This window comes from Micromonospora sp. U56, assembly GCF_018070095.1.
Taxonomy (GTDB): Bacteria; Actinomycetota; Actinomycetes; order Mycobacteriales; family Micromonosporaceae; genus Micromonospora; species Micromonospora purpureochromogenes.
Genome location: NZ_JAGPYL010000056.1, coordinates 1 through 42513 on the forward strand (window position 1 = coordinate 1; position 42513 = coordinate 42513).

Below are 42513 nucleotides of genomic sequence, written 5' to 3' on the forward strand. Positions count from 1 at the left end.
CGCGGCGCCGATGGCGGCGGCCCGGCTCGCCGGGCTGGTCGAGTCGGGAGAGGGGATGCGGTTCACCTGGACGGGCGCGCCGCTGCCGGCGTTGTCGGGACGGTACACGTTCCGCCCGGCCGCCGACACGGCCGAGATCAACGCCCTGGTCGCCCGCATCGCCGAGCCCGACGTGCTCACCGGCGTGGAGGTCGCGAAGGCGGTCGGCGGCGTGGACCTGGCCACCGACCCGCTGGCCTGGCTGAACAGCCCGGCCGAGGCCTGGCTCATCGCGCTGGATGCCGTAGGCGTGCCGGTCGGACTGGTCGGCACGGCCGGGGACGCCTGCTACCCGCTCGTCGCCTACCTCGGCCTGCTCGACGAGGCGGTCCGGGGCGAGCTGCTGGCCGAGGCGGTCCGCGTGCTGGCAGACGGTGGCGCCCGGGAGGTCGTCGCCGACGCGGACGCTCACCGGGTGGCGGTGGTGGCGGAGCTGGAACGCACCGGATTCCGGCAGGTACGGTCCCGCGTCGTCTTCGCGCCGGCAGACCGGCGCACGGTCCGCACGCCGGCTGCGTGATCGGCAGCCCTGCGAGGCAGGGTCCGCGTTGTCGCACGCGGGCCCTGCCGTCCGGGCGCATTGAAGCGTCACGCTACCCAGCTGTTTACCGCGTCCAAGCCGGCCTGCGCTGCATCGGCGAACGCGCCAACGCCCAGCTCAAATGCTGGCGGGTACTCGCCAACAACTTCCGCGGCCGACCCGGCCAGCTCACCACGGTCGTCAAGGCCGTGCAGGCCCTGCAGTACCTGATCCGAGCGCAGGAGCGGGCTCGGCCACACTGGCGGCACTGACCGCATGTGAGTCGAGCAGGGCTACGTCGCGCAGTTCCCGTCCGGCGACGCCATCAGCAACCCCCACACGCTCCGCCGGCGATGCGGGCTGCGCTACGCCGAAAGGTGGCAGTCTGCTCGTGGTCGGCTTCCGCGGTGAGCAGTCGAACAGCAACGACTGGATCATCAAGGCGGTCCGAGACGGTCTCGGCGGGGTGATCCTGTTCGATCAGGACCTGGAGACGAAGTCGGTGCGCAACATCCGCTCACCTCACCAGGTCACCGGAGGGCGTGACCCGCATGTCATCCAGGCCAAGATCTGCCCAGCGCGTCGCATGCTTGTCGTTCTGGTCGAACCGGCCGATAACCACCGCCGCATGACTCGATGCCACGTGCATGAAGTCACCCCGACACCGGGAACAGGACGCGCGATCGTTGACGGTTTGCCCAAAGGAGTCCTCCCAGGAGTGCCTGCTACCAAAGCTCCGTTTACCGCGCGGCTGCTTTCCCCAACCCGGCCGAGTTCGACTCGTCGGGGATTACGGTGCTCAACGTGACTACCTTTCGCGTTGTTGGCGTCACACTCGGCATCGTCCTGCTTGCGCCTGCTGTAGTTGTGTCACCGATGCCGGCGAGCGCTGCGCCGGCCGTACCGTGCCCGAAGGCGCAGCCGCCGATAACCCCACCGGCCACACCGTCGCCACCAGCGGTCGACCTCGCCCATCGGAAGGTGGGCGGGGATGCGCTGGCGACGTCAGGGTTGGCGATCCCCGAGGGTGCGCCGATGGCGCCGGCCGTGACCGCCACAGCCTGGGTGGTGGCGGACCTCAACAGTGGTGAGGTGCTCGGAGGGTGCGCCCCGCACGATCGGCGCACGCCGGCCAGCGTGCAGAAGCTGCTGTTGGCCGCAGCGCTGATGCCGCGCCTTGACTCGGAGCAGGTCGTCGAGGTGAAGCGGGAGGATCTGGCCGACCTCGACCCGGCCAGCTCGTTGATGGGGGTGGTCGAGGGGGGCCGGTACTCGATCGAGGACCTGTGGCTGGGGCTCCTCATGAAGTCGGGGAACGACGCGGCCAACGTGCTGGCCCGCGTCGGCGGCGGCGAAAGAGGCAGGCAGGGGGGCGTCAACGCGATGAACGATGAAGCGCGCCGCCTGCAGGCGAACCAGTCCCATGCCGCGACGCCGTCGGGCCTGGACGGCCCCGGCCAGTACACCAGCGCATACGATCTCGCGCTCATCACGCGGGCCACGTTCGCCCGCGAAGACTTTCGGCGATACATGGCGACCAGGGTGGCGCAGGTACCAGCGCAGCAGGGACAGCCCGCCATCGAGCTCGTCAACGACAACACCTTGCTGGACCGCTATCCGGGCATGCTGGGTGGGAAGACGGGCTTCACCTCACTCGCTCGGCAGACATATGTCGGCGTGGCCGAACAGAACGGCCGGCGGCTTGCGGTGACCCTGCTCGGCGCGGAGACCGCCCCGCTGGGCAGCCTGGGTGAGGCGATAGCCCTGCTCGACTGGGGCTTCGCTCTCGATCCCGCCGCATCTGTCGGCACCCTGGTCACAGCCGAAGAGGGCAAGAAGCGCGCACGGTGGTGGATGTTGACCGGCCTTGGCTTCAGCGCCGTCCTCGCACTGGCCCTGGTCGTCGCGCGTCCCTGGCGGCGCACAGGTGCACGCGGACAACGCCGCCGGAATGGACAGCCTGCCCCGCATGCGTCCCCGGACGACGGTTCGCTGCCCTAAGGGTCGCAAGAGCTCACGGCGAGGCGTAGACGGCCCCGTCCTCCGGCCAAGCGCGCTTGACGACCTCGACGCAGGCGTGGTGGCGGTCCCGCTCGGCGGCACGGGCCGGGTCCCCACAGCCACAGTCATCGAGGGTGCGGTGGCCGATATCGAGGAGCCGGCAGTGCAGACGGACGGGCTGGATCGCCGTTTCCGCAGTGACGTCTGTTCTGTCGCAGAGGTAGGAGTCCCCGCCACGGGGCGCGCCGGACGCATGCCCGGCTGCTTTGCGGAAAAGCACGACGCGTTTCGACGCCGCCGTCTCGGCAGTAGCCGCGGCGAACGGACGCACCGAGGTGGCGTCGGCTAGGAGAAGAGCATGGACCGGCACGCCGACAAGGACACCGACCGGCACGTCTATCAGGCGAAGGCCCAGCACCCGGTGCACGGCCACAACGTGGACCCGGACACCACCCAGGGCCGGCGCGAACTTAACCGGCTCGCCGTTACGGCGACGAGACACTGCCTAACCGGCTGCGCCATCGGGGAGGTCCTCGGCCTGGTCATCGGCATCGCGATGGGCTGGCCCCACGGGTCCAGTATCGCGCTCGCAGTCGCGTTGGCGTTCGTGTTCGGTTACAGCCTGACCATCATTCCGGTGCTGCGCTCCGGCCTGGCGTTGGGTGCCGCCATCGGGGTCGCGTTCGCCGCCGACACCGTCTCGATCACCGTGATGGAGATCGTCGACAACCTCATCATGCTATCCATCCCAGGCGCGATAGACGCCGGCCTGGACACGTGGCTGTTCTGGCTGTCGCTGGCCCTGGCTCTGGCGGTGGCGTTCGTCGCAACCGTGCCGGTAAACCAGGCGCTGATCCGCCGCGGCAAGGGCCACGCCGTGGTGCACCGGCACCACCACCACTAGCGAAAGGGCCCGGTTCGGCCCGTTGCAGAACGCTCGGTGCCCCACACGCCGACGCACGCTAGGTGCCGGTACGCCCGACAGGCGGCGAGGTTGCGCAGGGGTTGGTCATGTGGGCTGCCAGCGGTGTGGGCCCAGCAGCAGCTGTAGGGCTGCGGCTGCCTGTTGGGGGACGACACCGTTGCCGAGCACGCGGAGTGCGGCGGTGCGGGGCAGGTCGAGGTCGGTGACCCAGCCTCCGTCGAGGCCCATGAGCCATTGCACGGATGTGGTGCGAGGACGGGTTTGCCGTGGCAGCCGGTCTGGGTCGGTTCGGGGACGGGCTGGGCGAGCAGGAGTTCCCATCGGGCGATCGCGGCGGCGTAGGGCCCCGGCGGGTGTCGTCGCGGCGTTCGAGTTCGGTGGGCAGGCGGCGATGGTGGTGCGCAGGTCCGGGCCGCCGTCGCCGTAGGCGCCGGGGCCGTACCCCCCTCGGACGCGCGTGGTGTGGGCAGCGTCCGTTGGCGGGGCGCTTGGCCGACTCCTCGTAGACGTGGCTCCGCTGGAGGTGCAGGCGGTCGCGGTCGCCACTGCGGCGGAGCCGAGTCCGGCCAGCAGCAGCCGGCGGGGCAGATGCACGCTGTCCAACCCCGGCACGCTACGACTCTCCGCTGCCCGCCGCGGCCATACCGCAGGACGTCATCCATCCGATGCCGGATCCGGCGACCTTGCTCCACCTCAGAGTTCGGGCTCTCCGCACGGTGCCTGGGACGGCATCAGAGTGGTCAGCCCGGAGGGCGCATCCCGGTCAGGGTGACCGTCACGAGTCGATGGACCGCCGCCTTGGACGGCAGGCTGCTGGCTGCGGTCAGGGCGTGGAGGCAGTAGCTGGCGAGTTCGTCGGGGCCGACGTCATCGCGGATGTCGCCTGCCGCGGCGGCGTCGGCGAGCAGGTCGCGGATGAAGGCGTGTAGGTGCTGCCGGGCTCGGGCGACGTGCTCCCCTCGGTGCAGGAGCGCCGCGAGTTCGGTGTCGTGATGCCCGTGTGAGATGAGCGCGAAAGCCTCCAGCACCGCTTTGAGCCGATCACCCGCGTCATCGGCGTGGTCCCGGACCTTGGCGAGATGTGCGAGGTGGTTGGTGATGTGACGTTCATGCCACGCGACCAGAATCGCGTCGACGTCAGGGAAGTACTTGTACAAGGTCGCACGACCGATGCCGGTCTTCTCGGCGATCTGCGACATCGTCACCGAGGTCAGCCCGTGCTCTGCCACCAGCGCCGCGGTCGCGTCCAGGGTCGCGTCGCGCACCGCGCGGCGATGCGCCTCGATCGTGTCGTTCCACAGCCTAGGCACCCATAGAGCATACGTGACGCCGCCTAGTTAACGAGCTGACCAGCCTAGAGACATGGTGTATCGTAAAAGGCCGTCACCTTGAGCGCCGCACAAGATTGGGACACCGCCATGCCTCACCCGGAGAGCAGCGACGCCAATTCCCGCGATGTACGACCCAGTGGCGATCCCCGCACCAGCACGCCCCGCTGGGTGAAGGTGTTTTGGATCATCGGCGTCGCGGTGGCCGTCCTTGTTGTCGCCCTGCTCCTCACCGGCGGCCACGGTCCTGGACGCCACATGCACTCATCTTCCGCCGGCCTCATCGGGTCCAGCCCCATCGACGGCCGCGCCTCCAGTGAGGGCCGATGACGCCCCGCCTGCGCAAGCTGACGCTTATCGCGCACATCACCTCCTCTGTCGGCTGGCTCGGCGCGGTCATCGTCGTCCTCGCGCTCGCCATCACCGCGACCACCAGCCAGGACGTCGACATCGTGCGTGCCGCGCATCTCGCGACGCAGGTCATTGGCTGGACCGTCCTCATCCCGCTGGCGTTCGCCTCACTGCTCACCGGACTCGTGCAGTCCCTTGGCACCGCCTGGGGATTGTTCCGACACCACTGGGTCCTGCTGAAACTCGCGATGACCGTCCTCGCCACGGTCGTCCTGCTGCTCTACACCGGGACGCTCGACTACCTGGCGGGCATCGCGGCGCAGGACACCCTGTCGCCTACAGATCTGGTGATGCTGCGGACGCCGTCCGTCGTGCTGCACTCGGGCGCCGCCCTGGTCCTGTTGCTCACCGCCGCAGCGCTGTCGGTCCTCAAACCACAAGGCATGACCCGCTACGGGCGGCGGCGTCAGCAATATGAGATGACTGGGTCACGTCCCTCCAAGAAGATCCACTCGGCGTCGCCACGACAGTGAAGAGGTGACTCGGCAGGCAGCGGGGCCCCTGTCCTCGGCTAGTGGCTCTGCCGCGGGCGGACCCCTCGCCCGAGCGGCCCTCGGGTGACGCTCATGGCTGAGACGGACAGCCGCGGCAGGGCGGGTCGTTGCAACAGCAGCGACACGTACATACGTCTCCGCAGCCGGACACACCACAGGCGATGCCTTATCGCTGGCACGGATCTGGTGCGGGCAGCGGCGGCGGCAACCTGCCCGGCCGGCCGTGGCGCCCGTGGATGGTTTCCGACGGCGCTGCGGCGGGCCTACCAGCGGTGAAAGGTGCTGGCTTCAGTGGGGAGATGCCACCTCGGGCACCGGCTCTCTGTGCGGAGCCGGTGCCCGAGAGCCGGAGCGGGATCAGGCGGAGTAGCCCGGGTCGCCATCCAGTTCGCCAGGTCGACAGTGGTCATCCAGCAAGCCGCGGTCGTGGGTTCGCCGAGTCGGCGATCCGCACGGCTCCGGCGGTTGTCCTTGTAGCCGACGACGGCGATGTAGTGGCCGCCCGGGAAGGAGTGCCAGCCGCCATCGGTGTCGACACCAGTGCCGACGGTGTTCGCCAGGACGGCGCGGCCGTCCGTCACCGCGTTCACGATGTCGGCCTGGATCTGATCGATCTGCGCCGAGGTGGGGGCGCCAGGGATCATGCGTTTGTCATCGTGGCCCGGCTCCCTGGGTAACAGTGGCGGTTGGCAGTGGGGTTAGCGGTACGGACCCCGCCCCGAGTTGACGCGAGCGGGCCAGCCGGGCCACCGCGGTGGCGCAGACCGCGCCTGTCGCGGCCAACGCTACCCACGGCAGAGCGGGTAGGTCCCATTGCTGGGCCAGCCCCCAGATTGCTCCGGTGGCGAGGTTGCCAACGGTCATGCCGATGCCGGCGAAGGTGTTGTAGAGCCCGTAATGGGTGGCCACGAGCCGCTCGCGGGCCAGCACCACGATGGTGTCCATCTCGAACGGGTAGGCCATCACGGTGCCCAGGGTCAGCAGCACGGTGGCAGCTAGAGCGGGAAGGAAAGCCACCGCCGCCCCGATGGAGCTCTTAGGGCTCTGAATCCAGCCGCTCGCTGCCAACGGCAGGAACGCCATCGCCATCAGCGCCAGGCCGATGGCTACCGCTCGCCCGGAGTCCCAGCGCTGACGGGCCCATCCAGTGACCCGGACCTGCCCGACGACCGCTACCACAGCGGACAGTGCGAACAAGGCGCTGCTTCCAACCTCTCCGTGCCCTCCCAGCACCGCAGCGGCCTGCAGCGGCAGCGCGAGATAGATCTGCGATGACAGCACATAGGAGCCGACCATGGCGAGGGAGAACATGAGGAACGGCCGGTTGCCGATCACCTCCCGCCAATCGGCCCGGACCCCGCTGAGGCCAGCTTGCGAACCAACCTGCGCGCCGGCGGATCGCGCCGGTAGCGCGCGCACCTGCACTACGGTGAGCACCAGGAAGATCGTCGCCGCGGTCAGGCAGACAACCCGGAAGTTCAGACTGATCAATGCAAGCCCGACGGCGGGGCCGATCAGAATCCCCGCCTGGTAGAAGACGTTGAACACAGCGAATGCCTCCACGCGGCGCTCACCGGCCTGCGCCGCGACGTACGCCCGCACGGCCGGGTTGAACAACGCGCCAGCAAGTCCGGTGGCCACCGACGCCACCAGCAGCACAGGGAGGTCGGAGGCGACCCCCAGCAGCGCGAAGCCGACTGTCCGCAACCCGCAGCCCAGCATGATCATGGGCTTGTAGCCGAGCCGGTCGGCCAGCATCCCCCCCACCAGGAACATGCCCTGCTGGCTTAGCGTGCGTACGCCCAAAACAAGGCCCACGGTCCAAGCGGCCATGTCCAGCCCTGAGGAGAGATGATTCGCCAAATACGGCATCAGCATGTAGAAGCCGAGGTTGATGCCGAACTGATTCACCATCAGCAGCTGCAGGCACCGGTCGAACGACCTCATCTGCCTCCACGTGCCCTTCACTGGAGTTTCTCCGGGTCGCGAGTGGTTCCAGAATCGGTGCTCGTCCGGCCCGTATCGGATTGTGAGGGCCGCGTCATTGCAGGGTCAGCAGGTGGAAGCGGGGCCGGGTCGACGATCGTCGTACAGCGGGTCCAGCGGGTCACCTCCCGTTCCCGTGGGTGCCCGAGGTGATCGGGTTGCAGAGCGGGCGGCCGGTCGAGCAGCTGATGCCGGCGGCAGTAGTCGTCATGGAAGATGGTGTCGACATAGCGGGCGGCGCCGTCGGGGAAGATGGCTGCCACCCGGGTGTCGCGGGACTGGGTGCGGGCCGCCCATGAGGCCACGACGGCTACCGCGCCCACGCTCCACCCGCCGGTGAGGTAGCGGGCGGCGGCCAGCCGCCGACACCCCCACACCGCCTCGGCCGGAGCCACCCAGTGGACTTCGGAAAATGCCTGGTAGTCGACGTTACGGGGGTAGATGCTGCTACCCAGTCCACGCATGAGCCGCGGCCGGTCCGGTTGACCGAAGATTGTTGACCCGACGGTGTCGACACCGATGAGCCGCAGGTCCGGATAAATGGTCCGCAGGACACGCGACACGCCTGCGCTGTGCCCGCCGGTGCCGACGCTGCAAACCAGCACATCCACCCGGTCGAGCTGGGCGGTCAGTTCCCATGCCAGCCCTTCGTAAGCCCTGACGTTGTCAGGGTTGTGGTACTGGTCCGGGCACCACGCACCCGGATGCTCCGCCAGTAACTGCGCGACGCGGTCCCGGCGCGCCTGCTGCCACCCGCCGTGAGGATGGGGCTGGTCGACGATGTCGACCTCAGCGCCGTAGGCGGTCAGGAGCCGCCGCACGTGCGGCTCCATTCCCACGTCCGTGACCAGGGTCACCGGGTGGCCGTAGAGCATCCCAGCCAGGGCCAGCCCGAGCCCAAGCGTGCCGGAGGTGGATTCGACAACCCGGGCGCCCGGCTCGAGTTCTCCCCGCCTGCGCGCCCGGTAAAGCAGATGGAGTCCCGGCCGGTCCTTGATTCCGCCCGGGTTATGGCCTTCCAGCTTTGCCCAGAAGCCGGCCTCGCTGCATCCGGTCAGATCCGGTATCCACAGCACCGGGGTGTTGCCCACCAGGTGCTCGGGAGTCGGCGCGGTCGCTGCCGCGCCGGGGACAGGGTGATGTGCCACGCCGCGTTGGGCGTGGTGAAGGTACTTCGCCACAGCATGCCTCTCATCGTCTACGCGTTCACGGACACCACGGGAGTGCGCACGAGCCGGTCGAGGCCCGGCGCTGTCCGGGGCGCCTATATGCGCAGAACCGACAAGCCGACTGCGGCCGAGGGCGGCGGGCCGCCGAGGCACGTCGAGCCGGGCGACGGCTCGCGGCTGGACGAATCAGGGCTACCGTCGGCCCACCTGCTGGCCGACCGGCACTGTTGGGGGGTGACCGACTCGTGCCAGGACCGGGAGCACAGGAGGGCTGCGCTGAGGGCCGGGCCTGGGCACTTCGCCCGACGAGGGCTGACCGAGAAAGAGGATCTGTCGTACCCGCTGCCAGCGGAGAGGCTCGGATTTTCCACCGAGGAGGCGTGGTGAGGTGTAGGCAGCCTGGACTGGGCCGAGGCGGAGGACGGACAGACCTTCGACGGCATTCCCGACCCGACTAGGGCCAGCGCCGCCAGGAGGGCGGCAAGGAGGGACCGCTGCACCTGTGACGACGGGCGGCGCGGCAGCATTGACCCTCCCACGAACAGCGTTCAGAAGTGGCAGAAACCGGTCATCCAATCTCGGTCAGACTAGCCTCTGAGCAGGGAAAACTACACACCGAGATCGATTCACTACGGCAGGGGGCTCCGCTTCCGCAACGGCCGGACGATTCTGGGGAGCACGCCACAGGGCTTTCAGCGGTCGACCGACGGTGGCCGGACCTGGCAGCCGTCGCCTGGGCCCATCACCCTGCTGCTGGACTGGGCGGACCGAGAGTGCCTGCACCCCATCGGCGTCGATGGTCGAATCCTGCGCTCCACCGACCGGAAACTCACCTGGTCGCCCACTGCGGGCCAGGCACCCGACGCTCACGTCGCCTTCCAGGCTCCGATACCCCCGTACTCGGATGGGGTAGGGACCTTCGGTCCGTGGTCCGACCCTGCGACCGTCGAACCGATTGGTGGCGCGGGCGCATCGTGAAGCTGCAGGGAATGCACAGCGGCCACGGCGGCCACGACAGTCACGACGGCCACGGCCAACACCAGGAGCAGGAAGTCGCCGCGTCGCACACCGGGACGGATCCGCGGCCGAGGTGACCGCGGCCGCGGATGGGGTAGGCGACCTGTCCCGGCGAGGTAGCTGCGAAGGCGTCGAGGCGCGAGCGCCCGCTGTACGAGAAAGGAATCCCCATGCACGGCAACGGTTGGGTCTGGCCAATGGGCGCCATGATGATCGGCTGGCTCCTGCTGGTCCTGCTCGTGATCGCCGCGATCTGGATTGCCGCCAGCTACAACCGCCGGCCGGCGCCGCCGGGGCAGGACTCCGCACGCCGGATCTTGGCCGAACGCTACGCACGCGGCGAACTGGACGCCGAGGAGTACCACCGGCGTCTGGACACGCTGCGTTGACGGATGGCGCCGCCCCACCGCGAAATCGGGGCGGCGCCGTCACGCTATTCCACGGGGCGGTGCGTACCGGCTCGTGGGAGTGTGATCGTGAATGTGGCGCCGGCGCCCGGGCCTGCGCTAGCGGCGTCGATGCGCCCGCCATGCTGCATGACGATCGCCCCGGCCACGGCCAGACCGATGCCGGAGCCGCCGTGGTCGCGGTCGCGGGCGGTGTCGGAGCGGTAGAAGCGTTCGAACACGTACGGCAGGTGAGCTGAGCTGATGCCCTCACCGGTGTCGCTGACGGACAGGCACACGCCCGCCGGATGCCTGCCGGCGGTAACGGTCACCTGCCCACCCGGCGGGGTGTGGCGCAGCGCGTTGTCCAGCAGGTTCCCCAGCACCTGGCCCATCCGCTCCGGGTCGGCGTCGACGTCACCGACGTCCGCTTCAACCGTCTCACGCAGTGCCACGCCCTTGGCCGTGTAGCGGGGCCGAGCTGCCCCGACGGCCGCGCTGGCCACCTCGGCTGCGGCTATCGGACGCGGACGCAGGTCAGGTTGGTGCTCCTCTGCGCGGGACACCGCAGCGACATCTTCGGCGAGGCGGCGGAGCCGGGTCGTCTGGGTCCGCAGGACGTTCCAGGTGCTCTCGCCCTCCACGGCGATACCGTCCTCGGCCGCGTCCACGTACGCCTCGATGGTCGCCAACGGTGTGCGCAACTCGTGCCCGAGGTCCGCGAGGAGACGCCGACGGGTGGTCTCCGCCTCTGCCAGCCGGACAGCCATGGTGTTGAAGGCGGTGGCCACGGTGTCGAACTCCGGTCCGAGGCCGGCGACGGTGACCCGGGCGGTGTAATCGCCCTGGCTGACGTCGGCGGCAGCGGCGGCGAGTTGTTCCACCGGCTGCGCGAGCCGGCGGGCGACATAGGCGCTGACGGCGAGGGCGGCGATCAGCGAGGCGGCCAACGCCGTCCCGAGCGCGAGCACGCTCGCCGAGGTGTACGCCTCCTCGACGTGATGTGCGGTGGCCGGTTCGACGGGCCCGGACACCTGCCGCAGGTGATCGCGGAAGATCGCCGGCCCGAGCGCGGCGGCGACAAGCCCGAGGGTGCCCGCGCCGACGAGCACGACGAGCGCCTGCGCGGCGAAGAGCCGGGCCGGCAGACCGCGCGGGACTTGGGGCTTCATCCCTGCCCCATCCGATAGCCGACGCCGCGGATCGTGCGGATGAAGCGCGGTGCTGCCGGGTCGTCGCCAAGCTTGCGGCGCAGGTGCCCCACATGAACGTCGACTAGGTGCTCGTCACCGACCCAGTCGGCATCCCACACGGCGTTGATGAGTTGCCGGCGGGTGAAGGCCGCGGCGGGCCGGGCGGACAGGGCCGCCAGCAGGTCGAACTCTGTCCGGGTGAGATCGACTCTCTCGCCGCCGACCCACACCTCGCGACCGGTCACGTCGATCCGCAACGCGCCGAGGGTGCGCGGCGGCTGCTGCGCCGGGCCGGCTTCGCGTTGACCGACGCGCGGGCGGCGCAGCATCGCCCGTACCCGGGCCACCAGCTCCCGCGGGCTGAACGGTTTCGTCAGGTAGTCATCGGCCCCGACGCCGAGTCCCACCAGCTTGTCCGTCTCCTCGCTGCGCGCGGTGAGCATGATCACATAGCAGTCAGTGAAGGTACGGATCTGCCGGCACACCTCGACGCCGTCCAGTCCCGGCAACGCGAGGTCGAGCACCACCACGTCGGGGGCGTCCCGGCGGACCGCCGTCACCGCTGAGCGGCCGTCGAAGACGCAGCCCACCTCGTGGCCGTCCCGCTCCAGGTAACGCGCGACCACCTTGGCCAGGCTCCGCTCGTCGTCGACCACCAGAACACGTCCACCCACCCGACCAATCCTGCCCCTTCTTGGCCCAGGTCGCCCACGCGACCCGGGGCCGGCGCCCGCCGGGTCGGATCATGAAGATTCCCTGAAGAAGCGGGTGAGGCGTGGCAGCTCGCGGCGGTCGAGAGGGACAGTGCGGACAGACCATCACCGCACTCAAGGAGCAGCAATGGGCCCCACCCTGAATCGACGTCAGCTGCTGGTCGGGATCGCTGGCACGGCCGGTCTCGTGGGCACCGCGGGGGTGGCCGCCTGGGGCGGTGGAGTGTTCGACGGCACCCGGCTGGTCGGTCCGACGAGCGACGTGGTGGCCCGTACGGAGGCCGCTCGGCGTCGTGCCGGAGGCGGCACCGTTACCGCGACGCTCAACCCGCGCCCAGTCACCCTTGATCTTGGGGGTCAGTCGGTGCAGACCTGGGGTTACGCGGAGAGCGCCCCGGGTTCGCTGATCCGGGCGCGGGCGGGTGACCTGCTGCGCGTCGAGGTGGTCAACAGCTTGCCGGCGATGACCAGCGTGCACTGGCACGGTGTCGCGCTGCGCAACGACATGGACGGCGTGCCGGGCGTCACGCAGGACCCCGTCGCGGCGGGCAGGCGGCACACCTACGAGTTCACCGCGCCGGATCCGGGCACCTACTTCTACCACCCGCACTCCGGGGTTCAGCTCGACCGCGCGTTGTACGGCGTGCTCGTCGTCGAGGATCCACGCGAGTCCGGCCGGTACGACGCGGAGTGGATCGTGGTGCTCGACGACTGGATCGACGGGACCGGCCGCACACCGGACGACGTGCTCTCCTCGCTGCAGGCCATGGGCGGTCACGGTGACATGGGCGGGATGAGCGGGATGAACCACGGCGACATGGGCAGCACGCCGATGCCAGGCATGTCCGGCATGGCGATGGACGGCATGGAGACCATGACCTCCCCGCTGCTCGGCGGCGCCGGCGACGTCACCTACCCCCACTATCTGATCAACGGACGGGTGCCCGGCGCCCCGGTCACCCTGACCGGGCGGCCACGCCAGCGCGTGCGGATCCGCCTGGTCAACGCCGCCTCCGACACCGCATTCCGGGTGGCCCTCGGCGGGCACCGGCTCACCGTCACCCACACCGACGGTTTCCCGGTCACACCGACCACCTCGGACGCCCTGGTGCTCGGGATGGGCGAGCGGGCAGACGTCACGGTGGAACTGGGTGACGGAGTGTTCCCCCTGGTAGCGGCCGCGGAGGGCAAAGGCGGGCAGGGCATGGCCCTGGTCCGCACCGGCGTCGGGGGCGTTCCGAACGCCACTGTCCGCCCGGCCGAGCTGGATCGGCGCGTGCTGATGACCGCCGCGCTGAAAGCGGCGGACGACGTGGCGCTGGACAACCGCAAACCCGACCGGGTGCACCGTCTGGTGCTGGGCGGCTCGATGATGCCCTACCGCTGGACCATCAACGGCGCCACCTTCGACAAGCTGGATCCGCTGCTGGTCAAACAGGGCGAGCGGGTGCGGCTGGAGCTCGTCAACGAGACAACGATGTTCCATCCCATGCATGTGCACGGGCACACCTTCGCCGTCGTGGGAGGTGGCGTCCGCAAGGACACCGTCATCGTCACCCCGAAGCAGACCGTCTCGGTCGACTTCGATGCCGACAACCCGGGCCAGTGGATGACGCACTGCCACAACATCTATCACGCCGAAACCGGCATGATGATCAACTTGGCCTACCAGGCCTGACGGACGTTCAGGGAGCGCTCAGCCGCTGCCCCGCCATGGGGTCGTTCACCGACAGGAGCGCCAGCGTGGCGACCGACGGGAGCCGCAGCACGTGGTCTCAGTGGACTTCCGGCGTGAGGTGCACCCAGCGCAGAGTCTGGGCGTTGAGGGCGACGACGATGGTCGAGGCGGACATGAGCACGGCGGCGGCGGCCGGGCTCAGCGCCACACCGGCCCAGGCGAGGACGCCGGCGGCGACGGGGATGGCGATGACGTTGTAGCCGGCCGCCCAGATGAGGTTCTGGATCATCTTCCGGTAGGACGCCTTGGACAACCGGGCGGTGGCGGAGATGCCGCGCGGGTCGGAGGAGGCGAGGACGACCCCGGCGGATTCGATCGCCACATCGGTGCCGGCGCCGATGGCCAGTCCGACGTCCGCGCGGGCGAGGGCGGGGGCGTCGTTGACGCCGTCACCGACCATCGCCACCCGGTGGCCGCGCTGCTGCAGGCCGGCGACGATCTCGTCCTTGTCGGCGGGTAGCACCTCGGCGAAGACCTCGTCCACCCCGGGACGGAACCCGAGATCGGCCGCGACGGCGTCCGCGACCGGGCGGGCGTCACCGGTGATCATCGCGATCTTCCGGATCCCGAGCTGACGCAGCTCCGCGATGGCCTGCCGCGCCTCCGGGCGCACCTCGTCCTCGAGCGCCAGCGCACCGACCAGCCGGGGCTGGCCGTCGAGGCGGGCCAGATAGAGCACAGCGGCGCCCCGCGCCGACCACGCCTCCTCGGCCCGGCGCAGTTTCTCAGGGACGTCGGCATGCAGCTCCCGCAGCAACGCCGGCCCGCCCACCGCGTACGCCGCCCCCGCCACGGTGGCCTGCACCCCGCGGCCGGGCAGCGACCGGAAGTCCGAGCCGGTCGCCGGCCCGACCCGCTGGGCGGCCGCGACGATGGCCCGCGCGAGGGGGTGCTCGCTGTCGGCCTCCACCCCGGCGGCCAGCCGCAGCACCTCGTCCTCCTCGGTACCGTCGGCGGCGGCGACCCCGGTGACGGTGTGCTGTCCTTTCGTCAGGGTGCCGGTCTTGTCGATCAGCACCGCGTCGACGGTGCGCATGCGCTCCAGCGCGAGCCGGTCCTTGACCAGGATCCCGGCGCTGGCCGCCACGCTGGTGGACAGGGCGATGACCAGGGGGATCGCCAGGCCGAGGGCGTGCGGGCAGGAGATCACCAGCACGGTGATGGTGCGTACGACGGCCTGGTCGATCTGGCCGAACGTGGACCAGACGACAAGGGTGACCAGCGCGGTGGCGGTGGCGATGTAGAACAGCCACGCGGCGAACCGGTCGGCCAGCACCTGCGCCCGCCCGCCAGCTGCCTGCGCCTCGGTGACCAGCCGCTGGATGCCGGCCAGGGCGGTGTCCTCCCCCACCGCGTCTACCTGGACCCGGATCGCCGAGTCGGTGGCCACCGTGCCGGCGACAACCCGGTCCCCCACCCCGCGTGGGACCGGCTTCGACTCGCCAGTGATCATCGACTCGTCCAGCTCGGCGCCGCCCTCGACGACGTGCCCGTCGGCGGGCACCCGCCCGCCCGGGCGAACCAGCACCATGTCGTCCACCCGTAGATCGGCCACCGCAACCCGCTGGACGGCGCCGTCCGAACCGATCCGCTCAGCCTCGTCGGGCAACAGAGCGGCCAGCGCGGCCAGCGCGCCACGGGCCTGGCCGATGGCCGTCATCTCCTGCCAGTGGCCGAGCAGCATGATCGTTACCAGAGCGGCGAGTTCCCACCAGAAGTCCAAGCGGAACAGGCCGATGGTCGTGGCTGCGGACGCGACGTACGCCACGGTGATGGCCATCCCGATCAGCAGCATCATGCCGGGCGCCCTGTCGCGGACCTCTCGTACGGCGCCGACGAGGAAGGGCCAGCCGCCGTAGAAGAACACCACCGACCCGAGCACCGGGCCGACCCACGAGACACCGGGGAAGTCCAGCGAGTAGCCCAGCCAGTCCATGACCAGATGGCTGGTGAGCACGACGGGGATGGTCAGCGCCAGACACACCCAGAACCGTCGGCGGAACATCTCGGGGCTGTGGCCGGCGTGCTTGTCGTGCTGCGGGTGCGTCCCCGCGCCGCCACCGCCCGCGTGGCCCGGCTGCCCCTCGCCGTGGTGCACCTGCCTCGCCTCCCGAACCTGCCCGCGTCCGCCACGGCGCCACACTCATCGCCCGGGGCATCGGCGGCTGGGCCCTGGCCCTCCGGCCACCGCCTCAGGTCTCCACCATCGCCCCTGCGGCTGCCCGCCGGTGCCACCTCGGCGATTCCGCCGCTGGCTGACCCGGCCACGGATAGGGTCACGCTGGAAGCTCTGCGGCTCCGGCCCGGCGGGCCTCCTCACCCGAAGGCTGGTGGAGGCGGGCGAGTTCATCCCGTTCGTGGACTACGACGTGGACATCCGCAAGGTGATCTGCTCGACCAACGCGATCGAGTCTCTCAACGCCCGCTACCGGTCAAGGCCCGCGGCCACCGCAGGGCGGGGCCGGAACGATGCCGGTCGCTACAGGGCTATCAGCACCACGACGAGGACGAGCAGGGAGCAGACGATCTCGATCGCGCCGACCTGCGCCGGGCGGAGCCGACGCGCCGGAAGCACCCCTGCCCGGATCAGGAGGAGCAGGAAGACCGGCACGAGCAGCGCATCGAGCCAGGCCGCCACGGCGAGGGCGGCCAGGTGAAAGCCGACCGAGAGGCGGTTGTAGCGCGCGTTCCCCCGCTCTCGGATCATCGTCTTGACGTAGAAGACGGTGCCGACCAGGTAGAGCAGCAGTGTCACGAACGCGGGCACGACACGGGCGGGGGACATTTCGGCAATGGCGGCCACGATGAAGAGCAGCAGGCAACTCTGTGCCACGGAGGCGAGGTCGTTGAGCAGGGCTCGCTCGCGCCGGCTCCAGGCGTACCCGACGTTGACCGCGAGCAGCGCGGCGTAGATCGGGGCGTACCAGAGCACGGCAGGTCGGGCGAGGACCACCGTTGCCGCGAGGGGCGCCGTGCCGAGTCCGTACGCCAGCAGCTGGTCGGCGAAGCGGCGCGGCCGGCGGGTCTTGATGGCCTGGAAGGCGTAGTAGGACAGCAGGTAGCCGGCCAGCCAGGCGCCCAGGAGGGGCAGGTGTGGCCAGCGCGGTCCGACCAGTGCGACCCCGACGACGTACGGCAACAGCAGCATCGCCCAGGCGCCGTGCTGCGGTGGCATGAAGCGGCGGATGCGGCGACGGCGGTTGACCGGCCGAGCGGTGGTGACGGCGGTTGCCATGGATTCACCTCACCTCGAAGACGCCACGGGCGCCGCGTTCGGCGTCGACCATGGCGTGACTGACGAACGGGTAGTGACCGGGCTCGGGGAAGACCATCTCGACGAAGCCGCCGGCGGCCGGAGTCAGCGGGAGCACCTGGGCTCCGCCAGGGTCGGTTGGTCGGCTCTCCCAACGCCCCTCCCGGTAGACGGTGTCGAACTGGGTGCCGACGACATGGAAGGAGCTGTCCCGGTTGGGGCCGGCGTCGAGCAGCCAGACGCGGACGCGCTCGCCGGTCCGGGCAGTTAGCGGCCGGTGGGCGTACTGGGCGGCGTAGCCGTTGAAGACGACGGCGTCAGGTCGCTCCGCCTGCATCTTCGCCAGGTCGCCGGGCTCGTCGTCGCGGCCGAGGTACAGCTCGGACTGGACGAGGACGTACTCCCGGTCGGCCGTGGGCAGGTCGGGCGGGTCGATGATGACGGCGCCGTACATGCCGTTGCCGATGTGGTGCAGCATCGGCATGGTCGAGCAGTGGTACATCCAGATGCCGGCGCGGGTGGCGGTGAACCGGTAGGTGAGCCGCTGCCCGGGGTCGAGTGGACGCATCACCTCGTCCGGGGCTACCGCGCCGGCGTGGAAGTCGATCCCGTGGTCCAGGGTGCCGTCGTTGACCAGGGTGATCTCGAAGGTGTCGCCGATCTTTCCGCGCAGCACCGGCCCGGGCACGGTGCCGTCGAACGTCCAGACCTGTTGACGCACTCCCGGGGCGACCTCCCGCTGCACCTCCTTGACGCGCAGCTCACGGCGGTGCACCCGGCCGGTCGGCGTGGGTGGCGCGACGGCGTCGCGGGCGGCGAAGGCCGGGGCGGGTGTCGCCATCGGGTCGAGGGGCGTTTCGCTGTGGTGGGGCGCTGCCGCCTGCGCCTGCGGCGTCGGTGCGCCCGTCGGCACGATCTCCAGAGTCATGCCGGCCTGGCGATGTCCGGGCAGGGAGCACCAGCCCTGGATCGCCGCTCCGACGACCCCCGCGTCCAGGCGGGCCGATCCGCCCTGGGCCACCTTTGGGCTCCGCGCGCCGGTCTCCAGGACGAGGTCGTGCCGCCGGTGGTCCCGGTTGGTCAGCTCGATGACCAACCGGTCCCCGGCTGGCACCTCGATCCGGTCGGGGTGGAACCGCATCCCGTCCGCGACCACCTGGACGGTGGTGGTGTGCCCGGTCGCGGCGACCGCGCCCGCGGCCGTGGTAGTCGGCTCACCACCGGTGACGCGCTGCGCGGCCACGCCGACGAGGACGGCGACGAGGACGAGGGCGAGACCGACGGCGACCCCGCCCATCGGACGGGCCGGGGTGGGGGGCGCGGACATGGCTTACCTCCGGGCGGTGAGCAGGACCCGGGCGGCCGGCACGAGGAACTGCACCAGCGCGGCGAGGATCAACAGTGCGGTGGTGATGCGGACGAACGGCGGAGTGGGCAGCACGTACACGGCCAGGGCGGCGTTCGTCATGGCGACGCGCTGCGGCCCGTACCGCTCCAGCAGCTCGCTGCGCCGGCGGGCCGGGCCCGGTCCGCCGCCGAGGACCACCGGCAGCAGGTGGGTCAGGGCTCCGACCAAAACCTGTGCGACGAATCCGACGAGCAGCGGGACCAGGACGGCGCCGAAGTGGTCGACGGCCCGTCCCGGGTCGGTGGCGGGCAGCAGGGTGGCGGCGTCGACCGCGAGGGCGACGAGGAGCCAACCGGCCGCCGCGGCGAGTGACCAGCCCGCGAAGGCGTACGGTGGGCGGGCCCGGGCGGTGGTCAGCGCCGGGCGCAGCGCCACCAGTACGGCCAGGGCGAACAGCCCCAGTCCCGCCGCGGCGACGACCCGCCACCAGGCCAGCAGACCAGCACCGAGCAGCACCAGCCCGGTCACGGCGAGCGGCAGCGCCCGGCTGGCGGCCCGGACGGCACCTTCGGCCATGCGGGTGCGCAGCACGGTGGGCCAGAGCGTGAGCAGCGTGCCGAGCACGGTGAGGGTCACCCAGCCGAGCAGGTTGACGTGGGCGTGGAACAGCAGCAGCCGGGCATGGTGGCGGTCGTCGGCGACGAGCATCCAGGCGCCCACGGGTACGCCGGCGAGCAGAGCCACGGCCGCCGCCAGGTAGTAGTGCACGGTGATGGTGAAGCGGGCCGGCAGGGCGCACCGCAACCGCCGGGCGAGCCCGGCCAGGTGGGCGGTCACCGCGGCGAAGACCAGCGCCGCACCGGCCACACCGACCCAGGGCCGGTCGGCCGATCCGCCGACGAGGACGGCCAGCACACCGACGTTGAGCACGGCGAGCCGGACGGCCTCGCTCCGGCGGCGGGTCGGGGTGGGGGCGCGCAGCACCGCGACGGCGAAGTGGGTGCTCCACACGACGACGGCGTTGCTGACCGCGCCGAGCAGCAGCAGGTGGATGGCCAGCCACCGCCAGGCGGGCAGGAACGGGTGGGCGAAGCCGAGTACGACGAGCGCGGCGAAGTAGGCCAGCGGCAGCAGGCCGACCCGGCGGTGCCAGGCGCCCCGGCCGGTGGCCGACGGCGGGTGAGCGTCCTGCTCCCCGGCGGGGCCCGGAGCACCGGTGGACATTGGCGAGGTCATCACCGCACCGCCGGAGCGATCGGGGTGCCGACTGCGGGCCGCCGGGCGGACGGGCCCGCAGTCAGCACGGTGGCCACCGCACCGCCGAGGAAGCCCAGTACCGCGAGGATGTTGCCGACGCCGGCCCAGCGCCACACCGTCGGCACGGCCAGCGCGTCGCCGATCAGCACGCGGGCGGCGAGGGTGGCGTGGAGCAGCATGAGCGGGGCGTACATCCAGGGTCGGTACGGCAGCGGGCGGCGGAGCACCGCGGGCAGGATCACCGGGGCGTGCGCGAAGATCATCGACATGGTGAACCCCAGAAACACCGAGTGGAGCGTCGCGTCGTAGCGGGGACCGGCGGTGACCGGGCCGGCCCCGGCCCAGAGCAGGCCGGCCAGCGCCAGCCAGGCGTACCCGCTGAGCAGCCCGACCGCGACGTAACGGGGCAGGCCGGCGCCGCGGACCGTGCGGCGGGCCACGTCGTAGATCGCCAGCCAGGCCACCGTGGCCAGCAGGCCGAGCCCGAAGAGGTACGCCCCGCCGCGTGGCCAGAGCGCCGCTGCGGTGGCACCGGCGGTCAACGCCGCAAGGGCGGCGAGGAACCAGCGAACGCCGTGCGCGGGCAGGGCCAGGTGGGCCAGTTCGAGCCGTTCTCCGGCGATGGTGGCCACCACGAACGTGGCCAGCCACGGGACGATCTCCGGCACGTTGAACCCGGCGAGCCAGAGCAGCGTGGCGGCGTACCAGGCGAGCGCACCGAGGCCCTGAGCCAGCAGGGCCGGACCGGGTTGGCGGCGCCACAACTGCCGGTAGATGAGCAACAGCAGCACCGAGGCGAGCATGATCAGCAGTCGGCCGGCCAGGTTCGGGCCGGTGAGGACGAGGGCCATCGCCCCGGCGCCGGAGCAGGCCGGTGCCAGCAGAGCCCATCGCGCGCGCAAGGCCACCGCGCGCTCCAGCGCCACCAGGGTGCCGACGAAGCCGAGCACCAGCACCGGCCCGTGCACCTGCTCCAGCGGCCGTTGCGGTGCGGGCACCGGGAGGCCGAGCAGGAGCAGGGCGGAGTACAGGCCGGCCAGCAGCGAGAACCCGCCGGAAGCCAGCACCGGCAGTCGCCAGCGCAGCGGAACAGATCGGGCGTTCATGCCGGCGAGGTGAGGGTGTCCGGTCGGAAGGACAGGCGCACGACACAGGCGGTGGGCGCGCCGAAGGGCTCCAGCACGGCGCCGGACGGCGGGGCGCCGGCCTGCTCGAGCGCACCGCGTACGACGCCGACGTGCAGTCCGCAGATGGCGTCCGGGTTGCGGCCGACCAGTTCGAGGAACGGGCAGGTGAACAGGTGGATCTCGGTTGTTCCGTTGCCGGTCTGCTTCAGGCTGGGGCTGAAGCCCAGACCCCGCAGCACCGCCAGCAGGGTGTCGATCGGGTCCTCGCCGGGGGGCGTCGCCGCGGCGAGGTGCCGCCCCCAGTCGTGGCCAGCGCGGGTGGCGTCGGCCCGGACGTCACCCCGGCCTCGCCGCGCGAGGTGGTCGAGCAGGGCCGCGGCGAGCGCCCGGTAGGGCGCCGGTGCCGGGGCCTGCTCGGTGGCGACCCGGTAGCGCCACGCCGGTCGCCCCGGCTGCCCGCCACTGGCCCGCGCCTTGACCAGCAGGCCGGCGTCGACGAGCCGGTCCAGGTGGCTCCGCGCCGTGGACGGGTGCAGACCGGTCCGCTCGCCCACCTCGGCAATGGTCATGCCACCGCCCGCCTCCCGCACCATCTCCAGGATCGAGGCCCGGCTCGCGGTGCCCAGCGCGCGGTGCCGGGTGGGGTCAATCACTTCCCCGGTCGGCCCTGTTCTCGAGGTTTCCACGATGGATAACGTTACAACGTCAAACGTCGTGAAAACTCCGGGAGGATTCATGTCACACTCGCGCTCCGCCGCCGACCGCAGCGCCGCCGACGCCGTCGTCCGCCACCACGCCCAGCTCGCCGCCGCCTTGAACCGGCGTACCGACCAGGTGCGCGACGCGGCTGAGCAGGGCGACGCGGCAGGCGTCCTGCGAGCCCGCGACGAGCTGGTCGGCTGGCTGCACGAGGAGCTGTTGCCGCACGCGTACGCCGAGGAGACGGCGCTGTACCCGGCCGCCGGTAACCGTCGTGAGGGTGAGCTGCTGGTCCGCGGGATGCTCGACGAACACCAGATGATCACGCGGCTCGTCGGGGAGCTCACCGCCGCCACCCGCCCCGTGGACGTCGCCGCCGCGGCCCGCGCCCTCGCCGTCCTCTTCGCGGCGCACCTCGGCAAGGAGAACACTCTGATCGTTCCGCTGCTGGTCGACGCCGCCGATGTCTCGCTGGCGACGCTGGTGGACGGACTGCACGATCTGCTCGGCTCCTCGGACTCGACGGCGGGTGGCTGCGGCGGGACCTGCGGGTGCGGCGGTGACCGGGGGCCGGCGGACGCCCCGGCGCCGACGCTGAGCATCGACCCGCGGCTCGACGTCCGGCAGTTGCCCCACGGCCAGCGCCACGCGATGGTGTTGGCGGCCCTGGACGCGCTGCCGGCCGGTGGAGCGCTGGTGCTGGTCGCACCGCATGCACCCCGGCCGTTGCTGGCCGAGATCGAGGCCCGCTACGAGGGCGGCATGCTCGCCGAGTGGCTCCAGGACGGCCCGGACGCGTGGCAGATCCGGCTGTCCCGCCAGCCGGTCACCGTCTGACCCAGTCTGCCGCCGCCGGGACGGCGGGATCAGGGCCCGCCGTCCCGGCTCCCCGGGTCCTTCGGCCCTGCTCCGGCCGGTTGTCCGGGGGCAGCATGGATCAAGACCAGACGGTGTGAGAGGTGGCGGCGATGTGCAACTACTGCGGCTGCCGGGAGTTCCCGCTGATCGGCCAGCTCTCGGCCGAGCACGAGACGATCGCCAACGCCGCCGGCCGGCTGCGCGCGGCCATCGTCGGCGACCACCCCGACGACGCTCTGGTGGCGCTGGACGACCTGTTGGCCCTGCTGCTGCCGCACACCGCCATCGAGGAGGACGGCCTCTTCGCCGAACTGCGCGCCGAGGGCAGCCTCGCCGACGCCGTCGCCCGCCTCTGCGCCGAGCACCGGGACATCCACGGCGTGCTGGGCCACATCGACCGCGCGGCCCCGGACTGGCCCGCGGTGCTCGCCGCCCTCGGCCGGCTGCGCCGGCACATCGACAACGAAGAGCATGGCCTCTTTCCCGCCGCGGTGATCGCGCTGCCGATCCCCGCCTGGGACCGCATCACGCCGGCCGCCGGGAGCGCCCGGTGACCCGCCGTCCCCGCCGCCCGCGGCCCCCGTCCGGGATCGGACGGTACCGGCTGGCCGGCTGCCGCTTCGCGGTACCGATGGCAGGTGCGCACGTCCGGGGCGTCTTCGACGAGCGCTGTCGCACGGCCTGACCTCGGCCTGTCCCGCCCCGGCCCGCGGCCGCCAGCCGGACTGGCCGTATGCCGGTCCTGCCCGACCGGCCGGTCGCCGCGGCACCGGCCCCTGCCCCCGGGAACACCCCCATGCTCGACGACATCCGCGCGGCGTACCGCCGCGACCCTGCCCTGCGCGGCGCCCGGATCGTGGAGGCGCTGCTCTACCCCGGCCTCTGGGCGGTGTGGAGCCATCGGATCGCCCACCGGCTGCACCGCTGGGGGCTGCCCCTACTGCCCCGGGCGCTCAGCCAGCTCACCCGCCTGCTGACCGGCGTCGAGATCCACCCCGGGGCGGTCATCGGCCGCCGCCTGTTCATCGACCACGGCGCGGCCGTGGTGATCGGGGAGACCGCCCGCGTCGGCGACGACGTGACCATCTACCACCGGGTGACGCTGGGAGGCCGCGGCTGGTGGCTCGACGGCGAGGGAAGCCGCCGCCACCCCACCATCGGCCACCGGGTCGTGCTCGGCGTGGGCGCCTCGGTGCTCGGCCCGGTACGGGTCGGTGACGACGCCCGCGTCGGGGCGCACTGCCTGGTCCTGGATGACGTGCCGCCCGGCGCGCGGCTGCACGCCCCGCGGGCGGCACCGTCCACCACCCGACGGCCGGACACCCGGCCCGGAGCGAGGAGAACCTGATGATCCATCCCGACGTGACGGCCCTGATCGGCCGTACCCCGCTGGTGCGGCTGGACCGGCTGGCGGCGGAGCTGCCGGTCACCCTGCTCGGCAAGCTGGAGTCGGCCAACCCGGGCGGCAGCGTGAAGGACCGGCTGGCCCTCGCGCTGGTCGAGGCGGCGGAGGCCAGCGGCGAACTGGCCCCGGGCGGGACGATCGTCGAGGCGACCAGCGGCAACACCGGTGTCGGGCTGGCCCTGGTCGGCGCCGTCCGCGGCTACCGGGTGATCCTCACGATGCCGGAGAGCATGAGCGTGGAGCGGCGGGCGCTGCTGGCCGCGTACGGGGCGCGGATCGTGCTCACCCCGGCGGCCGAGGGCATGGCCGGCGCGGTCCGCCGGGCCTGGGAGATCGCGGACGCCGATCGGGCATTCCTGCCGCGGCAGTTCGACAATCCAGCCAACCCGGAGATCCACCGCCGGACCACGGCGGAGGAGATCTGGGCCGACACCGAAGGAAGGGTCGACATCCTGGTCGCCGGCGTCGGCACCGGCGGCACGCTCACCGGCGTCGGCCAGGTACTCAAGGCCAGGAAGCCGGGCGTGTGGACGGTGGCGGTGGAGCCGGCCGAGTCTCCGGTCCTCTCCGGCGGTCAACCGGCGCCGCACGGCATCCAGGGCATCGGTGCCGGCTTCGTCCCCGAGGTGCTCGACCCGACCGTCTACGACCTGGTCGTCCGGGTCGACGCGGAGCAGGCCCGGGCCACGGCCCGTCGGCTCGCCCGCGCCGAAGGGCTGCTGGCCGGCGTTTCCAGCGGTGCCGCCCTGCACGCCGCGATGCAGGTGGCGGCGCGGCCGGAGCACGCCGGGGCGACGGTGGTGGTCGTGCTGCCCGACACCGGCGAGCGGTACCTGAGCACTCCCCTGTTCACCGGACCGGAGCAGTCCTGAGCCGGGGCGGCTCCGGTTCCCCGGCGGGCCGGAGCCGCCCACCGTCCGCACGGCAATTACGGACGCGACGCCGGCGCGGTCAGGTGGCCAGGGACTCCTTCCCCTCCTCCGCGCGGGGGAACGACCCCGGCAGATAGCCGCAGGACGGATCCTCGGCCCACAGGTCGCCGGTGACGGCGTACGCCCGGGCCCGGGATCCGCCGCAGACCGCCCGGAACTCGCAGGCACCACAGCGCCCACCGAGGCGCCCCGGGTCCCGCAATCCGGTGAACAGTTCCGAGTCCCGGTAGATCTCCACCAGCGACCGCTGGCGCACGTTGCCGGCCGGCACGGGCAGAAAGCCGCTGGGATGCACGTCTCCCCGATGGGAGACGAAGGCGAAGCCGTTGCCGGCGCTGACCCGCAGCGGAGGACGCCGGGTGCGCTGCGGCCGCCCGGTCAGGCCACGCTCCCGCAGCAGGTCACCCAACCGCCGGTAGAGCGGACCCAGCCCCAGCGCCCGGACATGGTCCTCGCCACGCCGGGCCAGCACGTCGCGTTGCAGGCACACCCGCCGGAAGTGGTGCGCCTCGGTCGTCTTGACCGCGACCACCTCGCCGAGGTCGTAGAGGGCGTTGAGCACGTCCTCGGTCTCGGCGGCGTCCAGAGCGCTCAACGCCCGGCCCCGGCCGGTCGGTACCAGGAAGAACACGCTCCAGAGCAGCGCGCCCCGGTCGCGGACCCCGGCGGCGATGTCCGGCAGGTCCCCGACGTTCCGCCGGGTCACCGTGGTGTTGATCTGGACCTTCAGGCCCAGGTCGAGCGCGTCCCGCCAGGCCCTCGCGGTCAGGTCCCACACTCCGGGTACGCCCCGGAACCCGTCGTGCCCGGCGGCGTCGGCGGCGTCCAGGCTCAGCGAGACCGCCCGGGCGCCGGCGGCACGAAGCCCGGCCAGGGCATCCCGGGTGAGGGTCGGTGTCCCCGACGGGGACACCGAGACAGCCAGCCCGAGTTCGGTTCCCCGCCGGACCAGGGTCTCCAGGTCGGGCCGCTGGAACGGGTCGCCGCCGGTGACCACGAACAGCGGCGCCGGGTGGCCGAAGTCGGCGACCTGCGCCATCAGCGCCGTCGCCTCGTCGGTGTCCAGTTCCGCCGGATCGCGGGCCGGGCGGGCGGAGGCCCGGCAGTGCAGGCAGGCCAACGGGCAGGCCTGGGTGGCCTCCCAGATCACGATGAACGGGCGCTGCCCGACGTCCTGCCTCGGCAACCGGATCGAGGCCGCCGGCCCCCGCCGTCGCGCGCCCGGATGTGTCGCCTCCAGCGTGTCGGTCATACCGACGATGGTGGTCGGTGCGAACCGGTAGAAACAGGGTCTCTGGTCCCGTCGGTTCGCCGGTGACCTCGGCAGAAGGGGTCACCATGCCCAGATGATCTCGGGACCTTCGGCCCGGTTCCGCGCCGCACTGCGCCGGCAGGATGGCGACGTGCCCGCTCCGGTTGCGCCCCGACCGGCGCGACGGTGGGGATCACAGATCGACCGAGGGGACGAGGCGTATGTCGCGAGCAACCGAGAGGGCACAACGGGCGCTGCTGGCGGCCGATCCGGCCCGGCTGGGAGGGACCGCCGAAGCTGCCCACCCGCGCGGCGACCGCAGCCGCTCGCGACGGTGAACACCGTACGGGTTCGGTACTTCGGCGGCACCCGGGCCGCCGCCGGAGTATCGGAGGAGGACCAGCGGGCCACCACCCTGGCCGAGCTGCTCGAACGGCTGGGCAGCACGCACGACCCCGCGCTGCGCGCAGCCCTGCGGACGTGCAGCTTCCTGGTCGACGGCACCCAGTGGCGTGACCGCGAGGCCGTCCTGCCCCCGGCCGCCACCGTCGACGTGCTACCGCCGTTCGCCGGCGGCTGACCAACCCAGGGGAGAAACATGACCATCGGTCCCCGACTGGACGACTGGCTGGCCGAGGTGTCGTCGGCGCTCGACCTCGACGCGCCGCCGCCCGAGGACACCCGCGCGGTGCTGGAGGTCGTACGACAGGTGGCGCACGGCGTCTGCCGACCGGCGGCACCGCTCGCCGCGTACCTCATCGGGGTGGCCGTCGGCCGCGGCGCCGACCCCGCCGCCGCCCGCGTCGCAGTCGCCGCGTTGGTTCCGCCGGAGGCGGCGGTCGAGGCAGCGCCATGACCATCGCGGCGGACCACCGTCACCACGACCGTGCGGCGCGCCCGGCCGCAGAGTGGGCCGCCGCGCGGATGCTGGCGCACACGCTCCCGGCTGCTCTGCCCGCGGAGTCGGTGCCGCTCGCGACCGCGACCGGCCGGACCCTGGCGGCTCCGCTACGTGCGGCGGTTCCGCTGCCCGGCTTCACCAATTCCGCCATGGACGGGTACGCGGTCCGCGGGGACGGCCCGTGGCGGGTCGTCGACCGTGTTCTCGCCGGACGTGTCCACAGTGTCGCACCCCTGGCCGCGCATACCGCCGTCGAGGTCGCCACCGGCGCTCCTGTGCCGGACGGCACGGACCGGGTCGTGCCCTACGAGGCCGCCGACCGGACCGGTGATGTCGTGCGCGCGACCCCGGGCGACCGTAGGCACATCCGCCACGCCGGTGAATACGCCCAGCCGGGACAGGAAATCGCACCGGCCGGCGCACGCCTCACCCCGGCAACGGTGGGGCTGGCCGCCAGCGTCGGACTCGACATGCTCACCGTCCACGCCCGACCCCGGGTACGGCTGGTGATCAGCGGCGACGAGCTGGTCCACACCGGTCTGCCCCGGTGGGGCAGGGTCCGGGACGCCATCGGACCGATGCTCGGCCCGCTCCTGGCAGCCTGGGGAGCGCTGCTGTTGGACTCCCGGATGGTCGGCGACCATCCCGACTGGTTCGCCGAGGCGATCTCGGACAGCACGACCGACGCCGATGTGACAATCGTCTGTGGGGCATCGTCCGTCGGCCCCGCAGACGGACTGCACCCCTCGTTGCGGCGCCTCCACGCCGTGGTGCACGTCGACGGCGTGGCGTGCCGCCCGGGGCACCCACAGGTCCTGGCGCAGGTCGGGCCGAGATGGATCGTCGGGCTGCCGGGCAACCCCTACGCCGCGCTGGTTGCCGCGCTCACTCTGCTCGACCCGCTGCTCGCCGCTCTTGACGGTCGACCCCTGCCCGAGCTCGACGCGGCGGTCGTGGCCGATCCACTACGTCCGGACGCCCGGAACACCCGCATCCTGCCCGTACGACGCCGGGACGGACACCTGCGGCTCGTCGAGGGCGCACATCCCGGCTACCTGGGCGCCGCCGCTACTGCCGACGCCTTCGCCGTCGTTCCCTCCCGATGGCAGCGCGGTGACAGGGTGGCTCTGCTCGCCCTGTGATAGCCCCGGCCCGGCCGGCAGCCCGTCTGACCGGCCGGCCTCCCCCTGCCGATGCGGGCCTCCGGCTCTGCCCGCGGCCCGATCGGCGGGCCGGGTCTTCAAGCCGGCATCGCGGATTCCCCAACTCCCGCAGGGCAGGTGTCCAAGTCCCGGCGGCAGGCCTCGGCCGGTTGAGCGGAGGTCACGTCGCCGCTGTGTTGTGCCGGCGCCTCGTAACGCCGCCTTCCCGGCGGGACGGCCTGCGACCAGCCATCCGTCGACAGGTGCCGGTAGCACTGGTTGAGGCGCGGGTCGCAGCGAAAGTCCGCAACGGTAGAGACCTTGTGCCCGCAGATGGTGTCGTGGGGCCTCTTGCCGCACCACCGAAGGCCCACGCAGGGTGGACGGGTGACAAAGCAGGAGATGCCGGATGGGCTGCGGAGACTGCGCGGCCCGGGCAGGGTGGCAGCCGTCGGACTCGCGCTCGTGCTGCTGCTCGGCGCAGCCTACGGCGCAGGCGCGTGGACTGCGACCGAGCAGCATTCAGTCGCCCGTTCCGGCCACGGCACGGCATCGGCAGACCCCGAGCTCGGGACCGAGGACGGCCACGACCACAGCAGCCACGAAGGCACCCACGGCGAGCCGGCCGTCTACGACCCGGCAGCCGTGCCCGCGGCCGGCTTCCGGGCCCGCGAAGCGGTCCTGGCGCCGGCGCCGGCCGGAGGCGAGCATCGGATCACCCTCACCGTCCGGGAGACGGTGCTGGAGGTGGCGCCGGGAGTGCGGCAGCGGGCGTGGACGTACAACGGCGCCGTGCCCGGCCCTACGCTGCGCGGCCGGGTCGGTGACCGTTTCGTGGTCACGCTCGTCAACGACGGCTCCACCGGGCACTCGGTCGATTTTCACGCCTCGCAGGTCGCCCCGATGGTGCAGATGCGCACGATCGCACCGGGTGAGCGGCTCACCTACCGCTTCACCGCCGAGCGGGCTGGCGCGTTCCTTTACCACTGCGGCAGCGCCCCGGCCGTGCACCACGTCGGCAACGGCATGTTCGGCGCGATCATCATCGATCCTGCTGGGCTGCCGCCGGTGGATCAGGAGTTCGTCATCGTACAGTCGGAGTTGGCGCTCGGCCCCCGGGACGGCCTGGCCAAGGTGGGCAAGCTCTACCGGGCGGAGTACGACGCGGTGGTATTCAATGGCTACGCCGGTCAGTACCGGTTCGCGCCACTGACGATCACGGCCGGTTTCCGCACGCGGGTCTGGGTCGTCGATGCCGGGCCGTCGGCATCGTCGGCGTTCCACGTCGTCGGCACCGTCTTCGACACGGTGTTCAAGGAGGGCACGTACGTGCTGCGACCGGACGCCACCCGCGGCGGCGCCCAGGTTCTCGACCTCGCGCCCGCGCAGGGCGGTTTCGTCGAGTTCACGTTCGCCGCGCCGGGCGACTACCCGATGCTCAGCCACCGTTTCGCCGACGCGACCCGGGGCGCGAGCGGGCTGTTCCGGGTGTCGCCGCGATGACTGGCGAGCGGGCGGGAAGAGGTGCGACTCGGTGCCCCGCCCGTCCCGGCGGCAGCGCCCGCTGGGTGGGCGTCGCGGCAACCGTACTTGCGGTCATCGCGGGCACGGTGGTCACGTTGATCTCCGGACCCGGCGACGCCGGGGTCGGCGGCACGGCAGCGGCGGGCGACATCGGGCACGTACATGCCCTGGCGGTCGATCCCGCAACCGGGGTCCTGCACGCCGCCACGCACCACGGCCTGTACCGCGTCGACGGAGCGGACGCGGCGGTGCGCGTGTCGACGCACGCCCCCGACCTGATGGGCTTCACCACGGTAGGGCCGGGGCACTTCGTCGCATCCGGCCACCCCGACCCGCACGCCCGCGGCCCGGCGAACCTCGGCCTCATCGAGTCGACCGATGGCGGCGTCACCTGGAACACCATCGCGCTGTCCGGGGCGGCGGACTTCCACGGCCTGCACGCCGCGCACGACACCCTGTACGGCTACAACTCCACCGACGGCGCTTTCATGGCCAGCACCGACCGGCAAGTCTGGGAGCACCGCTCCCTGACCGTGATCGGCGCGTTCACGGTCAGCCCCAGCCGCCCCGATGAGGTCCTCGCCGTCGGGCGCAACGGCCTGCAACGCTCCCTCGATGGGGGCCGCAGCTGGCAACTGCTCCCCGGTACGCCGTCGCTGGCGGTACTCACCTGGGACACCGACCAGGAGCTGTTCGGCGTCGACGCCGACGGCGGGGTATGGCAGTCGTCCGACGGTGGCGTCACGTGGCAGCGGCGTGGTGACGCCGACGCACCTCCGCATGCGCTGACCCGCCACGGCGCGAAGCTCTACCTGGCCGTCGCCGGGGAACGGATCATCGCCAGCACCGACGGCGGCGCCACCTGGAGCACCCACTACCAACCAGCCTGACGACCCGTCCCCTCCGCACCCCGCCACAGGAGATGCCATGCCGCCTGCCGAACCGCCCGTCGTGCTCGACGGCGGCGACCGCGGCTGCGTACGGCTGCTGCTGGAGCTACGGGCCCTGATCCGGGCCGTCACGCCCGGCACCGTCATCCACCTACTCACCACCGACCCGGCCGCACCACTGGACCTGCCCGCCTGGTGCCACCTGACCGGCCACACCTACCTCGGTCCGGTGCCCGGTGGAGCAGCCGCTCCCGCCTACGGCATCCGCGTCGCCGGTGACCGGGCCACACCCACCGACCCCGATCATCCGTGGCGACCGGTTCGCTGACACCGACGACGAGACCGAGCTGGCCCTGTCCGAAGGCACCTGCACCACCTGCGGCTGGTCGTGGACCGGGACGGCCAGGGCGTGGTGAGGTGGCGGCACCGGTCGACGACCTGGACGCCACGATCAAGGACATCCGCCGCACCATCTTCGAGCTGCGGACGCCGATGAGCGCGGCGCTGCGCACGGAGATCCGGGAGGCCGTCGAGGTCGCCGCCGAGTCGCTCGGCTACCGACCCACCCTGGAGCTGACCGGGCAGACCGACAGCGCCGTCCCCGACGAGGTCCGCCCCGACCTCACCGCCGTGCTGCGGGAGGCGCTGTCCAACGCGGTACGCCACGCCCAGGTGCACCACGTCGCTGTCGCCGTCCGCGTGGACGCCGGCCAGGTGTCGGTGACCGTCACCGACGACGGGGTCGGCTGCGACCCGGCCGCCGCCCGCGGCGGCCTGGTCAACCTCCGCGAACGCGCCGAACGCCACAGCGGCACCCTCGAGGTGCAGCCGGTCGCCCCGCACGGCACCCGACTGCACTGGCGCGTGCCGCTGAACGACTGACGCCCGCGCCCTGCGTGCTATTCCAGGATGCACTGGCCTCGCGGCGAGCCGGAGGCCACTGCATCCGGGTTGAAGCATGATCTTGGCGGCGCAGCGGGCGCCGGCGACGACGGGCGCGACCGAGATCCGGTCAGTGGGTCCTGCCGAGGAGGCGAGCGGCGAGCACGGCGGCCTGAGTGCGGCGCTCCAGGCCGAGCTTCGCCAGCATGCTCGACACGTAGTTCTTCACTGTCTTCTCCGCGAGAAACATCTTGCCGGCGATCTCGCGGTTGGTGAGGCCCTCGGCCACGTACTCCAGCGGGTCCAGCGTCACTGTGTGCTGACCGCCTCGCCCGCGTCGACCAGCCGGTAGCCGACCACGATGTGTGGCTCGATGCGGATCACGCAGTCCATGGCCATCGAGACCCATGGTTGCAGCGCCCGCCCGTACCGGGCCACCTCGCGCGAGTCGGCCAGCAGGCGCGCGAAGCCGGTGACCACGACGCTCCAGCCCAGCCGCTCGACCGGGTCGATCATGTCCGCCTCGTACGCCACCACCACGCCCCGGCCCGAGTCCACCGCCGAGGCCAGACCGCCGCCCAGATGGCTACGGATGATCACGGATCCGTCGTCGAGGATGTGATTGACTGGCCGGATCGCCGGCAGCGCCTTGTCCGTAAACACGATCCGGCCCAGGGAGACGCTGCCGAGAAGTGTGAGGCACTCCTCGGCGGAGAGTTCCCGCAGATTCCGCGACGCCATGCTCGCATCATCAAAACCCGACGAGCGGCGGGACAGGGCCAAAGGTCCCGACGGCCCGTGCCATTGGCCGGGTCGCCCAAGGTGCGAATCGCACAGCACGAGGCCTTGAGACGCCCGGCCGGCGGCCGGCAGGGTCGACAGCTGCTGATCAGCGTGGAAGCCGCGGTGTTCAACCTGCGGGCGGTGCTGCTCACCCGCGGTCGGTGCGCTCTCCTCCCCTGACGAGGTCTGACCTGACTGGTGGCGGACGCTCCACCGTCCGCCACCAGTCGTCCGGTATCCCCGTCACCCGGTCACGACAGGTGCGCCGCCAGGGCGAGGAACGCCGCCCCCACCAGCACGACGATGCCGCCGAGCCCGATCACCAACGCGCTTACCTGCCACGCCTGGTACGCCCCGAGCAGGGCTCCGCGCAGCGTCTCCCCCATGAAGGCGGTCTGCCGGAGCTGCTTGAGCCGCTCGTCGTCGCGCCCATTCGTCATGTATTCCTGGGCGATCTGCGAGTACGTGCGGCCGCCGGTGGCCTGGGCCACGTGCTGAGCGATCAGGTCGGAGTAGGCACGGGCCTGCGTCCCGGTGCGTACCGAGGCGTCGGCGTACCGGGTGAGCGGAGCGGGCAGGCCACGAGGCGGGAACGCTATCCGCTGCGTGGTCAGCTCGTGGGTGACGGTGAGCCGGCCACGGATGCCCTGGGCGATCATGAAGGGACCGGCGGCGAGGAGCAGTGCTCCTGTGGCGGCGAGCACAAGTGCGGTCATGTCGACCACCCTGCCCGCCCGTTAGGCAGCCGCGCAGAGGCCCAGGTCCCGAAGCCGAACGGGACTCAGGTCCCCGGATCGCCGGTTTTCACGCTCCCGCAGGCAGTCGGCCCTGTCCCGGCCTGAATCCGGGCGGTGCGGGCGGCGTTGGTCACCACCGGCAGCAGCCTGGCCAGGTCCGCCTCGTCATGATCGGCATGCCGCGAGTTGAGCCGCGCTGGAGCATCCAGAACAGGAGTAGACAACGGGTTGGTCCGTACGTCGGGCACGGCCGGTCGGACGCGTCGAGCGGATTCAGCGGCGGACTCCACCACAGTCGCCTCACCAGTGGGTTCCGGCGGGCCCGCCGACACGGCATCGATGCCGGGCACCCGCAGGCCGGAAACGCCGGTCACCCCCAGGAACTCGCAGTAGTCCTCGAGCACGCCGTACCGGTCGTTGCGCAGCACCACCACCGTCAGCGGCACCCCGTGCCGGGCGGCCTACCGAGATCATGGTTGAGGTTGACCCGGCGGATCCGGACAGCGGCAGCACCGGAGGTCCCGACCCCTGGGAGACCAATGGCCGTGGTCGGTCATGGTTTTGCGGTGCGAGCGAGTGCGGCCGCTGCGTCCCGGGGGGCGGTAGCAGGCCCGGCGCCCCCATCCCGCCGGGACCTCCGGCCCTGACCGATCACGTTCCGGTGCACCACGCTCGTCTGGGGAAGCGGACAGCACCAATCCTCTTCCGAGTCCTCACTGAGGTCTTGTCCAGGGAGAAAAGCGATGATCATGACCAGCGACCGCCAGCCGACGCAGATCCGGACGGCTCAACAACCCGGTCGCGCCGCCGGCGCCACCCTTCAGCTCGCCGTAGCGACCCTGGGATTCCTGGTCAACTTCTGGGCGTGGGCACTGCTGGGGCCGCTCGGCCCGGGCATCAAGGAACGGCTGGACTTGAGTTTCGCCGCCCAGTCGCTGCTCGTCGCGGTGCCGGTCGTGGTGGGTTCCCTCGGCCGGATCCCGGTGGGAGCCCTCACCGACCGGTACGGCGCCCGCGCGGTGTTCCCACTCGTGACCGTTGCCACCATCGTGCCGGTGCTGACCCTCACCATGGTCTCCTCGTACACGGCCCTGATCGTCACCGGCTTCTTCCTCGGCATCGGCGGCACCACATTCGCCGTCGGCGTCCCGCACGTCTCCGGCTGGTATCCGCCGGCCCGGCGCGGATTCGCCATCGGCGTGTTCGGCGTCGGGATGGGCGGCACGGCGATCGCGAACTTCACCACCGTCCCGCTGGCCGACGCCTTCGGCGACTCGGCACCTTTCCTGCTCGTCGCCGCGGTTCTCGCCGGATACGCCGGGTTGTCCTTCCTGCTGCTGCGGGACGCGCCCGGGCGCACCCGTCCCACCGCCTCGCCGTGGCGTCGGCTCGTGGACGTCGGCCGGCTCAGCGTCACCTGGCAGTTGTGCTTCCTCTACGCCGTTGGCTTCGGCGGCTTCGTGGCGTTCAGCGTCTACCTGCCCGCCTACCTGCGTACGACCTACCACCTGAACCCCACCGATGGAGCGCTGCGCACCGCCGGCTTCGTGGTGCTCGCCGTGGCCGCTCGCCCGGTCGGTGGCTGGCTGTCCGACCGGCTGCACCCGGTCCCGGTGCTGGTCTGGTGCTTCGCCCTGGTGGCGGTCGTCGCCGTCGTACAGTCCTTCGAGCCGGCCCTCATGCCGGTGGCCACCGTCGCCCTGCTCGGAATGGCGGCCCTGCTCGGTGCCGCCAGCGGTGCGGTGTTCGCCCTGGTCGGCAAGGTCGCACCCGCCGAACAGGTCGGGGCGGTCACCGGACTGGTCGGGGCGGCCGGCGGCCTCGGCGGATTTGTTCCGCCGCTGCTGATGGGGTGGGTCTACGGCGAGCAGGGCTCGTACAGCATCGGCCTGATGCTGCTCTCCGACGTCGCACTGGCCGCTGCCGTCTTCACCGCGGTCAAGATGGCGGGACTCGCCAAACGCGCAGGCGGTGCGGGTGCACGGCCTGCCGCAGCCAGCAGCTGACGCCCGTCGCCCGCGACGGTGCGGTCCACCGAGGGGCGGCGTCCCTCACCTACCCCGGTGGCAGTGACGTGGCCGGTTCGGGACCTTGGTCCTTGCGATCCGGGACGGCCGGCACCTGACTCACCCGCAATTTCCGCGAAAGCTGGAAGACGGTCGGAGATGCGGCCCGGCGTGACATCTGCGCGGACGCCGTGCCACTCATGAAGGAGCAACAACCGTGTCACCACGCCCAAGGCAGGACATCACCACCCCCTCGACGGACGCGGTGCCCGGCATGGCGCCGCTGCTGGCGGCACGCCGTCTCCTGACCAAGGAAACCGTCGGGGACCACGGGCGCACCCTGCACCAGGTCGACAGCAACGAGTGGGACACCTTCTACCGCGACCGGTGGCGCTACGACCGGGTGGTCCGCTCCACACATGGCGTCAACTGCACCGGCTCGTGTTCCTGGAACGTGTTCGTGAAGGACGGGCTCATCACCTGGGAGCACCAGGCCACCGACTACCCGACGACCGGGCCGGACGCGCCCGATTACGAACCCCGCGGCTGCCCGCGCGGCGCCTCGTTCTCCTGGTACGAGTACTCACCATCGCGGGTCCGTCACCCCTACGTCCGGGCGGCGCTGGTGAACATGTTCCGTGCGGGGCTCCAGCGCCTCGGCGACCCGGTCCTCGCCTGGGCCGACATCGTCGAGAACCCGGAGAAGGCGCGGGCGTACAAGAGCCAGCGAGGCCGCGGAGGTTTTGTCCGCGCCAGTTGGGACGAGGCGATCACCATGATGGCCGCCGCGCACGTCTACACGACCAAGACGTACGGGCCGGACCGGGTCGTCGGGTTCTCGCCGATCCCGGCAATGTCCATGGCGTCGTTCGCCGCCGGCACCCGGTACCACTCGCTGCTGGGTGGCACCCTGCTGAGCTTCTACGACTGGTACGCCGACCTGCCGATCGCCTCGCCGCAGATCTGGGGGGACCAGACCGACGTCCCCGAGGCAGGCGACTGGTGGAACGCCACCTACCTGATGATGTGGGGCTCCAACATTCCGGTGACCCGGACCCCGGACGCGCACTTCCTCGCCGAGGCCCGCTACCGCGGCACCAAGGTCGTCGCGGTGAGCCCGGACTACGCCGACAACGTCAAGTTCGCCGACGACTGGCTGGCGCCCCACCCCGGTACCGACGGCGCCCTCGCCATGGCGATGGGCCACGTCGTCCTCACCGAGTTCTTCCGCGACCGGCAGGTGCCCTACTTCACCGACTACGTCCGCAGGTTCACCGACCTCCCGTTCCTCGTCACCCTGCGGCGAAGCGGCGACGGCGGGTGGGCCGCCGACCGGTTCCTCACCGCAAGCGACCTCGGCGACAGCGACCCGGCGGCGGCGCACAAGACGGTGCTGATCGATTCGCGTACCGGCCAGCCGGTCGTCCCGAACGGGTCGCTGGGGTTCCGCTACGGCGAGCAGGGCGCAGGCCGGTGGAATCTGGACCTCGGGGAGGTGCTGCCCACGCTGGGACTGCTCGACCACACGGATGACACGGTGGAGGTCGACCTGGCCCGGTTCGACATCGGAGACACCGAGGGCGGGTCCACCATGCGCCGGGGTGTGCCGGTCATGCGGGTGGGCGAGCACCTTGTCACGTCCGTGTTCGACCTGCTCATGGCCCAGTTCGGCGTGCGCCGTGGCGAGCTGCCGGGCAGTTGGCCGACCGGCTACGACGATCCCGACGAGCCGAGCACGCCGGCCTGGCAGGAACGCATCACCGGGGTGCCGGCCGCGGTGGCCGCCCGCATCGGCCGGGAGTTCGCGCGCAACGCCGAACGCAGCCGGGGCCGCTCGCTGATCGTGCTCGGCGCCGGCACCAACCAGTGGTTCCACTCCGACATGACCTACCGGGCGTTCATCGCGCTGGTCACCCTGACCGGCTGCCAGGGTGTCAACGGTGGCGGCTGGGCGCACTACGTCGGGCAGGAGAAGGCCCGGCCGCTGACCGGCCAGCAGCACCTGTCGTTCGCCTTCGACTGGCAGCGGCCGACGCGCCACCAGGCCAGCACCCCGTTCTGGTACCTGCACACCGACCAGTGGCGCTACGAGCGGGTGCCCGCCGACGAGCTGTCCTCGCCGTTGGGGACCGGCCGGTTCGCCGGCATGGCCTTCGCCGACACGGTCGCCGCGGCGCAGCGGATGGGCTGGAGCCCCGGTCACCCGGCGTTCAACCGCAACCCTCTCGACCTCAGCGACGAGGCGGCCGCGGCCGGCCGCTCCGTCCAGGACCACATTGTCACCGAACTCAAGGCCGGCCGGCTCAAGGGCGTGGCCGAGGACCCCGACGACCCCGCCAACTTCCCCCGGTGCCTCACCCTGTGGCGGGCCAACCTGCTCGGCTCCTCGGGCAAGGGCAACGAGTACTTCATGCGGCACCTGCTCGGCGTGGACTCCCTGGCCAGCGCCGAGGAGTGCGACCCCGACCACCGGCCCCGAGACGTCACCTGGCGGGAGGAGGCCCCGACCGGCAAGCTCGACCTGCTCACCGCGATCGACTTCCGCATGACCAACACCGGCCTGCACGCCGATCTGGTCCTGCCCGCCGCCACCTGGTACGAGAAGCACGACATCTCCACGACCGACATGCACCCGTTCGTGCACGCGTTCAGTCCAGCAGTCGAGCCCCCGGCCGACGTGCACACCGACTACGACGCCTTCCTCGCGCTGGCCGACCGGGTGAGCGAGCTTGCTGGCACCCACCTCGGTGTCCGCCGCGACGTGCTGGCCGCGCCGCTGCAGCACGACACACCTGACGAACTGGCGATGCCGGGCGGACGGGTCCGCGACTGGAGAGCCGCCGAGTGCGAGCCGCTGCCCGGCCGCACCATGCCCAAGCTCATCGAGATCGAACGCGACTACACCCTCATCGGGGCCAAGATGCGGGCCGTGGGCCCGCTGCTGGACACCCTCGGCACCACCACCAAGGCGCTCACCGTGGACGTCGGTCCGGAATTGGAGTACCTGCGCCACGAAAACGGCGTCATCGCCGACGGTCCGTTCGCCGGGCGGCCCTCCCTGGCCACCGCCGACCGGATGTGCGAGGCGATCCTGGCGCTGTCCGGCACCACGAACGGCAGGGTCGCCGCCGCCGGTTTCGCCGCCCTCGAGGAGCGCACCGGCCAACCGTTCCGCGACCTGATCGAAGGCCACGAGAACGACCAGATCTCCTTCCCGGATACCCAGTCAGCGCCACAGCCGGTGTTCACCAGCCCGGAGTGGTCCGGCTCGGAGAAGGGCGGACGGCGCTACTCACCGTTCACCCTCAACGTCGAACGGTCCAAGCCCTGGCACACGCTCACCGGCCGGCAGCACTTCTTCATCGAACACGACTGGATCGCCGAACTGGGTGAGCAGCTGCCGGCCTTCCGCCCGCCGTTGAACATGGCCCGCCACTTCGGTAAGCCAGGAGAACTCGTCGACGGCGGTGTGACGGTCCGGTTCCTGACCCCGCACGCCAAGTGGTCGATCCACTCGATGTACCACGACAACGAACTCATGCTCGCCCTGTCGCGCGGCGGGCCCGTCATCTGGATGAGCGTCGAGGACGCTGCCAAGATCGGCGTCAAGGACAACGAGTGGATCGAGGCGCACAACCGCAACGGCATCGTGGTCGCGCGCGCCGTGGTCAGCCACCGCATGCCGGAGGGCACCGTGTTCCAGTACCACTCGCCGGAACGCACCGTCAACGTTCCGAAGGCCGAGAAGACGGGGCGGCGCGGTGGCTACCACAACTCGTTGACTCGGCTGCTGGTGAAGCCGACCCACCTGGCCGGCGGGCACGCCCAGCTCACCTACGCCTTCAACTACTACGGACCGATCGGCAGCCAACGCGACGAGATCACCGTCATCCGCCGCCGCGCCCAGGAAGTGGAGTACTGATGAGGATCCGCGCGCAGGTCGCCATGGTGATGAACCTCGACAAGTGCATCGGTTGCCACACCTGCTCCGTGACGTGCAAGCAGACGTGGACCAACCGCGAAGGCACCGAGTACGTGTGGTTCAACAACGTCGAGACCAAGCCGGGCATCGGCTATCCCAAGGGTTACGAGGACCAGGACCGCTGGCACGGCGGCTGGCGACTGGACAGCAAGGGCCGCCTGACCCTGCGCTCCGGCGGACGGATCAAGCGGCTCACCAGACTGTTCGCCAACCCCGACCTCCCCTCGATCGACGACTACTACGAGCCCGCCACGTTCGACAAGGACATCCTCGTCAGCGCCCCCGCAGGACTCACCGACACCCCGGTCAAGCGGCCGTACTCGGCCCTGACCGGAGAACCCATGTCCGTGCAATGGGGCGCGAACTGGGAGGACAGCCTCGGCGGCGCCCACGAACACGCCGGTCAGGACCCCAACATCGCTCGCATGCCCGCCGACGCCGCCGCGAAGGTCAAGTTCGAGTTCGAGAAGACCTTCATGTTCCACCTGCCGCGCATCTGCGAGCACTGCCTCAACCCGGCCTGCGTGTCCGCCTGCCCCTCCGGCGCCATGTACAAGCGCGACGAGGACGGCATCGTCCTCGTCGACCAGGACAGGTGCCGCGGCTGGCGGATGTGCGTCTCCGCGTGCCCCTACAAGAAGGTGTACGTGAACCACGCCACCGGCAAGGCCGAGAAGTGCACCTTCTGCTTCCCTCGGATCGAGGCCGGCCAACCCACGATCTGCTCGGAGACGTGCGTCGGGCGACTCCGCTACCTCGGCATCGTCCTGTACGACGAGGACTCCGTCGGCGCCGCCGCATCGGTCCCCGACGAACACGACCTGCTCGACGCCCAGCGTGGCGTCTTCCTCGACCCGCACGACCCGGCCGTGCAGCAGGCCGCTCGCGACGCTGGCATGCCGGACGAATGGATCGACGCGGCGCAGCGCTCACCCGTGTGGCGACTCATCAGCGAGTACCGCATCGCCCTACCGCTGCACCCGGAGTACCGCACCCTGCCCATGGTGTGGTACGTGCCGCCGCTCTCCCCGGTCCTCGACGCGGTCGGCGCGGCCGGTCGCGACGACACCGACGCCGACGATGTCTTCCACACCATCCGCGACCTACGCATCCCCGTCGAGTACCTGGCCGAGCTGTTCACGGCCGGGGACGCCGACGCCGTCGCCGGGGTGCTGATGAAGCTCGCCACCATGCGCTCCTACATGCGGGTCCGCACCCTGGACGGCACCGTCGCCCAGGACCTGCTCGACAGCATCGACATGACCGCCGACCAGGTCGAGGCCATGTACCGACTGCTGGCGATCGCCAAGTACGACGAGCGGTACGTCATCCCCACCGCCTACGACAAGGACGCCGCCGCACTTGAGGCGCAGGCCGCCGCGCAGGGCGACTGCTCCCTCGACTGCGAGGGAGGCCCCGGCATGGGCGGCGACCGGACCGCCGCCACCGTGGAACAGTTCCACCTCGTCGAGGGCGATTCCGGCGTGCACCCCGGCCAGCGCGGACTGATGGCCCGGCGCCGCGACGGCCGCGTCGGCCTGTCGATCAACCCACTTCGGAGCGGATCATGACCGCCCCCACCGCCGCCGTCCACTCCCGTTCCGTCCCGGCCGCCGAACGCGCGAAGCTGTTCCAGCTCGCCGCGCTGCTGCTGACCTATCCGGACAGCGACCTGGTGGAGGCTGGTGACACCCTGTCGGCGGCCGCCGCGCGGATCGAACACCCGCACCTCCGACGGCTGTTCGACGAGTTCCTCACCTGGCTGCGCGGGACTGAACCGATCGAGGTGCAGCAGCACTACGTTCAGACGTTCGACCTGCGCCGCCGCTCCGGCCTCTACCTCACCTACTACCTGCACGGCGACACCCGCAAGCGCGGAATGGCCCTGCTGATCCTCAAGCAGCGCTACCGGGCACACGGGCTCCGCCTGGCCGACGGCGAGCTACCCGACCTGCTACCTGTCGTCCTCGAATTCGCCGCCGCCGTCGGTCCTGGTGACGGAGAGGCCCCGCTGCGTCAGCACCGGCGCGGCATCGAACTGCTCCGCGCCGCGCTCACCGACCTCGGCACCCCCTACCGGCTGATCCTCGACGCGGTCACCTACGTCCTGCCCGAACTCACCGACTCCGACCGCGAAGCCATCGCCGCGCTCGCCTTCGACGGTCCACCGGTCGAGGCCGTCGGCATGGATCCGTACAGTCCCGACCCGCACGCGCCCAACGGCGCTGCCCTGGCCCCCTACCCCACCTGCCGCGCGCCGGAGGCCCCGCGATGACCACCTTTCTCTGGATCGTCCTGCCGTACCTGTGCCTGACGGTGTTCGTGGTCGGTCACGTATGGCGGTGGCGACACGACCAGTTCGGCTGGACCACCCACACCAGCCAGTTGCTCGAAAACCGCCTCCTGCGCCTCGGCTCGCCACTGTTCCATCTCGGGGCGCTCGGCGTCGTCGGCGGACACGCCGTCGGCCTCCTCGTGCCCGCCACGGTCACCGAGGCGGTCGGCATATCCGAGCACCTCTACCACGTCACCGCGGTCTGGGGCGGCACGCTGACCGGCACGATGCTCGTCGCCGGGCTCACGCTGTTGATCGCCCGCCGCATCGTCAACCGCCGGATCCGGCGCGTCACCACCACGATGGACAAGGTCCTCTACACGGCGTTGGCTGCCATGGTGGTCCTCGGGATGACCGCCACCGTCGCCACCAACCTGCTCGGTGGCGGGTACGACTACCGCGAGACCATCGCGGTGTGGTTCCGCAGCATCTTCTGGCTGCACCCGCAGAGTGAGCTGATGACCGACGCACCGCTGGTCTACCAACTGCACGCTCTCGGCGGGTTCGTCTTCCTCGCCCTGTGGCCCTTCACCCGCCTCGTCCACGTCTGGTCCGCCCCGATCGCCTACGTGTGGCGCCCCTACGTCGTCTACCGCCGGCGCCGCGGACCGGCGCCCACCGCCCCGCCCGCGCCCGCCGCCGTACGACAGGCACAGGTCCGGCGTCAGGCCGACGCGCCGTCGTCCTCGTGACCGGGCGGCGGTGCCGTGGCGACGTCCTCGATCCACGCCAGGGCGGCGATGGCCGTCGGGAATCCGCAGGTCGTGATCGCGTTCAGCGCGACCGCGCGGACCTGCTCGAGAGTGGCGCCGTGTGCTAACGCCTTGCGAACCTTGGAACGAACGGCGCCTTCCGCCTCCGCGCCGATGGCGAGGGCGAGCGTGATGAGCCGGTCGGTTCGATCATCGAACTGATTGCGCTCACGTACTGCGCGAGCAAGCGCGCCTTGCGCGTCGGCAATCTCCGGAAAGCGTTCGAGAAACTGCGTGTAGATGCTGGGCAGGTACTCGGCCATGCTCTCTCCAACCTGGTCCGCGCTGGGCCTGCTCGTAGCGTAAGGGCTATGGGGCCGGTGGTACGGCATGGTCACCGCGGTGGCCGGCGCGTCTCCTCGAGAGTGCCGTCGTTGTCGCCCTGTGCAGGGCCTTTAGGCCAAGGCCGTGAAGTTAAGGATCGGCCTGGTCTGTCAATGCGGGTTGGCCTGCGAGGATGTCGATGGTGAGGGTGGCGAGGTAGCTCTTGCGGTCGACGCCGAGGCTCTTGTAGGCGTAGCGGGACAG

Annotated in this window: 38 protein-coding genes and 4 pseudogenes; 24 read left to right on the forward strand and 18 right to left on the reverse strand. The window is 71.3% G+C overall.

Annotated features, from left to right (window positions below):
- The 4 genes and pseudogenes from KBX37_RS19120 to KBX37_RS19135 form a co-directional block, all read left to right on the forward strand.
- Positions 1-559: pseudogene (locus tag KBX37_RS19120) on the forward strand (acetyltransferase); the annotation flags it as partial.
- A gap of 391 nt (positions 560-950) precedes the next feature.
- Positions 951-1367, forward strand: coding sequence for a hypothetical protein (locus KBX37_RS19125; protein WP_210777307.1), 417 nt, complete (start codon positions 951-953; stop codon positions 1365-1367).
- Positions 1364-2560: a D-alanyl-D-alanine carboxypeptidase family protein gene (locus tag KBX37_RS19130; RefSeq protein ID WP_374103797.1), complete on the forward strand. Its 1197-nt coding sequence runs from the start codon at positions 1364-1366 to the stop codon at positions 2558-2560. Before KBX37_RS19125 ends, KBX37_RS19130 begins: the two co-directional genes overlap by 4 nt.
- A gap of 358 nt (positions 2561-2918) precedes the next feature.
- Positions 2919-3464: a DUF4396 domain-containing protein gene (locus KBX37_RS19135; RefSeq protein ID WP_210777308.1), complete on the forward strand. Its 546-nt coding sequence runs from the start codon at positions 2919-2921 to the stop codon at positions 3462-3464.
- A 761-nt stretch (positions 3465-4225) separates the two neighbouring features.
- Here KBX37_RS19135 and KBX37_RS19140 read toward each other — a convergent pair.
- Positions 4226-4795, reverse strand: a complete 570-nt coding sequence (locus KBX37_RS19140) for a TetR/AcrR family transcriptional regulator (RefSeq protein WP_210777309.1) — start codon at positions 4793-4795, stop codon at positions 4226-4228.
- Between the two features lie 344 nt (positions 4796-5139).
- On the opposite strand from KBX37_RS19140, the gene KBX37_RS19145 reads away from it, so the two are divergent.
- Entirely contained in the window at positions 5140-5697 is a 558-nt protein-coding gene (locus KBX37_RS19145) for a DUF2269 domain-containing protein (protein ID WP_210777310.1), read from the forward strand.
- Between the two features lie 284 nt (positions 5698-5981).
- Here the strand turns inward: KBX37_RS19145 and KBX37_RS19150 are convergent, their stop codons facing one another.
- The 3 genes from KBX37_RS19150 to KBX37_RS19160 are packed head-to-tail and all read right to left on the reverse strand — an operon-like array spanning position 5982 to position 8885.
- On the reverse strand, positions 5982-6362 hold the full coding sequence (locus KBX37_RS19150) for a C39 family peptidase (protein ID WP_210777311.1): 381 nt from the start codon (positions 6360-6362) through the stop codon (positions 5982-5984).
- Positions 6363-6369: 7 nt separating this feature from the next.
- A complete protein-coding gene (locus KBX37_RS19155) occupies positions 6370-7686 on the reverse strand; it encodes an MFS transporter (RefSeq protein WP_374103798.1) in 1317 nt (438 codons plus the stop codon).
- Positions 7683-8885, reverse strand: coding sequence for a PLP-dependent cysteine synthase family protein (locus KBX37_RS19160; RefSeq protein ID WP_307849125.1), 1203 nt, complete (start codon positions 8883-8885; stop codon positions 7683-7685). Before KBX37_RS19160 ends, KBX37_RS19155 begins: the two co-directional genes overlap by 4 nt.
- A 1175-nt stretch (positions 8886-10060) precedes the next feature.
- On the opposite strand from KBX37_RS19160, the gene KBX37_RS19165 reads away from it, so the two are divergent.
- Positions 10061-10279 (forward strand): SHOCT domain-containing protein, encoded by a 219-nt coding sequence (locus KBX37_RS19165; RefSeq protein WP_247658460.1) that lies wholly within the window; start codon positions 10061-10063, stop codon positions 10277-10279.
- A gap of 44 nt (positions 10280-10323) precedes the next feature.
- Here the strand turns inward: KBX37_RS19165 and KBX37_RS19170 are convergent, their stop codons facing one another.
- Entirely contained in the window at positions 10324-11448 is a 1125-nt protein-coding gene (locus KBX37_RS19170; protein ID WP_210777313.1) for an ATP-binding protein, read from the reverse strand.
- Positions 11445-12143 carry a response regulator transcription factor gene (locus KBX37_RS19175; RefSeq protein WP_210777314.1) on the reverse strand — a complete coding sequence of 233 codons (699 nt, stop codon included), beginning with the start codon at positions 12141-12143 and terminating at the stop codon, positions 11445-11447. The genes KBX37_RS19170 and KBX37_RS19175 overlap by 4 nt, the downstream gene beginning before the upstream one ends.
- Positions 12144-12309: 166 nt before the next feature.
- Here KBX37_RS19175 and KBX37_RS19180 point away from each other — a divergent pair, with 166 nt between their 5' ends.
- Positions 12310-13860 (forward strand): multicopper oxidase family protein, encoded by a 1551-nt coding sequence (locus KBX37_RS19180; protein WP_210777315.1) that lies wholly within the window; start codon positions 12310-12312, stop codon positions 13858-13860.
- Positions 13861-13957: 97 nt separating this feature from the next.
- Here the strand turns inward: KBX37_RS19180 and KBX37_RS19185 are convergent, their stop codons facing one another.
- Positions 13958-16018, reverse strand: coding sequence for a heavy metal translocating P-type ATPase (locus KBX37_RS19185; protein ID WP_210777316.1), 2061 nt, complete (start codon positions 16016-16018; stop codon positions 13958-13960).
- A 244-nt stretch (positions 16019-16262) separates the two neighbouring features.
- On the opposite strand from KBX37_RS19185, the pseudogene KBX37_RS19190 reads away from it, so the two are divergent.
- A pseudogene (locus KBX37_RS19190) lies at positions 16263-16359 on the forward strand (transposase); the annotation flags it as partial.
- Between the two features lie 40 nt (positions 16360-16399).
- Here KBX37_RS19190 and KBX37_RS19195 read toward each other — a convergent pair.
- Genes KBX37_RS19195 through KBX37_RS19215 form a run of 5 tightly spaced genes read right to left on the reverse strand, consistent with a single transcriptional unit; the run spans position 16400 to position 21642 of the window.
- Complete coding sequence (locus tag KBX37_RS19195; protein WP_210777317.1) at positions 16400-17155, reverse strand: YwiC-like family protein; 756 nt, start codon at positions 17153-17155, stop codon at positions 16400-16402.
- Between the two features lie 4 nt (positions 17156-17159).
- The gene (locus KBX37_RS19200; RefSeq protein ID WP_210777318.1) at positions 17160-18500 is read right to left on the reverse strand and encodes a multicopper oxidase domain-containing protein; all 1341 of its coding nucleotides are present in this window, start codon (positions 18498-18500) and stop codon (positions 17160-17162) included.
- A gap of 3 nt (positions 18501-18503) precedes the next feature.
- The gene (locus KBX37_RS19205; RefSeq protein ID WP_247658461.1) at positions 18504-19757 is read right to left on the reverse strand and encodes a hypothetical protein; all 1254 of its coding nucleotides are present in this window, start codon (positions 19755-19757) and stop codon (positions 18504-18506) included.
- A complete protein-coding gene (locus KBX37_RS19210) occupies positions 19757-20884 on the reverse strand; it encodes a hypothetical protein (protein ID WP_210777319.1) in 1128 nt (375 codons plus the stop codon). The genes KBX37_RS19205 and KBX37_RS19210 overlap by 1 nt, the downstream gene beginning before the upstream one ends.
- On the reverse strand, positions 20881-21642 hold the full coding sequence (locus tag KBX37_RS19215) for a helix-turn-helix domain-containing protein (protein WP_210777320.1): 762 nt from the start codon (positions 21640-21642) through the stop codon (positions 20881-20883). Before KBX37_RS19215 ends, KBX37_RS19210 begins: the two co-directional genes overlap by 4 nt.
- Here KBX37_RS19215 and KBX37_RS19220 point away from each other — a divergent pair.
- The 4 genes from KBX37_RS19220 (at position 21641) to cysK (ending at position 24739) form a co-directional block, all read left to right on the forward strand.
- On the forward strand, positions 21641-22441 hold the full coding sequence (locus KBX37_RS19220; RefSeq protein ID WP_210777321.1) for a DUF2249 domain-containing protein: 801 nt from the start codon (positions 21641-21643) through the stop codon (positions 22439-22441). The two genes, KBX37_RS19215 and KBX37_RS19220, sit on opposite strands and share 2 nt — an antisense overlap.
- A 131-nt stretch (positions 22442-22572) precedes the next feature.
- Positions 22573-23016 (forward strand): hemerythrin domain-containing protein, encoded by a 444-nt coding sequence (locus KBX37_RS19225; RefSeq protein ID WP_210777340.1) that lies wholly within the window; start codon positions 22573-22575, stop codon positions 23014-23016.
- Between the two features lie 242 nt (positions 23017-23258).
- Positions 23259-23810, forward strand: a complete 552-nt coding sequence (gene epsC, locus KBX37_RS19230) for a serine O-acetyltransferase EpsC (protein ID WP_247658463.1) — start codon at positions 23259-23261, stop codon at positions 23808-23810.
- Positions 23810-24739 (forward strand): cysteine synthase A, encoded by a 930-nt coding sequence (gene cysK / locus KBX37_RS19235; protein ID WP_305798113.1) that lies wholly within the window; start codon positions 23810-23812, stop codon positions 24737-24739. Before epsC ends, cysK begins: the two co-directional genes overlap by 1 nt.
- Positions 24740-24818: 79 nt before the next feature.
- Here cysK and KBX37_RS19240 read toward each other — a convergent pair whose 3' ends face one another.
- Positions 24819-25991, reverse strand: a complete 1173-nt coding sequence (locus KBX37_RS19240) for a TIGR04053 family radical SAM/SPASM domain-containing protein (protein WP_210777342.1) — start codon at positions 25989-25991, stop codon at positions 24819-24821.
- Positions 25992-26385: 394 nt separating this feature from the next.
- Between KBX37_RS19240 and KBX37_RS34605 the strand changes: the two genes are divergently transcribed.
- The 7 genes and pseudogenes from KBX37_RS34605 to KBX37_RS19275 all read left to right on the forward strand — a co-directional run.
- Positions 26386-26631 carry a MoaD/ThiS family protein gene (locus KBX37_RS34605; protein ID WP_307849127.1) on the forward strand — a complete coding sequence of 82 codons (246 nt, stop codon included), beginning with the start codon at positions 26386-26388 and terminating at the stop codon, positions 26629-26631.
- Between the two features lie 18 nt (positions 26632-26649).
- Entirely contained in the window at positions 26650-26907 is a 258-nt protein-coding gene (locus KBX37_RS19250; protein WP_210777324.1) for a DUF6457 domain-containing protein, read from the forward strand.
- Positions 26904-28094, forward strand: coding sequence for a molybdopterin molybdotransferase MoeA (locus tag KBX37_RS19255; protein WP_210777325.1), 1191 nt, complete (start codon positions 26904-26906; stop codon positions 28092-28094). Before KBX37_RS19250 ends, KBX37_RS19255 begins: the two co-directional genes overlap by 4 nt.
- Positions 28095-28415: 321 nt before the next feature.
- Complete coding sequence (locus KBX37_RS19260) at positions 28416-29597, forward strand: multicopper oxidase domain-containing protein (protein ID WP_210777326.1); 1182 nt, start codon at positions 28416-28418, stop codon at positions 29595-29597.
- Positions 29594-30508 (forward strand): F510_1955 family glycosylhydrolase, encoded by a 915-nt coding sequence (locus KBX37_RS19265; protein WP_374103799.1) that lies wholly within the window; start codon positions 29594-29596, stop codon positions 30506-30508. Before KBX37_RS19260 ends, KBX37_RS19265 begins: the two co-directional genes overlap by 4 nt.
- A gap of 37 nt (positions 30509-30545) precedes the next feature.
- On the forward strand, positions 30546-30836 hold the full coding sequence (locus tag KBX37_RS19270) for a sulfurtransferase TusA family protein (protein WP_210777328.1): 291 nt from the start codon (positions 30546-30548) through the stop codon (positions 30834-30836).
- Between the two features lie 89 nt (positions 30837-30925).
- Positions 30926-31390, forward strand: a pseudogene (locus KBX37_RS19275) (sensor histidine kinase); the annotation flags it as partial.
- Between the two features lie 130 nt (positions 31391-31520).
- Here KBX37_RS19275 and KBX37_RS19280 read toward each other — a convergent pair.
- The 4 genes and pseudogenes from KBX37_RS19280 to KBX37_RS19295 form a co-directional block, all read right to left on the reverse strand.
- Positions 31521-31688, reverse strand: a pseudogene (locus tag KBX37_RS19280) (response regulator transcription factor); the annotation flags it as partial.
- 11 nt (positions 31689-31699) lie between these two features.
- Entirely contained in the window at positions 31700-32131 is a 432-nt protein-coding gene (locus tag KBX37_RS19285) for a pyridoxamine 5'-phosphate oxidase family protein (RefSeq protein WP_210777329.1), read from the reverse strand.
- Between the two features lie 293 nt (positions 32132-32424).
- Positions 32425-32889, reverse strand: a complete 465-nt coding sequence (locus tag KBX37_RS19290; protein ID WP_210777330.1) for a hypothetical protein — start codon at positions 32887-32889, stop codon at positions 32425-32427.
- Between the two features lie 65 nt (positions 32890-32954).
- Entirely contained in the window at positions 32955-33344 is a 390-nt protein-coding gene (locus tag KBX37_RS19295) for a hypothetical protein (protein WP_210777331.1), read from the reverse strand.
- A 315-nt stretch (positions 33345-33659) separates the two neighbouring features.
- Between KBX37_RS19295 and KBX37_RS19300 the strand changes: the two genes are divergently transcribed.
- From KBX37_RS19300 to narI, 5 genes are all read left to right on the forward strand, one after another.
- Positions 33660-34916 (forward strand): nitrate/nitrite transporter, encoded by a 1257-nt coding sequence (locus KBX37_RS19300; RefSeq protein WP_210777343.1) that lies wholly within the window; start codon positions 33660-33662, stop codon positions 34914-34916.
- 274 nt (positions 34917-35190) lie between these two features.
- Positions 35191-38838, forward strand: coding sequence for a nitrate reductase subunit alpha (locus KBX37_RS19305; protein ID WP_210777344.1), 3648 nt, complete (start codon positions 35191-35193; stop codon positions 38836-38838).
- Entirely contained in the window at positions 38838-40469 is a 1632-nt protein-coding gene (gene narH, locus KBX37_RS19310) for a nitrate reductase subunit beta (RefSeq protein ID WP_210777332.1), read from the forward strand. Before KBX37_RS19305 ends, narH begins: the two co-directional genes overlap by 1 nt.
- Entirely contained in the window at positions 40466-41173 is a 708-nt protein-coding gene (gene narJ / locus KBX37_RS19315) for a nitrate reductase molybdenum cofactor assembly chaperone (RefSeq protein ID WP_210777333.1), read from the forward strand. The genes narH and narJ overlap by 4 nt, the downstream gene beginning before the upstream one ends.
- On the forward strand, positions 41170-41925 hold the full coding sequence (gene narI / locus KBX37_RS19320) for a respiratory nitrate reductase subunit gamma (RefSeq protein ID WP_210777334.1): 756 nt from the start codon (positions 41170-41172) through the stop codon (positions 41923-41925). The genes narJ and narI overlap by 4 nt, the downstream gene beginning before the upstream one ends.
- Here narI and KBX37_RS19325 read toward each other — a convergent pair.
- Positions 41898-42248, reverse strand: a complete 351-nt coding sequence (locus tag KBX37_RS19325; protein ID WP_210777335.1) for a carboxymuconolactone decarboxylase family protein — start codon at positions 42246-42248, stop codon at positions 41898-41900. The two genes, narI and KBX37_RS19325, sit on opposite strands and share 28 nt — an antisense overlap.
- Positions 42249-42513: the final 265 nt, after the last annotated feature.

Coding starts and splice junctions, on each gene's coding strand:
- narI (WP_210777334.1), top strand. CDS start 41,170: ATGACCACCTTTCTCTGGATCGTCCTGCCGTACCTGTGCCTGACGGTG.
- KBX37_RS19265 (WP_374103799.1), top strand. CDS start 29,594: ATGACTGGCGAGCGGGCGGGAAGAGGTGCGACTCGGTGCCCCGCCCGT.
- KBX37_RS19225 (WP_210777340.1), top strand. CDS start 22,573: ATGTGCAACTACTGCGGCTGCCGGGAGTTCCCGCTGATCGGCCAGCTC.
- KBX37_RS19205 (WP_247658461.1), bottom strand. CDS start 19,757: ATGACCTCGCCAATGTCCACCGGTGCTCCGGGCCCCGCCGGGGAGCAG.
- KBX37_RS19165 (WP_247658460.1), top strand. CDS start 10,061: ATGCACGGCAACGGTTGGGTCTGGCCAATGGGCGCCATGATGATCGGC.
- narJ (WP_210777333.1), top strand. CDS start 40,466: ATGACCGCCCCCACCGCCGCCGTCCACTCCCGTTCCGTCCCGGCCGCC.
- KBX37_RS19300 (WP_210777343.1), top strand. CDS start 33,660: ATGACCAGCGACCGCCAGCCGACGCAGATCCGGACGGCTCAACAACCC.
- KBX37_RS19285 (WP_210777329.1), bottom strand. CDS start 32,131: ATGGCGTCGCGGAATCTGCGGGAACTCTCCGCCGAGGAGTGCCTCACA.
- KBX37_RS19150 (WP_210777311.1), bottom strand. CDS start 6,362: ATGATCCCTGGCGCCCCCACCTCGGCGCAGATCGATCAGATCCAGGCC.
- KBX37_RS19290 (WP_210777330.1), bottom strand. CDS start 32,889: ATGACCGCACTTGTGCTCGCCGCCACAGGAGCACTGCTCCTCGCCGCC.
- KBX37_RS19255 (WP_210777325.1), top strand. CDS start 26,904: ATGACCATCGCGGCGGACCACCGTCACCACGACCGTGCGGCGCGCCCG.
- KBX37_RS19220 (WP_210777321.1), top strand. CDS start 21,641: ATGTCACACTCGCGCTCCGCCGCCGACCGCAGCGCCGCCGACGCCGTC.
- KBX37_RS19270 (WP_210777328.1), top strand. CDS start 30,546: ATGCCGCCTGCCGAACCGCCCGTCGTGCTCGACGGCGGCGACCGCGGC.
- KBX37_RS19180 (WP_210777315.1), top strand. CDS start 12,310: ATGGGCCCCACCCTGAATCGACGTCAGCTGCTGGTCGGGATCGCTGGC.
- KBX37_RS19250 (WP_210777324.1), top strand. CDS start 26,650: ATGACCATCGGTCCCCGACTGGACGACTGGCTGGCCGAGGTGTCGTCG.
- KBX37_RS19170 (WP_210777313.1), bottom strand. CDS start 11,448: ATGAAGCCCCAAGTCCCGCGCGGTCTGCCGGCCCGGCTCTTCGCCGCG.
- narH (WP_210777332.1), top strand. CDS start 38,838: ATGAGGATCCGCGCGCAGGTCGCCATGGTGATGAACCTCGACAAGTGC.
- KBX37_RS19325 (WP_210777335.1), bottom strand. CDS start 42,248: ATGGCCGAGTACCTGCCCAGCATCTACACGCAGTTTCTCGAACGCTTT.
- epsC (WP_247658463.1), top strand. CDS start 23,259: ATGCTCGACGACATCCGCGCGGCGTACCGCCGCGACCCTGCCCTGCGC.
- KBX37_RS19195 (WP_210777317.1), bottom strand. CDS start 17,155: ATGGCAACCGCCGTCACCACCGCTCGGCCGGTCAACCGCCGTCGCCGC.
- KBX37_RS19200 (WP_210777318.1), bottom strand. CDS start 18,500: ATGTCCGCGCCCCCCACCCCGGCCCGTCCGATGGGCGGGGTCGCCGTC.
- KBX37_RS19305 (WP_210777344.1), top strand. CDS start 35,191: ATGGCGCCGCTGCTGGCGGCACGCCGTCTCCTGACCAAGGAAACCGTC.
- KBX37_RS19210 (WP_210777319.1), bottom strand. CDS start 20,884: ATGAACGCCCGATCTGTTCCGCTGCGCTGGCGACTGCCGGTGCTGGCT.
- KBX37_RS19145 (WP_210777310.1), top strand. CDS start 5,140: ATGACGCCCCGCCTGCGCAAGCTGACGCTTATCGCGCACATCACCTCC.
- cysK (WP_305798113.1), top strand. CDS start 23,810: ATGATCCATCCCGACGTGACGGCCCTGATCGGCCGTACCCCGCTGGTG.
- KBX37_RS19135 (WP_210777308.1), top strand. CDS start 2,919: ATGGACCGGCACGCCGACAAGGACACCGACCGGCACGTCTATCAGGCG.
- KBX37_RS19215 (WP_210777320.1), bottom strand. CDS start 21,642: ATGAATCCTCCCGGAGTTTTCACGACGTTTGACGTTGTAACGTTATCC.